The organism is Chryseobacterium limigenitum, from assembly GCF_900114875.1.
GTDB classification, from domain to species: domain Bacteria; phylum Bacteroidota; class Bacteroidia; order Flavobacteriales; family Weeksellaceae; genus Chryseobacterium; species Chryseobacterium limigenitum.
In genome coordinates, this window is the sequence record NZ_FPKW01000023.1 from 1 (window position 1) to 57671 (window position 57671).

At 34.0% G+C, this 57671-nt stretch carries 56 protein-coding genes and 1 tRNA gene (1 of these 57 running past the window's edge); 32 read left to right on the forward strand and 25 right to left on the reverse strand.

Annotated elements, in window-relative coordinates; genetic code table 11:
- Positions 1–298, forward strand: a 298-nt coding sequence (locus BT156_RS19005) for an integrase core domain-containing protein (RefSeq protein ID WP_228430192.1), incomplete at its 5' end; no start/stop codon positions are given.
- Here BT156_RS19005 and BT156_RS19010 read toward each other — a convergent pair.
- Positions 266–574, reverse strand: a complete 309-nt coding sequence (locus tag BT156_RS19010; RefSeq protein WP_072412517.1) for a hypothetical protein — start codon at positions 572–574, stop codon at positions 266–268. The genes BT156_RS19005 and BT156_RS19010 overlap by 33 nt on opposite strands.
- Positions 575–944: 370 nt before the next feature.
- Positions 945–2057: a LytTR family transcriptional regulator DNA-binding domain-containing protein gene (locus BT156_RS19015; protein ID WP_072412518.1), complete on the reverse strand. Its 1113-nt coding sequence runs from the start codon at positions 2055–2057 to the stop codon at positions 945–947.
- Between the two features lie 169 nt (positions 2058–2226).
- Here BT156_RS19015 and BT156_RS19020 point away from each other — a divergent pair, with 169 nt between their 5' ends.
- From BT156_RS19020 to BT156_RS19030, 3 genes are all read left to right on the forward strand, one after another.
- The gene (locus BT156_RS19020; RefSeq protein WP_072412519.1) at positions 2227–3198 is read left to right on the forward strand and encodes a heme-binding domain-containing protein; all 972 of its coding nucleotides are present in this window, start codon (positions 2227–2229) and stop codon (positions 3196–3198) included.
- Positions 3195–3671: a hypothetical protein gene (locus BT156_RS19025; RefSeq protein WP_072412520.1), complete on the forward strand. Its 477-nt coding sequence runs from the start codon at positions 3195–3197 to the stop codon at positions 3669–3671. The genes BT156_RS19020 and BT156_RS19025 overlap by 4 nt, the downstream gene beginning before the upstream one ends.
- A 110-nt stretch (positions 3672–3781) precedes the next feature.
- Positions 3782–4813 (forward strand): L,D-transpeptidase, encoded by a 1032-nt coding sequence (locus BT156_RS19030; RefSeq protein ID WP_170857343.1) that lies wholly within the window; start codon positions 3782–3784, stop codon positions 4811–4813.
- Here the strand turns inward: BT156_RS19030 and BT156_RS19035 are convergent.
- The 3 genes from BT156_RS19035 to BT156_RS19045 all read right to left on the reverse strand — a co-directional run bounded on the left by BT156_RS19035 (position 4810) and on the right by BT156_RS19045 (position 7425).
- On the reverse strand, positions 4810–5340 hold the full coding sequence (locus BT156_RS19035) for a hypothetical protein (protein ID WP_072412521.1): 531 nt from the start codon (positions 5338–5340) through the stop codon (positions 4810–4812). The genes BT156_RS19030 and BT156_RS19035 overlap by 4 nt on opposite strands.
- 5 nt (positions 5341–5345) lie before the next feature.
- Positions 5346–6671 (reverse strand): PDZ domain-containing protein, encoded by a 1326-nt coding sequence (locus BT156_RS19040; protein WP_072412522.1) that lies wholly within the window; start codon positions 6669–6671, stop codon positions 5346–5348.
- Between the two features lie 115 nt (positions 6672–6786).
- Positions 6787–7425, reverse strand: a complete 639-nt coding sequence (locus BT156_RS19045) for an alpha/beta hydrolase (RefSeq protein WP_072412523.1) — start codon at positions 7423–7425, stop codon at positions 6787–6789.
- 269 nt (positions 7426–7694) lie between these two features.
- On the opposite strand from BT156_RS19045, the gene BT156_RS19050 reads away from it, so the two are divergent.
- Together BT156_RS19050 and BT156_RS19055 are read left to right on the forward strand one after the other, a co-directional pair.
- On the forward strand, positions 7695–8141 hold the full coding sequence (locus tag BT156_RS19050; RefSeq protein ID WP_072412568.1) for a hypothetical protein: 447 nt from the start codon (positions 7695–7697) through the stop codon (positions 8139–8141).
- 376 nt (positions 8142–8517) lie between these two features.
- Positions 8518–8946 (forward strand): hypothetical protein, encoded by a 429-nt coding sequence (locus BT156_RS19055; protein WP_072412569.1) that lies wholly within the window; start codon positions 8518–8520, stop codon positions 8944–8946.
- 91 nt (positions 8947–9037) lie between these two features.
- On the opposite strand, the gene tyrS is transcribed toward BT156_RS19055, so the two are convergent.
- Positions 9038–10333: a tyrosine--tRNA ligase gene (gene tyrS, locus BT156_RS19060; RefSeq protein WP_072412524.1), complete on the reverse strand. Its 1296-nt coding sequence runs from the start codon at positions 10331–10333 to the stop codon at positions 9038–9040.
- A 295-nt stretch (positions 10334–10628) separates the two neighbouring features.
- Here tyrS and BT156_RS19065 point away from each other — a divergent pair, with 295 nt between their 5' ends.
- A complete protein-coding gene (locus BT156_RS19065) occupies positions 10629–11189 on the forward strand; it encodes an RNA polymerase sigma factor (protein ID WP_072412525.1) in 561 nt (186 codons plus the stop codon).
- A gap of 123 nt (positions 11190–11312) precedes the next feature.
- On the opposite strand, the gene BT156_RS19070 is transcribed toward BT156_RS19065, so the two are convergent.
- Positions 11313–11945, reverse strand: coding sequence for a hypothetical protein (locus BT156_RS19070; protein WP_072412526.1), 633 nt, complete (start codon positions 11943–11945; stop codon positions 11313–11315).
- A gap of 108 nt (positions 11946–12053) precedes the next feature.
- Here BT156_RS19070 and lipA point away from each other — a divergent pair, with 108 nt between their 5' ends.
- A complete protein-coding gene (lipA, locus tag BT156_RS19075) occupies positions 12054–12920 on the forward strand; it encodes a lipoyl synthase (protein WP_072412527.1) in 867 nt (288 codons plus the stop codon).
- A gap of 103 nt (positions 12921–13023) precedes the next feature.
- Here the strand turns inward: lipA and BT156_RS19080 are convergent, their stop codons facing one another.
- Positions 13024–13884, reverse strand: coding sequence for an AraC family transcriptional regulator (locus tag BT156_RS19080; RefSeq protein WP_072412528.1), 861 nt, complete (start codon positions 13882–13884; stop codon positions 13024–13026).
- Between the two features lie 139 nt (positions 13885–14023).
- Here BT156_RS19080 and BT156_RS19085 point away from each other — a divergent pair, with 139 nt between their 5' ends.
- Positions 14024–15217 (forward strand): MFS transporter, encoded by a 1194-nt coding sequence (locus tag BT156_RS19085; protein ID WP_228430194.1) that lies wholly within the window; start codon positions 14024–14026, stop codon positions 15215–15217.
- Between the two features lie 40 nt (positions 15218–15257).
- On the opposite strand, the gene BT156_RS19090 is transcribed toward BT156_RS19085, so the two are convergent.
- Both BT156_RS19090 and BT156_RS19095 read right to left on the reverse strand, forming a co-directional pair.
- Positions 15258–15734, reverse strand: a complete 477-nt coding sequence (locus tag BT156_RS19090) for a Dps family protein (protein ID WP_072412529.1) — start codon at positions 15732–15734, stop codon at positions 15258–15260.
- 49 nt (positions 15735–15783) lie between these two features.
- Positions 15784–16164, reverse strand: coding sequence for a SpoIIAA family protein (locus BT156_RS19095; protein ID WP_072412530.1), 381 nt, complete (start codon positions 16162–16164; stop codon positions 15784–15786).
- A 115-nt stretch (positions 16165–16279) separates the two neighbouring features.
- Here BT156_RS19095 and BT156_RS19100 point away from each other — a divergent pair, with 115 nt between their 5' ends.
- Positions 16280–17485: an NAD(P)/FAD-dependent oxidoreductase gene (locus BT156_RS19100; RefSeq protein ID WP_072412531.1), complete on the forward strand. Its 1206-nt coding sequence runs from the start codon at positions 16280–16282 to the stop codon at positions 17483–17485.
- Positions 17486–17563: 78 nt separating this feature from the next.
- On the opposite strand, the gene BT156_RS19105 is transcribed toward BT156_RS19100, so the two are convergent.
- From BT156_RS19105 to BT156_RS19120, 4 genes are all read right to left on the reverse strand, one after another.
- Entirely contained in the window at positions 17564–18760 is a 1197-nt protein-coding gene (locus BT156_RS19105) for a VWA domain-containing protein (protein ID WP_072412532.1), read from the reverse strand.
- 255 nt (positions 18761–19015) lie between these two features.
- Positions 19016–19690 carry an SIMPL domain-containing protein gene (locus BT156_RS19110; protein WP_072412533.1) on the reverse strand — a complete coding sequence of 225 codons (675 nt, stop codon included), beginning with the start codon at positions 19688–19690 and terminating at the stop codon, positions 19016–19018.
- A 111-nt stretch (positions 19691–19801) separates the two neighbouring features.
- Entirely contained in the window at positions 19802–20734 is a 933-nt protein-coding gene (locus BT156_RS19115; RefSeq protein WP_072412534.1) for an SIMPL domain-containing protein, read from the reverse strand.
- A 117-nt stretch (positions 20735–20851) separates the two neighbouring features.
- Positions 20852–21205, reverse strand: coding sequence for a hypothetical protein (locus BT156_RS19120; protein ID WP_072412535.1), 354 nt, complete (start codon positions 21203–21205; stop codon positions 20852–20854).
- 199 nt (positions 21206–21404) lie between these two features.
- Between BT156_RS19120 and BT156_RS19125 the strand changes: the two genes are divergently transcribed.
- The 3 genes from BT156_RS19125 to BT156_RS19135 all read left to right on the forward strand — a co-directional run bounded on the left by BT156_RS19125 (position 21405) and on the right by BT156_RS19135 (position 24676).
- Positions 21405–23162, forward strand: coding sequence for a tetratricopeptide repeat-containing sensor histidine kinase (locus BT156_RS19125; protein ID WP_228430196.1), 1758 nt, complete (start codon positions 21405–21407; stop codon positions 23160–23162).
- A gap of 53 nt (positions 23163–23215) precedes the next feature.
- A complete protein-coding gene (locus BT156_RS19130) occupies positions 23216–23950 on the forward strand; it encodes a LytR/AlgR family response regulator transcription factor (protein ID WP_072412537.1) in 735 nt (244 codons plus the stop codon).
- A 186-nt stretch (positions 23951–24136) separates the two neighbouring features.
- Positions 24137–24676: a lipocalin family protein gene (locus BT156_RS19135; RefSeq protein WP_072412538.1), complete on the forward strand. Its 540-nt coding sequence runs from the start codon at positions 24137–24139 to the stop codon at positions 24674–24676.
- A 179-nt stretch (positions 24677–24855) separates the two neighbouring features.
- Here BT156_RS19135 and BT156_RS19140 read toward each other — a convergent pair whose 3' ends face one another.
- Entirely contained in the window at positions 24856–25332 is a 477-nt protein-coding gene (locus BT156_RS19140; protein WP_072412539.1) for a DUF7832 domain-containing protein, read from the reverse strand.
- Positions 25333–25448: 116 nt separating this feature from the next.
- On the opposite strand from BT156_RS19140, the gene BT156_RS19145 reads away from it, so the two are divergent.
- The 14 genes from BT156_RS19145 (at position 25449) to BT156_RS19210 (ending at position 44317) form a co-directional block, all read left to right on the forward strand.
- Positions 25449–26699 (forward strand): CinA family nicotinamide mononucleotide deamidase-related protein, encoded by a 1251-nt coding sequence (locus BT156_RS19145; RefSeq protein ID WP_072412540.1) that lies wholly within the window; start codon positions 25449–25451, stop codon positions 26697–26699.
- 86 nt (positions 26700–26785) lie between these two features.
- Entirely contained in the window at positions 26786–30184 is a 3399-nt protein-coding gene (locus tag BT156_RS19150; protein ID WP_072412541.1) for a polysaccharide deacetylase family protein, read from the forward strand.
- A 75-nt stretch (positions 30185–30259) separates the two neighbouring features.
- Positions 30260–32317, forward strand: coding sequence for a M13 family metallopeptidase (locus tag BT156_RS19155; protein ID WP_072412542.1), 2058 nt, complete (start codon positions 30260–30262; stop codon positions 32315–32317).
- Positions 32318–32740: 423 nt separating this feature from the next.
- The gene (locus BT156_RS19160; protein WP_072412543.1) at positions 32741–34837 is read left to right on the forward strand and encodes a M13 family metallopeptidase; all 2097 of its coding nucleotides are present in this window, start codon (positions 32741–32743) and stop codon (positions 34835–34837) included.
- A gap of 156 nt (positions 34838–34993) precedes the next feature.
- Complete coding sequence (locus BT156_RS19165; RefSeq protein WP_083582408.1) at positions 34994–35542, forward strand: type VI secretion system contractile sheath small subunit; 549 nt, start codon at positions 34994–34996, stop codon at positions 35540–35542.
- A 21-nt stretch (positions 35543–35563) separates the two neighbouring features.
- A complete protein-coding gene (locus BT156_RS19170; protein ID WP_072412544.1) occupies positions 35564–36928 on the forward strand; it encodes a DUF5458 family protein in 1365 nt (454 codons plus the stop codon).
- Positions 36929–37008: 80 nt separating this feature from the next.
- Positions 37009–37467 carry a hypothetical protein gene (locus BT156_RS19175; protein ID WP_072412545.1) on the forward strand — a complete coding sequence of 153 codons (459 nt, stop codon included), beginning with the start codon at positions 37009–37011 and terminating at the stop codon, positions 37465–37467.
- A 184-nt stretch (positions 37468–37651) separates the two neighbouring features.
- On the forward strand, positions 37652–38695 hold the full coding sequence (gene mutY, locus BT156_RS19180) for an A/G-specific adenine glycosylase (RefSeq protein ID WP_072412546.1): 1044 nt from the start codon (positions 37652–37654) through the stop codon (positions 38693–38695).
- A 219-nt stretch (positions 38696–38914) separates the two neighbouring features.
- Positions 38915–39472, forward strand: coding sequence for a gliding motility lipoprotein GldD (gene gldD, locus BT156_RS19185; protein ID WP_072412547.1), 558 nt, complete (start codon positions 38915–38917; stop codon positions 39470–39472).
- A 28-nt stretch (positions 39473–39500) separates the two neighbouring features.
- Entirely contained in the window at positions 39501–40424 is a 924-nt protein-coding gene (locus BT156_RS19190) for a PfkB family carbohydrate kinase (protein WP_072412548.1), read from the forward strand.
- Between the two features lie 87 nt (positions 40425–40511).
- The gene (locus tag BT156_RS19195; RefSeq protein WP_072412549.1) at positions 40512–41882 is read left to right on the forward strand and encodes a peptidylprolyl isomerase; all 1371 of its coding nucleotides are present in this window, start codon (positions 40512–40514) and stop codon (positions 41880–41882) included.
- 83 nt (positions 41883–41965) lie between these two features.
- Positions 41966–42466, forward strand: coding sequence for a hypothetical protein (locus BT156_RS19200; RefSeq protein WP_139255524.1), 501 nt, complete (start codon positions 41966–41968; stop codon positions 42464–42466).
- A 69-nt stretch (positions 42467–42535) separates the two neighbouring features.
- Positions 42536–43525, forward strand: coding sequence for an NAD(P)H-dependent flavin oxidoreductase (locus tag BT156_RS19205; protein ID WP_228430198.1), 990 nt, complete (start codon positions 42536–42538; stop codon positions 43523–43525).
- Positions 43526–43540: 15 nt separating this feature from the next.
- Positions 43541–44317, forward strand: coding sequence for an alpha/beta fold hydrolase (locus BT156_RS19210; RefSeq protein ID WP_072412573.1), 777 nt, complete (start codon positions 43541–43543; stop codon positions 44315–44317).
- An 85-nt stretch (positions 44318–44402) separates the two neighbouring features.
- Here BT156_RS19210 and BT156_RS19215 read toward each other — a convergent pair whose 3' ends face one another.
- Complete coding sequence (locus BT156_RS19215) at positions 44403–45020, reverse strand: HD domain-containing protein (RefSeq protein WP_072412551.1); 618 nt, start codon at positions 45018–45020, stop codon at positions 44403–44405.
- Positions 45021–45049: 29 nt separating this feature from the next.
- Complete coding sequence (locus BT156_RS19220) at positions 45050–45349, reverse strand: rhodanese-like domain-containing protein (RefSeq protein WP_066750942.1); 300 nt, start codon at positions 45347–45349, stop codon at positions 45050–45052.
- 127 nt (positions 45350–45476) lie between these two features.
- Here BT156_RS19220 and queG point away from each other — a divergent pair, with 127 nt between their 5' ends.
- Together queG and BT156_RS19230 are read left to right on the forward strand one after the other, a co-directional pair.
- Positions 45477–46421, forward strand: coding sequence for a tRNA epoxyqueuosine(34) reductase QueG (gene queG / locus BT156_RS19225; protein WP_072412552.1), 945 nt, complete (start codon positions 45477–45479; stop codon positions 46419–46421).
- Positions 46422–46782: 361 nt separating this feature from the next.
- Positions 46783–47460, forward strand: coding sequence for a TIGR02117 family protein (locus BT156_RS19230; protein WP_072412574.1), 678 nt, complete (start codon positions 46783–46785; stop codon positions 47458–47460).
- A 147-nt stretch (positions 47461–47607) separates the two neighbouring features.
- Here BT156_RS19230 and BT156_RS19235 read toward each other — a convergent pair whose 3' ends face one another.
- The 3 genes from BT156_RS19235 to BT156_RS19245 are packed head-to-tail and all read right to left on the reverse strand — an operon-like array spanning position 47608 to position 49991.
- Positions 47608–48405, reverse strand: coding sequence for a hypothetical protein (locus BT156_RS19235; RefSeq protein ID WP_072412553.1), 798 nt, complete (start codon positions 48403–48405; stop codon positions 47608–47610).
- Between the two features lie 2 nt (positions 48406–48407).
- Positions 48408–49199 (reverse strand): hypothetical protein, encoded by a 792-nt coding sequence (locus tag BT156_RS19240; RefSeq protein ID WP_072412554.1) that lies wholly within the window; start codon positions 49197–49199, stop codon positions 48408–48410.
- A gap of 15 nt (positions 49200–49214) precedes the next feature.
- A complete protein-coding gene (locus BT156_RS19245) occupies positions 49215–49991 on the reverse strand; it encodes a hypothetical protein (protein WP_139255525.1) in 777 nt (258 codons plus the stop codon).
- Positions 49992–50751: 760 nt separating this feature from the next.
- Here BT156_RS19245 and BT156_RS19255 point away from each other — a divergent pair.
- Entirely contained in the window at positions 50752–52449 is a 1698-nt protein-coding gene (locus BT156_RS19255; RefSeq protein ID WP_072412557.1) for a glycosyl hydrolase family 28-related protein, read from the forward strand.
- A 73-nt stretch (positions 52450–52522) separates the two neighbouring features.
- On the opposite strand, the gene BT156_RS19260 is transcribed toward BT156_RS19255, so the two are convergent.
- Positions 52523–52604 (reverse strand) — tRNA-Leu (locus BT156_RS19260).
- 74 nt (positions 52605–52678) lie between these two features.
- Positions 52679–53446 (reverse strand): MBL fold metallo-hydrolase, encoded by a 768-nt coding sequence (locus BT156_RS19265; RefSeq protein ID WP_072412558.1) that lies wholly within the window; start codon positions 53444–53446, stop codon positions 52679–52681.
- A 54-nt stretch (positions 53447–53500) separates the two neighbouring features.
- Between BT156_RS19265 and BT156_RS19270 the strand changes: the two genes are divergently transcribed.
- On the forward strand, positions 53501–54928 hold the full coding sequence (locus BT156_RS19270) for a nicotinate-nucleotide adenylyltransferase (protein ID WP_072412559.1): 1428 nt from the start codon (positions 53501–53503) through the stop codon (positions 54926–54928).
- A 13-nt stretch (positions 54929–54941) separates the two neighbouring features.
- On the forward strand, positions 54942–55391 hold the full coding sequence (locus tag BT156_RS19275; RefSeq protein WP_072412560.1) for a GAF domain-containing protein: 450 nt from the start codon (positions 54942–54944) through the stop codon (positions 55389–55391).
- A 111-nt stretch (positions 55392–55502) separates the two neighbouring features.
- On the opposite strand, the gene BT156_RS19280 is transcribed toward BT156_RS19275, so the two are convergent.
- The 3 genes from BT156_RS19280 to mgtE form a co-directional block, all read right to left on the reverse strand.
- A complete protein-coding gene (locus BT156_RS19280) occupies positions 55503–56234 on the reverse strand; it encodes an ABC transporter substrate-binding protein (RefSeq protein ID WP_072412561.1) in 732 nt (243 codons plus the stop codon).
- 32 nt (positions 56235–56266) lie between these two features.
- Entirely contained in the window at positions 56267–57439 is a 1173-nt protein-coding gene (locus tag BT156_RS19285) for an acyltransferase family protein (protein WP_170857344.1), read from the reverse strand.
- A 210-nt stretch (positions 57440–57649) separates the two neighbouring features.
- Positions 57650–57671, reverse strand: the 3' end of a protein-coding gene (gene mgtE, locus BT156_RS19290) for a magnesium transporter (protein ID WP_072412563.1). The gene runs 1301 nt beyond the window's last position; the window shows 22 of its 1323 coding nt (coding positions 1302–1323); its start codon lies off the right edge, out of view; it ends in the stop codon at positions 57650–57652.

Below are 57671 nucleotides of genomic sequence, written 5' to 3' on the forward strand. Positions count from 1 at the left end.
TAGAGGGATACAATATGCGTGTACAGAATTTACATCAATAGTCGGAAAAAACATTACTCGAAGCATGAGCGGAAAAGGAAATTGTTATGACAATGCTGTAGCTGAGAGCTTTTTCAAAACTCTGAAAACCGAACTTGTCTATCAAAATAAATATGAAACTAGAGATCATGCTAAAAACTCTGTGTTTGAATATATAGAAACATTTTACAACACTCACAGAAGGCATTCGGCTTTAGGAAATTTAACCATAAAAGAGTATCAAAATTTAATGTCTAATCAATCTAAAAATGTAGCATAAAGAGTATATAAATTTTGTCTCAAAAATAGTTGCAAGTTCACTATAGACAGGATACCCATTATACGTTTGCTGAAATTTTACAACATTTCCATTTAATGATTTTGAATCATCAACATTTTCAATTATAAAATTAGCGAGATCAGATTTTTGATATTCTCTGATTTTATTTTGAGAAATGTAATCTTTTATCAATTTCTCATTATCCTGTGAGAATAAATGGACAGACGGAAGAACTGCAAATGCAGTAATCATAATAGATAGTTTTGTATTTTTCATATTTGATTGATATGAATGCTAATTTACAAGTATTTACTATTGAAAATGCATTTATATTAAATATTCAATAAAATAACAGAGTGGTTTTAAATTATTCTTTAATTATTATGTAATAAATTATTTATTCCCTAATATTTTAAATTTTAGTTATTGTTTTTTAATACAGATTTGAAGATTAAGGACTCAATCTAAGACTTTTAACTCTTACAATATGTGATATATCGTTTGGAATTACTTTTTTTTAATTTAGTAATAACTTGCGGAGTTGCTACCTTTGTTCTGAAACTATTCTTATAATCTTAAACTCTTCAATGTATTTTGAAGAGTTTTTTGTTTTATATAGCTTGATGTTTTTAAACAGAAAAAATGTTTACTGTTCCAGCCATTTTTTGAATTCTGCGACTCTGTTTTTACTAATAAGTATTACTTCATCACTTTCAGGTTTTACCACAAGTTTTAACTGGTTTTTGCCATACACAAGAATATTATTAATCGCTTTTACATTAATAATAAACTGACGATTGGCTCTGTAAAATATTTGTTGATCCAAAGTTTTAATTAATTCATCAAGACTCGAGTTGATTGAATATTGATTTCCTGAGCATGTTTTAATGTAAACAATATTGTTCTCAAGAAAGAAGTAAGCAATATCTGAGGTTTCTAAAGAGATTAATTCATCTTTATAATAAGTAATAATTCTTTTCTTTGAATTTTCAGAAGATTCTTCACTTGTGAAATTGTTACTATCTTTTCTATGTTTTTCATGAATTAAATGAAGCTGTGTATTGATTGCTGTTAAAGAATTGACTTCATCATTAAGGTTTTTAATTTCATCATTTTTCTGATTTTCATATTTTTTATAAATCATTCGGATCAGAAAAAAACTTATTCCGAGAATTAATAAACTGGTTATTAGGAATACAACTGAAAAAGTTAAATATAAATCAGAAATCTGCTTTTCGATTACATCAATATTGGCATGTGAAGCTACCATCCAGTTGCTGCCTTCTACCGGATAAAAACTTGCAATTTCAGAGGTGCGGTTTGAGTTTCTATTAAAATTGTGTATTCCTGTACTAGCTTTCCCGGAATTTAGAATTTCAAGAAAATCAAACTGTTTGTCATTATTTAAAATAAATTCTGAGCTGTTTTTCTCAACCTTGCGACCGATTAAAGCGGGGTTGGGATGACAAAGTTCAATTCCATTTTGATTGTACATACAAATAAATCCGCTTTGAGTATCTGTATTGACAATACTGCTTTGAAGATTCTGAATAACGGTTTCTTTTGAAAGACCTTGCTTAAGCTGTAGCTCCAGCAATTTACCAATTTCACGTGCTTCTCTTTTTCCTGCCTCAAATGTACTGTCGAAAACATCTTTTTTAGAAGATGAATATAAATATCGGAAAGAAAAAAAGCTGATAAGTAAAATCACAATACTTATTGCGAGAAAAGTAAGGGTATAAAGATTGATCTTTTTCATTGATGATGGCAGAATTTCTAATTCGCTCCAAAATTACTCATTTATTCATAAGGAAATATTCGCTTTTAAGGTCTTGTTTTTCCCTTTTATTAATAATTTAATAAGGTAAGGTGTTGATTTTGTATAGCTTTGATTTCAGAATTTAAATAAACTATAAAATGATTATCTCATGAAAAATAGAAATAAACTGATCTTGTTTTTGCTTGTCGGATTTGCCGGCCTACAGTTTTTTCGACCTGAAAAAATTGATCACGGAACAAAAATGCAAAACCTTACCAACGTTCCAAAGGAAGTTAATGCGATTTTGAGAAGCTCGTGTTTTGACTGTCATTCCTCAGAAACGAATTTAAGATGGTATGATAAAATTACTCCTGCCAATTTTCTGGTTACGTCTCATATTAAAGAAGCTCGTGAGGTTTTAAATTTTTCAAAATGGGATTCCTTGCCAAAAGCGCAACAGAATTCAACGATTTATTATGCGATCAACAAAGTGTTGTCTGGTGAAATGCCTCTTCCGAGTTATGCCGCTGTTCATTCATCTGCAAAATTAAGTCAGGAGCAGGTTCAAACGTTGAAAAATTATGCTTTATCACTTGCATCGCGTAAAGTTTCTGATGATTCTCAAATAAAAGAGGCGGAAAAGCAATACAATTCTTGGGTTAATGGTGAGTTGAAAAAACCTCATATAAAAGATGCACCGAATGGGATACACTATTTCCCGGATTATCGAAACTGGAAAGCCATCAGTACAACAGACCGTTTTGATAACGGAACGATGCGAATTATTTTTGGAAATGAGATTGCGGTGAAAGCAATTCGGGAGCATAAAGTAAATCCGTGGCCGGATGGAGCAGTCTTTGCAAAAACGGTTTGGAAACAGCAGGCGCAAAAAGATGGAAATATTTCTTCAGGTGAATTTTTAGCAGTAGAATTTATGATTAAAAATACCGAAAAGTATTCTAAAACAAAAGGCTGGGGCTGGGCGAGATGGAAAGGAAGTGATTTGAAACCTTATGGAGGAGATATTCCAAATTTTGAGCAGGAATGCATCGAATGTCATAAGCCTGTTGCAGATCGGGATTATGTTTTTACTCCACCGTTATATTTAATTTCTCAACTTAAAAAAATTAATACTAAATGAAAAATTGTAGTTTTTATTTAATTTTCGGATTTATATTATTGGTTTCTTGTCAACAGAATTCTAAAAATGTTCTTAACGAAGAAGCGTCCATTCAGCGAAGTGATGAGCTTAAAGAAAATCCGCTTTTAATGCATCCTATCACATCTACTATTCAGCCGAAAGAAAAAACGATGTCGACTTTATATGGAAATGATATTGCTTTTAATTATGCTAAAACCAGTTTTAATTCCAATTATCCCCAAAATGCAGTTCTTTACGAAGTAACCTGGAAACAAAAACCCGATGAGTTGTGGTTTGGTGCCAATATCCCCAAAGAGGTTGTTTCTGTTGAAAAAATTACTTTTCTTGATAAAGGAATTAATGTATACGAAATATTCCAAGGAAAGGCTTTAAAAAAGGCAAAAATGAATGATAAAACTGATGATCAAAGGAAAAATTTAATCCTTTCTCAAAAAATGGCAGTCTCACCGTAGCGCTTACCACCGTATTTTTACGGTATTTTCATTAAGGATAATTATTATTCCATTTTTAGGTCTGATATTTGTATTGAGTAGAAAAACTAAAAAAGACCAATCTTATTATAATGAACATATTTGTGAAAAGATCATTCCTATACAGCTGTATAATCGCGTTATTCTTAATTTCATGTAAGAAAGAAATTGAAAAAATTAATGACAATTTAAAAGATACTTCAAGTTCTACATCAGAAACTCCTGCGGTAAAAACAGATTCTTTAAAGAAAGATTCTGTGGTAATGAAAGAATCTGTACCTCCAACCATGCAGGAAACAGGCTTTTATAATGCTTTTATTCTTCCAAAGGATAAAAAAATGAGAGATTCTATATACTCTGAATTCAGCAAGAAGTATAGTGAGAGAGAGCGTTATGCAATTTTAGCTTTAAACAGATTAGATTCAAAAAATAAATGGAATGCCGATACCTTGGTTGTTCCTGCAAAAATAGATACGACGTTGATGTCTTATTCGCCTTTCCCAATGCAGATGGATGTACTGAGTGGTGTGAAAAAGTTTGTTATTTTTTCTTACCCGATTCAGGCATATGGTGTTTATTCAAATGGAACTTTAGTGAAATGGGGACCGACGAGTATGGGAAAAAAAGCAGCACAGACAACAAGAGGACTTACGTTTGCCAACTGGAAAAAGAAATTATCTACTTCTACGGTAAGCAGCGAATGGAAATTACCTTATAATTTCAATATTTTCAATACCGGCGGAATTGGATGGCATCAATATGACCTTCCCGGTTATCCTGCATCGCATTCATGCTTAAGATTGTTAATGAAAGATGCACAATGGTTGTATTCTTACGCTGATACTTGGGTTCTTAATCCCGGAGGCGCCACTACAAAAGCAAAAGGAACTGCCGTAATGGTTTTCGGAGATTACAAGTGGGGTGCAAGAAAACCATGGAGAAAATTACTGGATGATCCTAATTCCAATAATATTTCTGTAGAAGAAATGAGCAAACTTATTGAACCGAATATTGAAAAGATCTTAAAAGAACAAGCCAACAGAGAAAAGGTAGTGGATTCTATGAAAATGGCAAAAGCTCAAATTGAGCAAATGCCGGAGAATCCTAAGACTCTTGCTCCTTAATTATCCTGAATTTTTTCAAACTGCAATGTAGATTCTTCGGCAAATCGTCTGAGTTTCTGCATTTCGTCTTTGCCCTTGCTTTGTCCGAATCTTGCTGCTGCATACGTTAAAAGTATCAAGAAAATCATCACAAATGAAGCGGGTAGTGCCCACGGGTATTCAAAGGTTTTGATTTGTTTTTCTACATAATACATTGTGAAGAAAACCATCCAAAAGATCGAAAAAGAGAAATATAAGAACATGAAAAATGTCCAGACTGCTGAACTGGGGCCAAAAACCCCTCGGATGGCAGTCTGTTCGTCTTCTATCTCTATTCTTAATGATAATCGGGGTTTCCAGTAATTATCGTATTCGGTTTCAACGCATATGGTTGCAACTTCTTTGTTGATGTTTCCGGAAAATTCATCTTTGTGTTCTGCAAGATATTTTTTTAGATTTTCGGCATATTCTTCCTTGGTCAAATGGGTAAACATTTTGAATCTCGGCCGGGTTCTTATTTTATCTAATGTTGTTTCTTCGGTTTGCATATTTTTTATTCTTGATAGGGGATAGGGTCTTCCAGCTCAAAGCTCAACGTTAACTTCTCCGTTTTTCTCTGTATAACAATGTTGATGGTTCTGCCTTCGTAAGATTTCATTAGCTCCATCATGCTTTCTAAGGTCATTTCTGATGTTTTATTTCCATTGATGGTCAATACCTGATCGTCTTTTCTAAAGCCTGCTTTATCGCCGGGAGAATCTTTTCTCACTCCGGAAATTGAAAATATAGGTTTTAAAGCAAACTTATATTGAAATTTATCGCCTCCCGGGTTAAATTCACTTACCGAGTTTGTCGTTTTAGTCGTTTCAATTTTTACAAGATCTTGCTGCCATTGAAGCCCGTCCTGTTTGAAATCGAGTCCGCTCATATTAAAATGGAAAGGGTCGTCAAAACTCTTGTTTTTTCTTAAATATAATTTCTGATTAGGATAATCAAAAGCAACCGTAAAACGACGCATGATCTCACCTCCGACAGAACCTTTTCTATCCGCAACCAAATGAACATGCTGGATAGAATACTCATCAGGCATTGCGGTAAGCGGTTTTTCAAACTTAAAATCTCCAAGATAAAAGTTGTGAATTCTACTTCTTTTCCCAAAAATGTCTCCGTTAAATCCTCTGCCCAAAAAATCCTCAATATTAGGTCTGTTATACACAAAATCTTTAATTAGTGCCGGAAAAAGCCAGATAGGATCACTGTTTCCCAGATCGATTAATAATTTTGAACTTTTCTTTTCGTTGGTCATTTCTATATCTGCGTAAACATAAGGCTTGCTTTTTTCAATGGTTATGGGAAGTTCTTCTGATTTTCTAACCTTTTTTTGAAACAGATTTCGATCACCGTAAATCGTTATTTTCTTTGAAGCATAATCTATTGAAATAGGATTGTCCTTAAATAAATGATAGCCAATAACTCCATTTACAGGAATTCCTACATGAGAAGAAATATTGAACTCTTCATTCACGATAATATAAATGGTCATCGATTTATTAATGCAGTTTTTCCCGATTACACCAATATTATTGTCAGATTTTAAGCCGTCAATACTGAGATCCCCGCCCAATCCTGAAAATTTTATTTTCTCGATATTGGTGAGTTTCATTTCCTTGTTTTCTAAACTGAAAAGTAAGGTCTCAGCCACACCTGTATCGAGTAAAAAAGTAAGTTCAACACCATTTATCGTAACCGGAATAAAGATCAGGTTATTAATAAATTTAAAAGGGATGACGGTTTTTTTTGCATCTTTTATTTCAAAACTATTCTGGGCATTTACAAAAATGCTTAAGAATAAAATCATAATAAAATGCAGTGTTTTCATTTACTGAATTTAGTAAAATTATCCGTACGGGAAATAAAAAACATTCCCAATTTTGAGAATGTTTGAATATTTTATAATGAATGTTTGTAAACGGTTTGTTTTTTGTAAAAATGATTTACTTTGAGAAAAACTCCATCAGATCCATATAATTTTTCTGATTCACGCCATGTCCGCTCATATATTCTCTGAAAGTAAAGTAACAACTCAGATCATACAACAGATCGGCAGCTTTTCTTCCCCATTCTAAAGGAATGACAGCGTCATCACTTCCATGCGAAATAAAAAATCTAAGGTGTTCCAGCTTTTTTTTGTCTTTTACAATGTTGTCCAGAAGTTTTTCCTCGGGAAAACTGCTTAAACATGCTACATAATTGAACATTTCAGGATATTTTAAGGCTAAAGAATAACAAAGAATACCACCCTGACTGAAACCGCAAAGATGAGTTTTGCTTTCCGTTAATCCGTAATGGTTAACGATTTTCAGAATATTTTCCAATACATTGTTTAATGATTCTTTAGCTTGGTCTGTATCGATGAAATTTTCAGGATTATTAAAATCTATATCAAACCAAGAATATCCTTCAAACTGAGTGTCTCTCGGCGCTCTGAAACTTACGATGATCCAGTCTGCGGGAAGCGTTTCTCTGAAACTGAAAAGGTCTTGTTCGTTGCTTCCATAACCGTGAAGCATAAAAAGAATAGGAGTATTTGATGAAATGTTCTCAGGTTCTCTTACGATGTAATCTAAATTCATATAACAAAGATAAATAATAAATTATATTATGAAATCCTATATTTTCATTATTTTGTTTAAAAATTAAGTGTTAGAATAGATGTTTTATTATTTGATAATGAGCATTTTGAGCAATATTTGAATAGTAATGAATATAATAAAAAGGTTGTAAGTTGTCTTTTTATTGATTTGATATTATTTAGAAATCTTTGTTAGAAATTTTTCATAAAAGTTATTTTTATATTGATAAAAAACCTATATTTGAAACATTAAAAAATCTATTTGGAGAAATGAAGCAATTTTACAACCTTAAAAGTTTACTTAGACTTTCTTTTTTATTCATCGTATTATTTTCCACAATTTCTGTAGTTAATTCATGTAAAAAAGATGACGATGGCGAAGAGTTTACTGATCACATTGTTCAGTTTGAAGCAAAAATAGTTCATGGTGGTACAACTGCACCTCCGCCTATCAGTTATTTCAAGACTGTAGTTACTCAGGTAGGAACAAATCAGCAAAATACTTTTAATCCTACAGGTCTGGTGTGGTCTAGCGGAGAGTTTTTCGTAAACTCAAGCCAGTCACAATTAAACTTAGGAGCTAATGCAGAACTTTTAAACACTGATTCTAAGCTTATCATAAGTATTTGGATTGACGGAGCAGTTGCAAAAACTGATACTGTGGTAGGACAGGGAACAAAAAGTGCTACTATTGCACACAGTTTCTTAGAACTTTAGAAAAAAAAGTAATTAAATTATATTAAAACCACCCTTTTTGGGGTGGTTTTTTTATTTTCCGATTATATCATCGTTTTTCCGAGATAAATACCCGTGATTGTTATAAATATTATCTGGCTTTAAGTTTATGAAAAAATTAACATTAAAATTAAAATAAATGCAAATTGAAATTGTAGTGTGTTATTTTTTAATAATATGGAAATAATTATAATTTAATTAATTAATAAGTATACCAAGATTGAATTTTATTTTTTTATGATAGATCTAAATGGCTGAAAAATAAATAGGTAGATGTAATAAAATAATTATTTAGTCCGTTACTTGGATGTTATTAATCAAAAATGAAACAAACACAATGACAAAACAAACAAACACAATGACAAAACAAAAAAAATTAGTAAGAAATGCTATTAAAGGATTTTTATCTTTAGTTGTATTGAGCCTATTTACCACATTTATTTCATGTGATCACGATCGTGATGATGAATCTCCAAAAAAATCAACACCTACTACAGCACACAATGTAGTTTTTAAAGCGGAGGTATCTGCTGGTTCTACTATCAACAGTGCTATGTACGGTTTTAATGGCGAAGCAAACGTACAAGCTACAGGAGTAAGTGGTACTGTGTGGACAAGCCCGGAAACCAAGATAGATGGAGGAGGTATTTTGGTGGTTAAAGTAAATGCAACGGGAGCCAATGCTTCTTCTAACCTAAAAGTACAGATATTGGTGGACGGAGTCGTGAAAAAGGAGGTAACATCTACCGGACAAGCTCTTACTGCTCAATCTGCTGTTCAGCTGTAGATGAGCGTATAAAATATAGAATCATTATTCTTATATCATAAAAAGGAATCCTGATTTCAGGATTCCTTTTTATATTTTTTAATTAATAAAACTAACTTACTTTTACAATAAAATAGCTTTTCTTTCCTTTTTGAAGTAATAAAAATTTACCATCAATTAAGTCAGTTTCATTAGCGGTGTAAACCTCGTTTACTTTTTCTTTATTGACAGAGATCGAATTTCCTTTCAATTCCCTTGTAGCCTCGCTTTTAGACTTCAAAAAACCTGATTTTTCAGAAAGTAAATCAACGATATTGATTCCCAAAACATCAGCCTTTGCTACTTCTTTTTTGGGAACTCCTTCAAAAACTTCCAAAAAAGTTTCCTCATCAAGACTTACCAGATCTTCAGCGGTAGAACGTCCGAAAAGTATTTCAGAAGCTTTCAATGCTTTTTCGAATTCTTCTCTTCCATGAACCCAAACCGTTACTTCTTCTGCCAATCTCTTTTGAAGTTTTCTTTCGTGTGGGGCTGTTTTGTGATCTTCAATTAAAGCATCAATTTCTTCTTTGCTTAAGAAAGTATAGAATTTAATGAATCTTTCAGCATCACTATCTGTAGCATTCAACCAGAATTGGTAGAATTTATAAGGAGAAGTTTTCTTCTTGTCTAGCCAGTAATTTTCACCGCTTTCAGACTTTCCGAATTTAGAACCGTCAGCTTTAGTGATCAATGGAACTGTTAATGCAAACGCTTCACCCTGAGCTTTTCTACGAATCAATTCTGTTCCTGTCGTGATATTTCCCCACTGATCTGAACCTCCCATTTGAAGCTTCACATTATTATTTTGGTATAAATGAAGAAAATCATATCCCTGAATCAATTGGTAAGTAAATTCCGTAAAACTCATTCCGTCAACACCTGCGTCTCCGGAAAGTCTTTTCTTCACAGAATCTTTTGCCATCATGTAATTTACTGTAATGTTTTTCCCAACATTTTTAGCGAAATCAAGGAATGAGATATTCTTCATCCAATCATAGTTATTCACCAATTCAGCTTGGTTAGGCTCGTTTCCTTCAAAATTCAAAAATCTCGAAAGTTGGTTTTTCAGACAGTCAACATAATGCAAAAGAGTTTCTTCGTCCAAAAGATTTCTCTCAGCAGATTTTCCTGAAGGATCTCCAATCATACCTGTAGCACCGCCCACCAAAGCAATCGGCTTATGACCATGCTGTTGAAAGTGTGCTAAAATTTTTATCTGAATAAGACTTCCGATATGCAAAGAATCAGCAGTTGGATCAAAACCAATATATGCAGTAGTTACCTCTTTATTCAGCTGTTCATCGGTTCCGGGCATCATATCGGCAAAAAGACCACGCCATTTTAGTTCTTCTATAAAGGAATTCATTGATTTTTTTCTTTAAAATTTAATGTGCAAAGATAATAAATTCGATGGTAAGTAGATAATCATTCATCATTCATAACTTATCATTTATAATTATTAGGAGCAATTTCCAGCTTTCCGCTATATCTTTTGGGTTACGGGCTTCGCTTCGCTCCGCCCGCAACCCAAAAGGATGCCGCTGCAATCTGGGCTAGGGCTGCGGTTGCTCTTTTCAAATTATCATTTTTGCAACAAAATTTGTCATTCTGTACAAAATGAAATTTGCCTTTTTACTCAAAATAAATTATATTTGTTAGTAATGAACGACGAACAATTATTCCTTCTCATCAACAAAGCCAAGGAAAAAGATCAGAAAGCTCAAACCAAACTCATTAATGTTTTTTGGGTGGATGTTTTCTCTTTTGTGATGAAAAAAGTAGGGGATGAAAATGATGCAGACGAAATTACGGTAAATGTTTTCTCAAAAGTACTGTCAAAACTCGATATGTACGATCCGCATTTTCAGTTTAAAACCTGGATTTTAACGATTGCTCAAAATACAATCATCGATTTCTGGAGAAAGAAAAGCAGAGAAAACCAAGATCCAACCGAAAATCTGGATGAAGTAAAAAATCAATACGCAAAATCTCCCGAAGAGCTAATGATCTCTAATGAGGAGCAAAAAAAGATCATCAAAACCATAGAATCTTTAGATGCCAATTATCAGGATATTATCAAGCTAAGATTTTTCGAGGAAAAAAGTATCAAAGAAATCGCAGAAGAACTCGGAATTTCCGTTGCTAACACAAAAGTTCGAGTGATGCGCGCCAAAAAAGTCTTAGCAGAGCTATTGAAAAATAATGAGTTTGAGGATAATTAATTCTTTCTTTCTTTAAAAACAATCTAACGCTCTGTTTGTCATCCTGAAAAGATCTCAATCATGCTTCAACAGTTTAGATTCTTCCTTCGTCAGAATGACAATTTTTGCGGATAATTTTAATGATTAGAAATAAACATCCTCCTTCGTTTTAGGAAGTGTAATCTTTCTTTGCTCTTTCAGATTTCTATTTTGAAGATTAATTTTCACTCCTTTTTTAATAAAAGTTTCCTTTTTAGATTTTCCATACTCGGCAGTATTTTCAACCTCTTTTTCGAAATGAAGCTGTCCGGTTGAAAGGTTAAACTCTACACTTGAAAAATATTCTTCAGGTTTCCCGTAGGTAGAATCATATCCAATCAATTCAAACTGACCGTTCTGAAACCTGTATTTATCCGTATAGCCCCATTTCCAGCTGCTTCCTCCCGCCTGAGTGATCATCAAAATTCCCTTTTTTATTTCCATATCTTGGTAAGGATCTCCCATCATTCCGCCACCTCTGCTTTCAAGAATTGCGTTTCTTGATTTTTCCAGGATGTTCCATTTTCCATTAACTTTTTTCAGAATCTGAAGTTCACGGATATTTCCAAAATCGGTTGTATCTTTTGTGTTGTATACAATCACCTTTTCAGGGATTTTATCGCCATCCAGATCACCGTCAATAGCTTGAATGACTTCTGAACTTTTCGGCTGAAATTCTTTTTGAGCAAAACAAAATGTACTGAAAATAATGGATAGAAAGCAAAATGTTGTCTTCATAGGAAATAGTAAGGTTTAAATTTACGAAATTATCTGTTCTATCAATGCCGGTCTTTGATTGTTTCGATAAAAAAATCCTTAACTTTGAACCTTCAATTTGAGAAATAAATGGAAAATTTAGTTCAAGATACTACCGTTCAAAAACCAAAATGGATTCGTGTAAAACTTCCTACCGGAAAAAATTACAGAGAATTAAGAACTTTGGTTGATAAATATAAATTAAATACGATTTGCCAGAGTGGAAGCTGCCCAAATATGGGTGAATGTTGGGGAGAAGGAACAGCAACTTTCATGATCTTAGGAAACATCTGTACAAGAAGTTGTGGATTTTGCGGGGTAAAAACGGGAAAACCAATGGATGTAAACTGGGATGAACCTGAAAAAGTAGCCCGTTCCATCAAATTAATGAAGATTAAGCATGCCGTTTTAACTTCTGTAGACCGTGATGATTTGAAAGATATGGGTTCAATCCTTTGGGGTGAAACCGTAAATGCTGTAAGAAGAATTTCTCCCGGAACAACAATGGAAACTTTAATTCCTGATTTTCAGGGATTAACAAAACATATTGACAGATTAGTTGATGTAGCTCCCGAAGTGATCTCTCACAACATGGAAACCGTAAAACGTCTGACGAGAGAAGTAAGAATTCAGGCAAAATACGAAAGAAGCCTTGAAGTTTTAAGATACTTGAAAGAAGCCGGACAAAGAAGAACCAAAACAGGGATGATGCTTGGTTTAGGGGAAACAAAAGATGAGGTTTTCCAAACGATTGAAGACATCAGAAACGCAAATGTAGACGTAATTACTTTAGGTCAGTATTTACAGCCTACTAAGAAACATTTGCCTGTTAAACAATTCATTACACCGGAAGAGTTTGATGAATACGGGGATTTTGCAAGAAGTTTAGGTTTCAGACATGTTGAAAGTTCGCCTCTTGTAAGAAGTTCTTATCACGCAGAAAAACATATTCACTAAAAATATAAATCGCTTCGTTTTCGGAGCGATTTTCTTTTGTCATTGCGAGGAGCGAAGCGAGCCTGTACTGAGCCTGTCGAAGTAAAGCAATCTCATCAAAAAATTAAATCATCCCTTCAACCTTATTCAAATGCTTCTTTTTAAATTCCGAAGGCGTTTTTCCAACATGCTGTTTGAATAATTTATTAAAATAAGAAAGACTTTCAAAACCCACCTGAAAACAAATTTCCGTGATACAGGAATTTTGCAGCAATAATAATTTAGCCTGATTAATTCTGTAATTATTCACAAAATCGGTGAAAGTCATATTGGTTTGCTTTTTAAAATAGCGACAAAAAGCAGGAGTACTCAAGCTTACGATTTGTGCAATTTCATTGACGTTGGTTTTCTTATCATAATTTTCATTGATGTAGTCATAAATAGTTCCCATCCTGATTTTATCGTTTAAAAACCACTTTATTCGGGTATCTTCATTATTAAGTTCCTTTACTTCATCCGAATGAGCGAGAATATTTAAAATTTCAATTAAACCAATTAAAGATTCGAAAGAATTTTCATCTTTTATACGATGAAGTTTTTCGACAACAATTTTTTTTGTTTCCCCTGAAAAAGATAATCCAAGGTAAGAACGGTCTAAAAGATGTTTGATATTTTCAAATTCAGGAACGGGAAAAATAAGGTCTTGCAGGAAATTTTCGCGCATTTGCAGAACCAACTGTTTGCACTCCGTCTGTATTTTATAATCAAAATTAAGATGGGGGACATTGGAACCTATTAAAAGCAGTTCACTTTCCTTAAAATCAGAAATATTTTTCCCGACATGACGGATTCCGTTTGAAGCTTCTACATAAACAAGTTCTATTTCAGGGTGATAATGCCAGAAAAAACAGTTTTTCAGGGATGGTGAAAACAGCTTAAAAGATCTTCCGTCTTCAAATTCAATAATTTCTTTCTGGATTTTCATTAGGTTCTGTTTTGATTGATTATGATTTTTAAATTAACTAAAAAGGTTAATACAGAGCAAATTTATATCATTTCAGTTAAAGTATAAAAGATTATTTCTTGCGAATTTTGCATCTTTAAAATAGTAAAATAGTATCGGGATGATTGATAAAAGGATAATTCCACTGGCAATAGGTGGATTGGGAATCGGAACTACAGAGTTTACGGTGATGGGGTTGCTGCCTGATATTGCAAAGACGTTGCAGATTACAATTCCTGAAACAGGACATTTAATATCTGCTTATGCGTTGGGAGTGGTGATCGGAGCGCCAATATTAATTGGGTATTCCGTAAAATTTCCGCCTAAAAAAGTATTGATGACACTGATGATCATCTTTACCATATTCAATGCTTTATCGGCTATTGCGCCAAATTACACATCGATGTTGATCATCAGATTCTTGTCTGGTCTGCCACACGGGGCGTTTTTCGGAGTGGGAACTGTTGTAGCATCAAGGCTTGCCGGAAAAGGGAAGGAGGCATTTTATATATCATTAATGTTTACAGGACTTACGGTGGCCAATCTCGCGATGGTTCCGTTGGTGACTTATATTGGGCATACTTTTCACTGGAGATGGTACTTTGCGATTGTCGCTGTAATTGGTTTGATCGCTTTAGTTTCATTAAAACTATGGCTTCCTGCAATGGATAGAAATGAAGACACTCACTTCCTTGAAGAATTGAAATTCCTAAAAGGAAAACAGGCCTGGTTGGTATTAATGATCACTGCGATTGGTTTTGGAGGACTTTTCACATGGTTCAGTTACATTACTCCTTTAATGACCATTGTTGCAGGGATTAAAAGCAGTCAGATGGCTTATGTAATGATTCTTGCCGGAGCCGGAATGGTTGTCGGGAATCTAGCGGGCGGATTTTTATCGGATAAATTAGGTCATGAGAAAACCTGTTCGTTACTGCTTTTCTTAATGATGACTTCATTGGCAGGTGTATTTTTCCTTTCTGAATATCAAAGTCTGGCGTTGACTTTAACCTTTATCTGCGGAGCTTTATCAATGTCTGTCGCTGCACCAATTAACATTATGATGATGAAAGCAGCGCCTAAAAGTGAAATGATGGCGGCCGCTTTTATGCAGGCCGCTTTTAATATAGCGAATGCGATGGGCGCTTTCTTTGGCGGAATTCCTTTGGAGCATGGATTATCATTCAATTATCCTTCATTGGTCGGCGTTGGAATGACGTTGATCGGATTGATCATCAGCATACGTTACATGTATCTGTACCGATCATCAAAATCAGAAGAACTGAATGTGGAATGCGTTCCATGTGATAAATAACGAAAAAGAGAAGCAATTGCTTCTCTTCTTTATTTTGGATTTAATCTTTGAAATATTTTCTGAGCTTCCAAGCCATTTTTTCATGCTCTTGCATCAGTTCTGTTAAGAAATCAGAGGTTCCGGCATCTTTATATTTTTCGTCCGTGTCATCTACAAATTTTCTTAATGCTCTTACAATTGATTCGTGATCACTTACCAGTTCTTTCAGCATTTCCTGATTAGTAGGGACTTTCCCCGGAGTTTCCTTTAGTTGAGATTGGCTTGCAAATTCGGAAGTTGTCCCGATTGCAGTTCCTCCCAATGTACTGATTCTTTCAGCAACATCATCTATGCCCTGAGCAACCGCAGTATATTGTGATTCAAAAAGTAAATGAAGTTCCATGAAATTATCACCCGATAAATTCCAGTGGAATTTCCTCAATTTGATGTAAAGAATGTTCCCGTCCGCAAGAACGTTATTTAAAATACCATGAATAGCTTTCAGGTTTTTGTCTGTGATGCCTAAATTGGGTTTCATATTATTTATTTTTTATGAGTGTTGATGATTAAATGAAAGAAAATTGAAATTAAACCTCTACTTCATTACCGTTTTTACACCAGTATAAAGCATTATATAAATTTTCTTTCGGGAAAGATTTGAATTCGCCCGGCATCAGAACACTGAAAATATCAGTAAAATTCTGTACGCCTTCATTGTCGGTTACAATGGCAGCTCTGTTCCATTTTGTGAGATTTTTTAAACCTAACAACATATCCTGCAACCATGCTCCCGCCGTAAAATTACCAAGATCTGTGTCGAGATAGAGGAGATAATTAAGCTCGTCGAACTCTTCAACTTTCTTTTTTACGTGTGGAATTACAAGATTTTCAAAATTTTCTTTTGTCACTTCGCCGGTGGCACTAAAAGCCGCAACATTTTCCGGAGCTTCTGGAATAATCGTTATCATAGTATATATTTTAGTGTGGTTTTAGATTATGTTAAATAACAATAATTAAACCATAAATATTGATTTGGCGTTAAAAAAGTCATAATTATTGCTATAATTGATTTAAAATATTAATATGAATTTAAAATCTAATGAACCTTTTTGGCTTTTGAAAAACGGATTGATGACGTCATATCCATCCTTGAAATCCGAAGAAGAATGTGATGTTTTAATTATCGGAGGCGGAATTACAGGAAGTTTAATTGCCCATCAAATGATAGAAGACGGCTACAAAACAATACTTATTGATAAACGTGAAATTTGCAACGGAAGTACCTCAGCAACGACATCAATGCTACAATATGAAATAGATGTTCCTCTTTATGAATTGATCAAAAAAATAGGAGAGAAGGGGGCAGTTGCAAGTTATAAAGCCTGTTCAGATTCAATTGATATTATTGAAAAACTGACTAAAAAGATTAATTCCAAAGCAGGTTTTAAGCGAAAAAAATCTTTATACTTTGCATCAAAAAAGAAAGATATTTCTTGGTTAAAAAAGGAATTTGAAGCCCGAAAAGAAGCCGGATTTGATGTAAAATGGCTTGAAGCTAAAGAAATATTAGATAAATTCGGTTTTGAAAATACTTTCGGAGGTATTGTGTCAAAACAGGGAGCAAGTATCGATGCTTTTAAATTTGCCCATGAATTATTTGATTTAAATGTAAAAAAAGGGTTGAAAATTTTCGATAAAACGGAAATGAAATCAGTTAAATATTTGAAAGGATATAATTTGGTTTCCACAACAAACGGTCCTCAGATAAAAACGAAAAAAATTATTTATTGTATTGGTTACGAAAGTAAGGATTTAATTAAAGAAGACTTTGTTGATTTAAAAAGTACTTTCGCAGTCGTTTCTGAAATTGATCATGATAAGTTTAAAAATATAACAGACACATTGGTCTGGAATACCGATGAACCTTATATCTACATGCGTACAACCGATGATGGCAGAATGCTGATCGGTGGCGGAGATGAAGACTTCCAAGATCCAGAAAAACGTGATGCTTTACTCGACAAAAAGGAAAAGGAGATTTTAAAAGTTTTAAAGAAAATAAAGCCCGATTATCATTTTTATACCGATTTTGTATGGGCCGGAACTTTCGGAGAAACGAAAGACGGGCTTCCGTACATTGGTGAACATCCAAAATTTAAAAATTCTTATTTTGTTCTTGGTTTCGGAGGAAACGGAATCACTTTTTCAGTCACCGGAATGGAAATGGCTTCTCAGTTTATGAAAAGTAAGAAACATCTTTTGTCCAGATATTTTAAGTTTGGAAGGTAGAATTTTCGGGCTTCGGCGAAGCCGAAGCCCGAAAATTCTAATAGAAAAGCTGCCCAGTTCAGGCAGCTTTTCCAACAATTAATAACTATATCCATTTCTTTTAGCCAATTCAAGAATAGATTTCTCAATAGCTTTTCCAAGATCATCGGAATCTGTACTGCCTCGTTTTTTCATTTCGAGATCAATGAAATCCTGACGTTTTTTAGATAATTCTTCAATTTCCTTTTGAATTTTATCACGGGCAGCAGATTTTACGGCAACAGCTTTTTTCACTTCTTCCTTGCTTTTTCCTTTTAATTCGGCGGGAAGCTCATCTTCTTTTACGGTCGTGATAAAATTAACGTCTTTTTCCGCGCGGTCTACCAAATCCCAATGTTCATTGTTGTAAGCATTCTTTTTAGATTTTGCTACCGTTCTTTCAACAGCATTGGAAGCGGACTGAACCTCAGCGTTTTTATCCTGAGTAATCTGTTTGGTCTTGTATTCCGAGCCTCTGCTTCCATAATAAATATAAGTGTCATTCAGTTTTGCGTTGCATTCTGAAATTCTAGCATCGTAAGGAGTTTCAATATAGATCACTTTTCTGTCGCTGTCGATATTGAAATATTTTCCGTCACCCAAAGAAGCTCCGTTTTGCCAGAATGATTGAATTCCTTCATCTCTGTTTCCACAGAAGATCGTGTTCGTATAGATTTTCTTTGTTTTTGCGGTAGAAATTACCTCTTTATAATTGATTTTTCCCTGATCAAATGGTTCATTTCCTGCAATATAGATCAACTTCATGCTTTTATCATTTTTGTCCCAATTCAGATTCATCGATGCATCACGAATAACGGCTCCACAGTATTCGCTTCCGCCGTTGGTTCTCAAAGCAAATAATTTTTCTGAAACTAAGTCAAGATCCTGTGTTAAAGGAGTGACTTGTCTGATATAATTTTCATCTTTCAATCCATCATTTCCGTATTCGTAAAGGGCAATTTCTATTTGTGGAGCCTGTCCGCTGTATTTTAAAGTCGTCAACGTATTCACGATATTCCAAAGTCTTGATTTTGCCTGATCGATCAATCCGTCCATACTGTTTGAAGTATCCAACAACAATGCAACCTGAATTTTATTGTCTTTACTAATAATTGAAGGTTTCGGATCTTCATTCTGAACGAAATTCCTTTGTGCTGTAGCTGCAGGATTTCTTTTGATGCAGCCAACTTGTGAAGGATTTTGAGCACTTAAAAATGCTGTTCCTATTGCTAATGTTAAAATTTTAAAAGTTGTCATAATGAATATTTTATGGGGTTATCTGCTGTAATATTGAACTTGCAGGTCTTTTGGATAATTCACTTCGTAGGATAAATTAATTTTATCTGACTTCAATGTTTCATAGTGTATTACCTTAAATTCCTACAGTAAAATTATCTGAAATAAAAGCTGAAAATCCGGAGACTTGGTGAAATGGCATTTTCGCTTGGTGAATTTTGGAATTGACTGAAAAAAGAAAGACAGCCCTTTCGAACTGTCTCTTAAATCTGTTAATTAAAGAATCTCATATCTGGTTTTGATGCTGTATTTCAGCTTGATATTTTCAATGTTGTCGAAAGAATAATCTACTCCGGCATCGGCAGCTTCCAACTGTACATTACTTCTCATGCTTTTGTACGCTACGGGAAGAACAGAATCGCTCATATAATCTTCAATTTCTACGATCTCTAGCGGAGTTCCGGTCTTTTTACCGATGCTTTCCAACAGATAATCTGCTTTTTCTCTGGCAGCTTTTAAAGCATTTATTTTAACCGTTTTTCTGAAATCTGCAATTTTTGTATTTTTGACTTCCGCGATATTCAAATTGCTTACCCATTTCTGGTTAAGGTCTTCAAAAAGCTTACTCACATTGGTTTTTGCATTTACTTTAAACTGAAAACTTTTCGTAAACTTGGTTGTTTTAGAATAAAGATTTTGATACATCGATTTGAATTTGATATCTTCATTCTTCACGCCGTCATTTTTCAGTGTTTCAAATAAAAGTTTTTCGTTATCTGCGAGCTGGTTTTTGTTATCAGCTTTGATGCCGATGTTAAAGATGATCTCATCAGGCTCTACTTCCATTTCAGCAACTCCTGTTACTTCGATTGCGTTTTTCTTGATTTCCTGTGCGTTGATCAGACTTCCAAATGTTAATAATCCGATCATTAAAAAATGTCCTAATTTCATAATTTCCTGTTTTAAATTTTAAACTTCTAGAGTAAAATTAGGCATATTTAAAGCGTGAAATCGGAAGACTTGGTGAAATTAGGCTTTCACTTGGTGAAGTATTTAGTAAGGCTATTTTTTATTGTTCTTCAGATCATATTTTACGGTAAGACTTAGGATATACTGAATTCCAATTTCAGGTTTGCTTTCATTGATCACCTTATCAAAACCGGAATAATCTGTTCCTTCATAATAGTAAGTTTTTGCTTTCCTTTCTTCTTTTCTAATGTATGAAACATCGTATCTGTTATTCATATAGCTTATATCCGAGCTTTCAAAAGCAGAATAATTCTGATATTGGCTTTTTGGAAATATGTAAGAGAATCCTGAATTTGCTGTCGGGCTTCCGATAATCTCTTTTTTAAATAAATTGAAATAATTGTCTTTCTTTTTATCTAAAACAGAGTAAGCTTCTTTTAAAAGATTTTCCTGAATCTTATCGATATCCGTATTCATATAATCTACTTTAATAACATCGTAGATCTTAAAGTCAGAAGCCTCATAAATGATTTTTTCGATCAATGCATATTTATCTACTGTAATAATGATGTTTTTCTTGGTTTCAAATCCTTTATTTTTTTGTGTCACCGTGTTTTGATTAGAGTTAACATCGTAATCGTAAATTTTAGTCTGTGAAATAAAATCAATAAAGACATTATTTTCTTTAATACCTAAAGATGATATTTTCTTTATAAAACCATTGATTCTTTGATTAATTCCTTCAATTGACTGTTTAGGTGTTAAAGCTTCCTCATTTACTCCAAGAATGATTTTGTATTTATCCGCAGTCTGATTCATCAATACTTTTACGCTGATCACCAAGGTGGAATCTGTAGTGTAATAGTTGTTGTTGGTTTCAGTAAAAACTTTTATAGGACGATCATATTGATTAGGGTTTCTGTAGATTTGATTTCCTCCGACCTGAGCTTTTGTATTCGGGAAAGTAAAAGCTGTCAGAATTACAATAAATAGTAGGTTTTTGTTTACAATAAAAATGTTTTTCATAATGATTAAGTTTAAATTATGCCACAAACTTAATCACGTAATCATTTGTGAAAACTTGATAAACGGTGAACAGAGCGTCTCACTTGGTGAATATTCCTGTTCAATAGTAAACAGCTTTTACCTGTTGGTCAAGATAATAGATCTGCCATTTCGGGTAATGAGTTTCTTTTCTTCAGAAAACAATTGATTTCTTATAATAATCTCATGTCGATTCTGTGAAATCCTATAAGGATTCGAATTGAATAAAGCTTCACTAACGAAATGACCAAACAATTTTGTAGAATCTGATTTATTAACAGAATAAAAATCAACCTTGTAATTATTGATTCCGGTATGGTAAAATTTGTAGATAATTTGCTCATTGAGATCACTTGAAATCACTTTTGTTTCAATAAATTCATTTTGCTCAAGAAACGAACAGCTTTGAAGAAATAAAATTGATAACAAGCTGAAAATAAAGATATTTTTCATAATAATTGGGTGTATTACAAAGGTAATGAATGTGTTTTCTGTTAATGTTAACACAGTTTCAACTTTGTTTTACTAAATGACTTTATATCAGATTTTTAATGATCGAAACTTGGTGAGTGGCCAATTTCACTTGGTGAATAGTTTTTGAGCAAACTATATATATGTATATCTTTGTTTTATGAAAATGCTTCGACTTTTTGTGCTTCTTTTTTTTATCTGTTTTGGGAATGAAATCTATTCTCAAACCACAAATGTTGCACAGGAAGTTGTGACCGAAAGTAAAAAGCTAAAGAAAGCAGTTGATAATAAAGACATCTCTGCACAAGCGGATTCTTATTACAATATCGGGGAATCATTTTTCAATAATGGAAATTTTGCGAAAGGCGAAGAGTATTTTATTAAATCTAAAAACATCTACGAACAGCTCAACGATAAACCCAACATTGAAAAAGTAACCAGAAAACTGGCTCAGTCACAGGAAAAACAGAATAAAATTACTCCTGCAATCAGCAATTACAGCCGTGCTGCGGAAGTTAATTATTCATCAAAAAGCAAGGCGGTTAATTCTAATGATGCGGCAAGACTTTCTGCACCGTCGCAAGATATGAAAGCGGAAGCAATTCAGAATAATATTGATCTCAGCCAAAAGGAAAATGAAAAAGAAGATCTCGCGGCGAGTTACAGCCAAATGGCGGATGTAAATATTCAGCAGAAGGATATTCCGAGAGCTGAGGAAAACCTGAACAATGCCTATAAGGTTTCTAAAAAAGGCGCACCTCAGCAAGCGCTGGAAATCAATCAAAAATTAACGAATTTTTATGTTGAAAATAAAAACTTCGATAAAGCGATTGAAGCTAAAAAGAAAGTTCTGAAAGAAGATTTCGTTAAGGATAATTCTCAGGAGAAAGTCAATCAAATTCAGGAATTAGCAGATATTTATATCAAAAAAGATGATGCAGGAGAAGCTATAAAATTATTAAAGAACGCCTACGAAATTGCCTTGGAAAAAGGTCATACTTTGGAGGCACAGAAAAGCGTAAAAAGGTTAGACAGTCTTTATAATACTGCAAATAACACGGATGCTTCAGTTCAATTGTACAGAGATTTTCTTGGAAAATTGCCGGACTTGGTTTCTAAAGACCGAAGTCTGGTAGATAATAAAGTTTTGGAAGATACCGAACAGAGAATTTCTCAATTAGAAAAAGAACGAGAATTAAAAGACGAGTTAATTCGCAAGAAAAATGTCTTTAATTACAGCCTGATTGGAGTTTTGGTTTTGTTGACAATATTGATAATTTTTATTTTCAGAACATTGAAAAAAGTTCAGATAAAGAATAAAAAAATTGCGTTACAATCGCTTCGTAGAGAAATGAATCCGCATTTTATTTTTAATAGTTTAAACAGTGTAAATCATTTCATTGCTACAAATAATGAATTGGAAGCCAACCAATATTTAACCAAATTTTCAAAACTGATGCGTGGCGTGATGGAAAATTCCACTGAAGATTTTATTCCGTTTCAGCAGGAATTGGATCTCCTTCAAAATTATCTCGCGTTGGAAAAAACCCGTTTTTCAGACAAATTTGATTATGAAATTGAGGTTGATGACAACTTAAATATGCAAAGCCTAAAAATCCCCGGAATGTTGGTTCAACCATTTTTAGAGAATGCAATCTGGCACGGATTACGCTACAGAACAGAAAAAGGATTTTTAAAATTAAGTTTTGAAAAGAACAATCAACATCTAAAAATTACTATCGAAGATAATGGAATCGGAATTGAAGAAAGTAAAAAGCAAAAAACAGAACACCAGAAAAATAGAGAAGGCCGCGGGATGAAAAATACACTGGAAAGAATCACTTTGTTGAATGATTTGTACAATCAGGATATTCAGTGTAAAATCACAGATAAAAAAACTGAGCACGGAGTTTTGGTAGAAGTGAGCTATAAATTGTGAAAAAGTGAGTAGCCAATTGTGAATTTTAATACCTGAGACCTAACCCTAAAAACATGAAAATAAAAGCCATAATCGTAGACGACGAGCTTATCGCAAGAGAAGTTTTGAGGAACTACATCACTAAATACTGTCCACAAGTTGAAATTTTAGGTGAAGCCGAAAATATAAAACAAGCAGTTCCTTTGATCGCTGAAAAGCAACCTCAGCTGGTTTTCCTTGATGTGGAAATGCCTTTCGGAAATGCTTTTGATGTGTTGGAAGCAACAAAAGAATTTTCCTATGAAACGATTTTTATTACCGCATTTTCTCAATATTCTTTACAGGCTTTGAATAAATCGGCGAGTTATTACATTCTTAAACCGATTGATATTCAAGAGCTTATTGTGGCGGTGAATAAAGTTGCCGAAAATATCGAAAATAAAGATGAACTTAACCGTAATAAAATTCTTCTTGAAAATTTAAAATTAAAACCTGAAAAGCAACAATTGATTCTTCCGACATTACAAGGCTTTGATGTCGTAAAAACGGAAGATATTGTAAGACTTCAGGCGGATGGGAATTTCACACAGGTTTATCTTACGGATGGTTCTAAAAAGATGGTGTGCAGATTTCTAAAGCATTTTGACGATTTGCTGGAAAATCCTTTTGTAAGAGTTCACCGTTCCCATATTATCAACACCAATTTTGTAAAATCTTACCATAAAAGCGGAACGGCAACGCTTTCAGACACTACGGAAATTGAGGTTTCCGGAAGTTTTAAAGATAACTTTTTGAAGGTTTTTTCTTAACTAATAATTATTTAAATTTTGTGATCTTCGCTGAGTGAGACGCCTTTGCGATCTTAAAAGTATTTAGTAGTTAAAAAAAACTTTGCGAACTTTGCGTTAAAATTAATAGCATTTCACAAATTAGCAATAAAATTTTTCAGGCATTATTTTTGAAGCTTCCATAGTAACCACGAAATTTATATTATTATGAAAAATATTCAGAAAATTGCCATTCCCGTCTCGTTGGGGATTTTGGGTTTCATTATTCTTAATTCATGTTCAACAGGAATTCCTAAAGGCGCAACAGCAGTTACCCATTTTAATGCAGAAAAATATTTAGGAAAGTGGTACGAGATTGCCCGTTTCGATTATAGATTCGAGAAAAATATGGATAACGTGACAGCGACTTATTCTCAAAATCCGAACGGAACAATTAGGGTAGATAATAAAGGCTACGATTACATCAAAAAAGAATGGAAAGAGTCAATTGGGGAAGCAAAATTTGTAAAAGACAAAACCGAAGCCAGATTAAAAGTTTCATTTTTTAAACCAATCTGGGCTGGATATAACGTCATTGATATTGACGAAAATTATCAATATGCATTGGTTGCCGGAAGCAGTTTAAAATATATCTGGATTCTATCCCGAACTAAAGAAATTCCTGAAAGTATAAAGCAACGTTTTCTAGAAAAAGCTAAGAAAATTGGGTACAATACAGATGAATTAATCTGGGTAAAACATGATTAATCGTTATTGCGAGGAGCGAAGCGACGAAGCAATCTCTTAATAATTTTAACAACTTAAATACAACTTAATGTTTCAGATTTTTAACCATTAAGTTGTATTTAGAGTTTAAGAAAAATTAAGTTTAACTCTATTTTAGGGAGATTGCTTCGTCGCTTCGCTCCTCGCAATGACAAAAAAAATTAATTCAAACTTTTATACTCCTTCCATTCCTCAAAACGATGATCAATGGCAAGTTTCATTAAGTCATAATTTTCATACGTATCTTCAATGTGATAGAAAGTTTCATATTCATAATCGCTTTCTTCTGCTTTACTGTCGAAAATATTGATATAATCTGTGGCAAAAGAACTGAATTTATCGGCAAAATCTGTTTCATCCACATAATAATCTTTTGCGAAGCTGTTTCCGAGATCATTAAGCTCATGTTCGGTGAATTTTCCATCGCATACTTCAAGGAGAAACTCTGCTCCGGTAATCTCTCTTCTTTTTAAACTTTCAATTTCATCTTTGAAATCTTCTTTCATTTCCTCGGAATGCAAGTTGTTGTGAATGCACCAGTTCAGAAACATTCCTGTATGAGTTGCACTGTTTTTCGAAGGAAGCCCTTCTGGAAAATCTCCTCCATAATGCCATGAAGCATCATCATATTTAGACATAATTTTTAATTATAGTTTTAAACAGTTCAAACCAAAGATATAAAAAATCGTTTTCTTTTGTTCACTACACAGAATTTTCCGTCATTTGCAGCAGAATTTTTTTCAAGAATTAAAATATGGAAAAAGCTGTTCTTATTACTATTGGAGACGAGATCCTTTCGGGAAATACCGTTGATACCAATTCTAATTTTATTGCTACTGAACTTAAAAATATAGGAGTACAAGTCTCACAAATTTTCACTATTTCAGATGAAATTGAAACCATTAAAAATACCTTGAATGAGGCGTTTAAGATTGGAGATTTGATTATTACAACCGGTGGTCTGGGCCCAACCAGAGATGATAAAACCAAAAAAGCACTTGCCGAATTTTTTAATGATGAAATTGCGCTGGATGAGGTTACTTTTGAGCATTTGAGAGCATATATGGAAAAACGTGGCCGACTGGAAATTCTGGAAAGAAACCGCGAACAAGCCTTTGTTCCTACAAAATCTACGGTTTTTCAAAATAATTTCGGAACGGCACCTTGTATGATGATGGAGCAGGACGGGAAATTGTGTTTCAGTCTTCCGGGCGTTCCTTATGAAGTAAAACCTTTGATTAAAGATCAGATTGTTCCTTATTTAAAAGAAAAATATAGCCTTAATTATATCACCACAAGAATTATTTCCGTAGTTGGAATTCCTGAAAGTATTTTGGCAGATACCATTGAAGATTGGGAACTGGCTCTTCCCGAAAACTTAGCTTTATCTTATCTTCCGATTGGAACCAGAGTGAAGTTAAGACTGACTGCAACAGGGGAAAATGAAGCTCATTTAAAGCAACAATTAGAAGAAGAAATTCAGAAATTACTTCCTTTAATTAAGGATAATGTGATTGCAACGACTGAGGATAAAATTGAAAAAATTCTTGGCGAACTTTTAATTGAAAGGAAATTAACGATTTCAACGGCTGAAAGCTGTACCGGAGGAGAATTGGCAAAAATGATCACTTCAAATTCCGGAAGTTCAAAATATTTCTTAGGCGGAATTATTCCTTATGCCACTGAAAAGAAAATTGAGATTTTAAAGGTTAAAAAAGAAACCGTTGACGAATTCACTGTTGTAAGCGAGCAGGTTGCTCAGGAAATGGCAAAAGGCTGTCAGAAATTATTTGACACCAATATTTCACTTTCTACAACAGGAGTTGCAGGCCCGGGAAAAGGTGAGGATGGTAAAGATATTGGGACGGTTTTCTATTCAATCAGGGTGAATGATAAAGAGCATAGTTCAAAATTATACATGCCACATCTGGAAAGGCTGGATTTTATGAATTTTGTATCACAGAAAATTCTGCAGGATTTGGTAGGAATACTTATAAATGAGTAAGAACTCGTTAATTTTTAATTTTATTTTAATTAAATTTTATATACTTTTTCACGCTTTTTGACATTGAATCAAAAAAATGTAAAAACGTGGAAAAATCAAACCAAATTTTTCAAACCAATAACAAGAAGCGCTGGAGAAATGTGCAGTGGGGAACTCGTATTTTTATCTTCATTGCCATACTGCTTTTTTTGGCGTTAGGGGTGATGATGAAATTGGATAAAAGTCCGAAAATTCCTTTCAAAGAAGATTATAAATCTATTATTACAGCGGCTAAACCGTATCTTCAGGAAAATAAAATATCGAAAGAATATAAAGGATTCAGAAGTTTTATTTCAGAAAAAACAATTCATACCAATCTTTCTAAAATTGAAAAAGCAAGAGCGGAGAGACTTAAAAATCAAAACAGAAGCTGGTCACAATTTCCGGGAGGGATTCGTTCTGCGTTTTATGTAGCGTGGGATCCGCAGTCTTTGATGTCTTTAAAGAGAAATATTAAACATATCAATTTAGTTTTTCCGGAATGGTTTTTCTTAGATCCTAAAACAGGAGATCTGAAAACAAATGTTGATACTGAAGGCTATAAGATTATTAAAAGAACAGGCGTTGCAGCGATGCCGATTCTAAGTAATAACTCTGATCGTGAATTCCGCTCTGAAGGATTGGGAAAAGTTCTGAAAAGTCCGCAACTCAGAACAAAGCTTATTCAAAAATTAGCGCAAGAGTGCGTTAAGCTTCATTTCAAGGGAATCAACATTGACTTTGAAGACATGAATCTGGATTCTGACGAATTTCTTATTGATTTTATGCAGGAACTTTCATTGACGTTCAAACAGAACAATCTTTTGGTAGCAATGGATGTAATGACGGATAATGATGATTATAATATCGAAAAGCTAAATCCTTACGTAGATTATTTTGTATTGATGGCTTATGATGAATACTCTTCTGACAGCGATGCCGGACCTATATCTTCTCAAAAATGGATCGAAGCACAAACCGGAAAAATTTTAAAGAAAACAACACCTAATAAAGTTATTTTAGGGTTGGGAGCCTATGGATATGACTGGAGTACCAACAAGGATGACAATACTTCCGTTACTTACATGCAGGCAATCACAAAGGCACACGCCAGTAAGTCTTACATCAATTTTAATGATGATACTTTTAACTTAAATTATTCTTATACCGACTCTAATAAAAACGTACATACCGTATTTTTTAACGATGCCACTTCTATTTTTAATACGATGCGTTTTTCTTCTGAATATCCATTGGCAGGAACCGCGATTTGGAGACTGGGAAGTGAAGACAGCAGAGTTTGGAGTTTCTATGATAAAGACCTTTCTTCAGCAGGAATGCAGAAATTTAGTTTTAAAACATTGGAAAATGTGAAAGGACAAACCATGGTTGATTATATCGGGGACGGTGAGGTTCTGGATGTTTTAAATACACCGCATGACGGAAAAATTTCCCTGGAAGTAGATCCCAAAGAAAAGATCATTACTGATGAAAATTATGTGACCTATCCAAGTTCTTATGAGGTTAAAAAATATGGAAGCGCTCCGCAGAAAGAGCTTGTTCTGACATTTGATGACGGGCCCGATGAGACTTACACACCTCAGGTTTTAGATGTTTTATCAAAATACCACGTACCCGCAGCCTTTTTTTTAATAGGCTTAAATGCTGAAAAAAACCTTCCGCTTGTAAAAAGAATTTACAGAGAAGGGCACGAGATCGGAAACCATACATTTACGCACGAAAACGTTGCAAAAGTAAGTCCTCAGAGAGCATTATTGGAGCTAAAACTCACAAGACTATTGATAGAATGTATCACGGGACACAGTACGATTTTATTCAGAGCGCCTTATAATGCAGATTCAGAGCCTACAACTTCCGAGGAGATCATTCCTGTGGCATTGGCAAGACAGCAAAATTATTTGGATATCGGGGAAAGTATAGATCCCGAAGACTGGCAACCCGGAATAAAAGCCGATCAGATCGTACAGCGCGTTTTGGCAGGAATCAAACAGGAAAGAGGAAATATCATTTTGCTTCATGATGCGGGCGGAGATACGAGAGAAGAAACGATCAAAGCGCTTAAAATTTTGATTCCGATGCTTCAGAAACAGGGATATCATTTCACCAACCTTGCAAGCATTTTACATAAAAGTAAAAACGAATTAATGCCTGAAATTCCCAAAACGAGATCATATTACGTAATGCAGCTTAATTTGGTGTTGGCAACGGTGATTTATGGAATCAGTCATTTTCTGGTAGCACTTTTCACTATTTTCATCGGATTGGGACTGATCAGATTATTGTTGATGGCTTATTGGGCGATTAAAGAAAGGAAAAAAGAAAAAAAATTAGGCAATTTCCCTGTGTTGGAATCTTATCCAAAAGTTTCAATTATCGTTCCTGCTTACAATGAAGAGGTGAATATTGTTTCTTCATTAAAAAATTTATTAAAACAAACTTATCCCAATTTTGATATCATCATGGTGGATGATGGGAGTAAAGATTTGACGTATGAAAAAGCAAATACAGAGTTTTCTGATCATCCGAAACTGAAAATTTTCAGTAAGACTAATGGCGGAAAAGCAACTGCTTTAAATTTCGGGATCTCTCAAACTGATGCCGAGTATGTTGTCTGCATCGATGCGGATACAAAATTAGAGCAAGACGCTGTAAAACATCTTATCGGAAGATTTTTAAATGCAGATCCAGAAGAGAAAATTGCTGCTGTAGCCGGAAACGTAAAAGTAGGAAATCAGGTAAATTGGTTAACAAAATGGCAGGCTATAGAATACACGACCAGTCAGAATTTTGATAGATTGGCCTATGCCAATATTAATGCAATTACCGTAATTCCGGGAGCGATCGGAGCGTTTAAAAAAGCGGTGATTCATGAAGTTGGAGGATATTCATCAGATACTTTGGCGGAAGACTGCGACATAACAGTGAAAATTTTAAGAGAAGGCTACACTGTTGCGAATGAAAACAGAGCAGTTGCCGTAACGGAAGCTCCGGAAACCGTGAAACAGTTTCTAAAACAGCGTTTTCGCTGGACATACGGAATTATGCAGATGTTCTGGAAACAGAGACAGACATTTTTTAATCCGAAATATAAAGGCTTAGGACTTTGGGCAATGCCGAATATTTTATTGTTTCAGTATATTATTCCGTTTTTCTCACCGCTTGCCGATGTCATTATGTTTTTTGGAATTTTATCAGGAAACGGAGAAAAAATATTCAGTTATTATTTACTGTTTCTTTTGGTGGACGCATCATTGGCGATCGTTGCTTTTATGATGCAGAGAGAGAAATTAGTGAATTTACTGTATGTCATTCCGCAAAGATTTGGGTACAGATGGCTGATGTATATTGTGTTATTCAGAAGCTTAAGAAAGGCTTTGAAGGGAGAAATGCAGTCTTGGGGATTCCTGAAAAGAACCGGCAACGTTAAAGAAATTACAACTTCATGATATTTGTTTAAATTTGTTCAAATAAAAGTAACAAATAATTAAAAGAACATACATATTGTATAAATTGTTATCATAATGAAAAAATTAACGCTTTCTTTGTTTTTACTGGCAGGAGTTTGCTCACTAAATACAGTGAGTGCCCAGACTAAGGCTACTAAAACAGCAGTAAATACAACAGATAAAGGTTTAGACCTTAGTTTGATGGATACATCTGTACGTCCACAAGACGACTTCTATAACTACGTAAGCGGAACTTGGATGAAAACTGCCAAGATCCCTTCTGACAAACCGACATGGGGTAGTTTCAACAAATTGGCTGATGATACTGATAATCACTCAATGACGATCCTGAACTCTCTTTTGAAAGACAAATTTGCTGACGGAAGCGAAGGTAAAAAAATCCAGGACTTGTACGCAACGTACATGAACATGGATAAGAGAAATGCAGACGGAATCAAGCCTATTCAGGAAAACATCAACAAAATTGATGCAATTAAAAATCTTGCAGACCTTCAAAACTACTTTATTTCTGTAACGAAAGACGGAGAAAATACGTTGTACGGATGGGGAGTTGATGCAGATTTGAAAGATTCTAAAATGAACGCTGTTTACTTAGGTAACGCTTCTTTAGGATTAGGAAGAGATTATTACCAGAAAGTAAACGAAAAAAACACAGAAGCTATTGCTGAATATCAGAAATATGTAGCTTCTATGTTGAAAGAATTAGGATATAAAAATGCTGATGCTGCCGCAAAAGGAATCGTTGATTACGAAAAAAGCATTGCAAAAACATATTTAACGAACGAGCAGAGCCGTGATAACACGCTGCAGTATAACCCAAGAACAATGGCTGAACTTTCAACATTGGTAAAAGGTGTTGATATTCCTGCTTACCTTAAAAAAGTTGGTGTAAATACTGATAAAGTAATCATCGGAGAAATCGGGTATTACAAAAACTTCGATCAGTTGGTGAATGCTAAAAATCTTCCTGTAATTAAGGATTATTTGAAGTTCCACATGATTCACGGAAGTGCTTCTTACCTTAGCGAAAACCTTGGAAATATGAAATTTGCTTTCTATGGTAAATATTTAAGAGGTCAGCAAGAACAAAGAGCGCTTAACAAAAGAGGATATGAGTTGATCAATGGTTCTCTTGGGGAAGCTTTCGGTAAATTATATGTTGAGAAATATTTCCCGGCTGAAGCAAAAGCTCAGATGGTTGAGTTGATCGATTATTTAAAGAAAAGTTTTGCAGTTCACATCAATGGTTTAACTTGGATGTCTGCTACAACGAAGGTTAAAGCAATGGAGAAACTTAATAAATTCACTGTGAAAGTTGCTTACCCTGACAAATGGAAAGATTACTCTAAATTAGAGATCGTTCCTGAATCTAAAGGTGGAAATTTATATTCAAACCTTCAGAACCTTTCAGAATGGCAGTACAACAAAGATTTAGCTAAAATCGGAAAACCGGTAGACAAATCAGAATGGGGAATGACTCCACAAACTGTAAATGCTTACTACAACCCGGTAAACAACGAAATCGTGTTCCCTGCAGCTATTCTTCAACCTCCATTCTTCAACCCACAAGCTGATGCTGCCGTAAACTTCGGTGGAATTGGTGCGGTTATCGGTCACGAAATGAGCCACGGATTTGATGATTCAGGAGCGCAATTCGATGCAGATGGTAACTTGGTGGACTGGTGGACTCCGGCAGACAAAGCTAACTTCGAAAAAGCGACTAAAGCTCTTGCTTCTCAATATGACAAGTATGAGCCTGTAAAAGGAACTTTCGTTAACGGTACTTTCACAAACGGTGAAAATATCGCTGACTTAGGTGGAGTAAACATCGCTTACGATGCATTACAAATGTATTTGAAAGATAAAGGGAACCCTGGATCAATCAGCGGATTTACACAAGATCAGAGATTCTTCCTAAGCTGGGCAACAGTTTGGAGAACGTTATCAAGTGAGAAATACATGGTTAACCAAGTGAAAACAGACCCACACTCTCCTGGATATTTCAGAAGTTTCGGTCCGCTTATCAACGTGGATGCCTTCTACAAAGCATTTGACGTAAAAGCTGGAGATAAATTATACAAAGCTCCTGCAGACAGAATCAAAATCTGGTAATAATCAGATCATAATATTACAAGCCGTTCAGAAATGAGCGGTTTTTTTATTGGTGGCTGAGGTTCTCGAAGCCACTATTATTAATCAAGAGTCCTTCGACTCCGCTCAGGATGACATCTCTAAAAAAAGTACTTTACAATAAGAACGGATAGTATTAGGAATGTCATCCTGAGCGGAGTCGAAGGATTTCCACATAATTAATAAACAGTTTTTTATCAATAGGAACGGGCTTTAGCCCGTTTTCAACTTCAAAAATTTCAAAAAAGGCTTTAGCCAAAACCTAAACTTGCCCACATACACACTTTTTTACTTATAATCACAACTTATGACTAATAACTCAAGATCATTTATCAATTATGATTAATCATTTATAACTTAATTCGTATATTTGGTAAGTTTGTGTAAAATCAAAAATTATCTTTAATGAAAAAGCTAAATATTGGGATACTTGCTCTTTCGGGTATCGTATTTTTAAATTCGTGTGGTACAGCAAAAACTGCCGAAACAAGTACAAAAACAGAGCCTAAAGTGGTTGCTGTAGAACCGGTGAAGAAAGAAGCAAAAGAAGAGGGGATCAACTTATCTTATATGGATAAAAGTGTGCGTCCACAGGATGACTTTTTTAGCTATGTTAACGGAAATTGGGTGAAAACCACTCAGATTCCTTCTGATAAAGCGAGCTGGGGATCTTTCAATGCATTAAGAGAAAATGTAGATGATGCTTCTTTGGATATTTTAAACAAAATTTTATCTGAGAAATATGAAGCGGGTTCAGAGGGTCAAAAGATTCAGAATTTGTATGCATCTTTCATGGATACGGCGAAAAGAAATGCAGAGGGTCTGGCTCCGATCAAAGGAGACTTAGCAAAGATCGATGCTATCAAAAATATTAATGATCTTCAGAAATATTTGTTGGATGCTACAAAATTAGGCGACAATTCTTTCTACGGATGGAGAGTAGGCGCGGATATGAAGAATTCTGTCATGAATGCAGTATATCTTGGCGGTCCGGATCTTGGTTTAGGAAGAGATTACTATCAAAAAGTAAATGAAGCTAATACGAAAACGTTAGCTGAATATCAAGTGTATGTTGGAAAATTATTCGGAGTTTTAGGATATAAAAATTCTGATGCTGCGGCAAAAAATGTAGTTGATTTTGAAAAACAACTGGCCAATTATTTATTGACTCTTGAGCAAAACAGAGATGCCAATTTAAGATACAACCCTAAAAATGTATCTGAATTATCTGGTTTGGTTAAAAATGTTAACCTTGCCAAATATTTAACCGATGCAGGAGTAAAAACCGACAAGGTGATTGTTGGTGAATTGAAATATTACCAAAATATGGATCAGTTCATCACGCAGAAAAACCTTCCGTTACTGAAAGATTATCTGAAATATCATTTAGTGAATGGAAATGCTTCTAATTTAGATGAAAACTTAGAGCAGATAAGATTTGATTTCTATTCAAAATATCTTCAAGGCCAAAAAGAGCAGCGTCCGATGAATAAAAGAGGACTGACTCTTGTAAACGGAGTTCTTGGTGAAGCTTTCGGTAAATTATATGTTGAAAAATATTTCACGCCTGAAGCAAAAGCTCAGATGGAGACATATATTCAGTATATATTAAGATCATTTAAGACTCACATCAATGATATGGATTGGATGTCTCCTGAAACTAAAGTAAAAGCTCAGGAAAAATTATCCAAATTCACTGTAAAAATTGCATATCCGGACAAATGGAAAGATTATTCATTATTAAAAGTAGAATCTCCAAAAGCGGGCGGGACTTTATATTCTAATCTTCAAAATGTTGCTGAATGGCAATATCAGAAAAGTTTAGACAAAGTAGGAAAGCCTGTTGACAAAACAGAATGGGGAATGACTCCGCAGACTGTAAATGCTTACTACAGCGGTTCAAACAACGAGATCGTATTCCCTGCAGCGATCCTTCAGTCACCTTTCTACAATCCAAAAGCTGACGCAGCAGTAAACTTCGGTGGAATTGGAGCAGTAATCGGTCACGAAATCTCCCACGGATTCGATGACAGTGGTTCTCGTTTTGACGGTGATGGAAACCTTAATAATTGGTGGACAGATACCGACCGTAAAAACTTTGACGCTAAAGTGGGTCAGTTGGCAGCACAATACAGCGCTTACGAACCCGTAAAAGGAAGTTTTGTGAACGGAAAATTCACAAGCGGTGAAAATATCGGTGATTTGGGTGGAGTAGCAGTGGCTTACGATGCGCTTCAAATGTACCTTAAAGACAAAGGAAATCCGGGATTGATCAGCGGATTTACGCAGGATCAGAGATTCTTCATGAGCTGGGCAACAGTATGGAGAACCAAATCTACAGATCAGTATATGACGAATCAGGTTAAAACAGATCCGCACTCGCCTGGAGTTTTCAGAGCATTCGGACCTTTGGTTAATCAGGATTCTTTCATCAAAGCTTTCGATATTAAGCCTGGAGACAAAATGTATAAAGCTCCTCAGGACAGAATAAAAATTTGGTAACATAGCCAAAAATTGTTAGAAAAGAAAAACGCGTCAGAAATGATGCGTTTTTTTTATTTATTTTTCATAGTTTAGTGACATCGTAAAATCGTAACTTTAGGTTATTAATGATACGTATAATTAAATATTTCAAGAAAAATCTTAACAAAATTTTGTATGTTACAGTTTTTTTTTAAATTTAAACATTGGATTGGTCAGCTATTTGATGCAGATAAAACCAATTCACACCAAAATCTAAAATCTCAAAATAATAATAATATGGCAATGTTTAATTATGGTGTTGGCGGCAACGAGGTAAAAGTAGACGCTAATGAAGCTATTCAGGAAATACAGGAGAATAAGTCGCTGATTGTGAGTCAGCTTACGACCGACGAATCTTACGTACCTGAAATTGTAACAGGATTAAAGACTGTGGATGACGTCTTCAAACATTTCCAACCTTCTGTTTCTGTACAGCACGAAACACAGGACGGCAGTGTGGTAGAAGAAGAATTCCGTTTTCAAAATCTTGCGGACTTCACTCCCAAAAATCTTACTCAGAAATCAAATTACTTACAAGAACTTAGCATGGAACAGGAGCAATACAATAAAATTGTCCGTCAGCTGAAAACAAATAAGATTCTGCGTAATATGCTGGAAAACGATCAGACAAGAGCTGCGTTTGTGGAAGTATTGAAAGAAGTGGCACAAGAACTTGAAAAATAATCTAAAGACTTTACATTAATCATGGATAGTAAATTACAAGCGGCAGAAAACCAGCAACAAGGTCAACAGCAACAACAGGGAGGTCAGCCGAAAGGTAACCCAATCGCCGAACTCAATAAAATTGGAGGTTTCGGATTTGTTGAATCAGTTGTGGATGGCATCGCCAACATGAACCCTACAAGAAAAGCCAGGAAAGAAATTTTCCTTACCGATAATAATAAGACAGATGAAAGAAAAGAGTTGCTTCAAAAAATTAATCTTTGGGTTAATCTTTTAGAAGGAAACGAATCTGCTGATAAAATGGCTGACACCTGCAAAACAAAAGCACTGCAGGCAGACCAGAGTTTAAAAACAAACTTAAAAAATACGCTGGACGCAGTTCGTCAGCTGGAAGTAAACTACAGAACAGTCGCTCAGTTTTACAAAAATACAGAACTTGATAAAGTTGACAACGTAAGCATCGTTAATGCAACTTTAGAGCAGGTTTCAGATCTTGATAATCCGCTTTTCATTGATGCGGTTTCAGAAGAGTTTAAGAATTACTACGATCGTTTGGATCTTAGAGATAACTATTCTATTTTGGCGATCCCGGGATATTTAGGATCAAATAAAGTGATAGAAAAATGGGCTAAAATCTGTAATGAAAACAAAGTAATGTTGGTTACGGATTTTGCTAACCTTGATAAGCCGGATGATGTGGTGGATTTATTCCATTCTGCGAATCTTACAGGTGGCGAATTACACAGAAGTAATGTAATTATGACGTGTAACTGGCTTGTTGGCCGTGGAAGAGCTGAAGAAGTAGGTGAAGAGGAAAACGTAGAGCTTCCGCCTTCAACTTCATTAGCAGGGAAAATTCATAAAACATTGATGTCTCAGGTTGCTGCCGGTAAAAAACACGGTAACATTAACGAGGTGGATGCCGTAAAATTCGAATTGAAGAAAAGCGAAATTTCTCAATTGGAAAAAATGGGATTGGTTCCTATGGTTAACGAATATGGTAAGATAATGGCTTTCTCCGCAAAAACATTGTTTACAGGAGATAACATCGGACTTCAAACATATTCTGTTGTTCGTGTATTCGATTATGTAACTAAAGTTTTATTGGATTTCTTAAACAGAAGAGCCTTCGAAAACTGGAATTCTAAAAATGAAGATGATCTTAGAAGACAGATCGTTACGTTCTTAGACGGTATCAAAGGTGCTGATAAATTGATCGAGAAGTTCAAGATTGTGCGTTTTGAGCAGGATAAAGTAAACAAAGACAGAGTATGGCTTGATATTCGTTTAACACCTTATTTTCCTACAAAAAGTTTTGTTATTAAATTAGACGGACACAAAGGAGATGACGGTAACGAATGGGAGTCTCAATACACTCAGGATTAGACTCAATCAAATTTTTATACTAAAAAACCGATGCATTTTTTTACATCGGTTTTTTTCTACCAAATCTCAAAATTAGTAATATGAAAGGCAGGTCAATATATCTTTTGCCGATTTTTCTTATGGTTTTTGCAGTAAGCTGTGAAGACAAAAAACTTCAGGGTCCGGAGCATACAATAGATCTTTTTAAAGACCAGCGCCAGGAAGGCAAGGCATATGTAATGAGCGCGGAAGAATCTAGCGCAGCAAGTGCAATGGTGATTGCAAGTTCAAATGTGAAGCTTGTGGACAGCTATTCGGGACGTGGAAGACCTATTTTTATTTATAAAGTTAATTCCGGAGAAGTCATAAAAACAACAAGAGATTCCATAGTGAGTTTTCCTTTTCAGTTTCTTTCCAATCAAAAACTGGATTTGAAAAAAGATGCGATGTATGTTTATCTTCAAAAGCTTGAAGGCTACCGTTTTATCGCAAAAGATAAAAATCTTAGATATCAATGGTTAAAAGATGCTCCGGTTTATTCCGTGAAAGCTGATCAATAAAATTTTATCTTTGCAAATATTAAAAGATGCTTATAAGCTCTGTGTGAAGAAAAGTAGATTTTGAATTATAGATTTTAAATTTTGAATGTTTAATATTCATCATTTATCAATTATCATTTATCAATTATTTTTTGTGTCATGCTGAGCGGAGTCGAAGCATCTAAAATAATGAAGAAGAAAACCTTTGGAAAAAATAGAAAACTCAGACTTCAAACACATCGGAACCAAGCTCCTGAACTGGTACAAACAAAACGCTAGGGATTTACCTTTCAGACAGACAAAAGATCCTTATAAAATCTGGATCTGCGAGATCGTTTTTCAGCAGACGAGGATCAATCAGGGACTTAATCATTACAACAATTTTATCAAACGATTTCCGGATGTAAAAACTTTGGCCAATGCTGAAGAAGATGAGGTTTTGCTCTATTGGAAGGGGTTGGGTTATTATTCCAGAGCGATAAATATCCATAAAGCAGCCCAGCAGATCATGAATGATTATCAGGGAACTTTTCCTTCCGATTATGATGAGATCTTAAAACTGAAAGGTGTCGGAAAATATACTGCTGCTGCGGTTTCAAGCATCTGTTTTAATGGGAAAATGCCGGCAGTTGATGGGAATTTTTATCGTGTTTTAAGCCGAATCTTTGCGGATGATTTTGATAGCTCTAATTCCAGAGCTTTTAATTATTTTTCCGAATTGGCGACTTTAGTTTTGCCCGAAAATGTAGGCGATTTCAATCAAGCGATGATGGATTTAGGTTCAGAAATCTGCAAACCTAGAAACCCATTTTGTGGAGAATGTCCTTTAAATGAAGACTGTTTAGCTTTTTCATTAAATAAAATCTCTGAATTTCCTGTTAAGACGAAAACAGTTAAAGCAGAACATTTAGGTTTGAAATATTATTTCGTTCACAGAAACGGACAGTTTTTAATTCAACAAAGAAAAGATGATTTTATCTGGAAAAAATTATTTGAATTTCCACATGAGATTTCTGAAGAATTAATGCCTTTTATTAAAAGTGCGAAAACGGTTAATCACAAACTGACACACAAGAATTTAAGCATAGAAATTTTTAATGTAGAAGTTGATTCTGAAATTGTCTGGACAGATTTTATTGCTGAAAATCAATATCTCATCACAGATTTTGAAGGTTCTCATGAAAAATCATTCCCGAAACCTTTGGAAACTTATATTCAAAATTACCATACAGCCTATAAAATTCTGTGATGTCATTGCGAGGAGCGAAGCGACGAAGCAATCTTTAAAAAGTAACTTGAGATTCTTTCACTACACTTCGTTCCGTTCAGAATGACAGCAGCGTGATTAAAGCGTATTTTGCGTTTAAAACAAATAAAAATAATATTCAAATAAAATTCAATTTCAAAACTCATTGAAATCCTGAAATTTGTCTTCCTATATCTGAAATCTAATTTGTACTTTTGCAAAATGATTAAAAAGGTCATTTTTATATTTGCTTCATTGCTTTTAATATCATGTGGAAAAGATCCCGTTCTCAAACCTTATGGAGAACTGAGATTAGAGTACCCCACACCAACATATCAGAAATTTGAAAACAACTGTGCTTACACATTTGAATACTCGGATTTTGCTACAATTACGAATGCCAAAAAGCCATGTTGGTATTATCTGAATTATCCGAAAATGAAGGCAAAACTGTTCGTAACCTATTATCCAATTAATAATGACTTTGCTGAACACATCAAAGAAGCTGAAAAAATGGTGTACGAGCATACCATTAAAGCGAGTTCAATAGATACAAAATCTTTCGAATATCCTGAAAAAAAGGTATACGGGAATTTTTATGAGCTGAAAGGGCAGAGTGCTTCGAATCTTCAATTTTACATTACAGACAGTACAAAACACTTTGTGACTGCTTATTTATACTTTAATACAAGACCGAAACCGGATTCATTGGCTCCCGCTGTGGATTATATCAAAAAAGATATGAAACATCTGCTGGATACTTTCGAATGGAAAAAATAATTACTTTAAAAAATACATTGAAAAATATATGAAACTTTTAGTTGTTGGAAGCGTTGCGTTTGATGCAATCGAAACACCATTTGGTAAAACAGATAAAATTTTAGGAGGTGCTGCCACTTATATCGGGATCACTTCATCTATTTTGGGCGTAAAATCCGGAATTGTTTCTGTAGTAGGAGGAGATTTCCCGCAAGAACACCTTGACATGTTTACAAAAAGAGACATCAATATCGAGGGACTTGAGATCGTAAAAGAAGGAAAAACTTTCTTCTGGTCAGGAAAATACCACAACGATTTAAATACAAGAGATACTTTAGCGACTGAAGTGAACGTTTTGGAAAATTTCGATCCAAAAATTCCTGCTTCTATGCAGGATTCTGAGATCTTATTATTAGGAAACCTACACCCGGGCGTTCAGCTGTCTGTTCTTGAAAAAATGAACCAGCGTCCGAAACTGGTTATTTTAGATACAATGAATTTCTGGATGGATTCTGCTTTGGATATCTTAATGGAAATGATTGCTAAAACTGATGTAATCACCATTAATGATGAAGAAGCAAGACAGCTTTCAGGAGAATATTCTCTTGTAAAAGCAGCTAAAAAGATCCACACAATGGGTCCTAAATATGTTATCATTAAAAAAGGGGAACACGGAGCGTTACTTTTCCACGAGGGTAAAGTGTTTGCGATCCCGGCTCTTCCGTTAGAAGATGTGTTCGATCCTACCGGAGCAGGAGACACTTTCGCGGGAGGTTTTGCAGCATATTTGGCTAAAAAAGGGAAGATAGATTTCGAAACAATGAAGTCTGCTTTAATCGTTGGTTCTGCAATGGCATCGTTCACGGTTGAAAAATTCGGAACGGAGAGAATCGAGGAAGTAACCGAAGCTGATATGTTCAGTAGATTAAGACAATTCAAGGAATTGACGACATTTGATGTAGAACTACAATAAATACGTCTTTTTAAGAAATATTTATAATAAAAAATTTAGCATAATTCATTAAGAATTCTAAATTTGCAACTTGTTTAAAATAGTAAAATGACAAATAAACTAAAGATCACTTTTCTTTTTGGAATTTTCATGATTTTGTTCTCAGCAAATATGATGAAAGCTCAACTAAAACCTGGAGAACTAGTGGATGGTATTGCTGCGGTAATTGGAGATGAAATTGTTCTCGAGTCTGATGTGAACGAACAAATGAATTATGCCAAACAGCAGGGAGCTTCTAATACAGATAAATGTGAGTTTTTGGAAAACTTGATCAACAACAAACTTCTTGTTTACGAAGCAAAAAAAGATACTTTAATTGAAAACCGCTCTGCTGCGATCAAAGAACAGGCAAATGGGAAATATGCTCAGCTACTTTCTCAGTTTCCTGACGAAAAGACGATGCTGGCAGCTTATAAATTCAGAACGGGATACGAAATGAAGAATGCTATCGAAAAGATCGATACGGATACTTATTACGGTCAGGCAAAATACCAGAGAATTACAGAGAAAGCAGATGTTACTCCTAACGAGGTTACGGATTTCTTTAACCTGTATAAAATGCAGTTGCCGGAGATCAAAGACGAAGTTTCTTTGGCTCAGATTGTTATGAATCCTAAATTGACAGAAGCTCACAAGCAGGAAATTATCAACAGGCTTAATAAAATCAAAAAGGATATTTTAGGAGGAGAAAGTTTTGAAAGTCAGGCAAGAATTTATTCTGAAGACCCAGGTTCTGCGCCTAATGGTGGTTTAATGAAGAATATTACTAAAGGACAGATGGTAAAACCATTTGAAGCTGCAGCTTTGAATCTTCAGGAAGGAGATATCTCAGATCCTATTGAATCTGAATTCGGATATCACATCATTCAGTTAGTAAGAAAAGCCGGAAAGGTTTACGATGCAAGACACATTCTTTTGATGGCAACGCCTACTGAAGCTGAAATTAAAACGGCTAAAGTAAAATTAGACAGTATCAGAACGCTGATCATTGATGGAAAAACTACATTTAAAGATGCTTCTTTCAGATTTTCAGATGACAAAAGAACTAAATTTAATGCAGGGATCATTCCTGGAGCAGATGGTTCAAACAAAATTGAAAGAGAAAGTATTCCGGGATCAATAAGCTACGAATTGGCAGGTTTAAATAAAGGAGATATTACTACTGCTTTTGAAGATGAAGACGAGAGAAAGAGAAAGGTTGTAAAGATCGTGAAAATGGAAGATGTAATTCCTGCTCACAAAATTACAATGGAGACGGATTACGACAGAATAAAGCAGATGGCGCTTAATAAAAAGAAGAATGAACTGATTGAGAAGTTTGTAAGTTCAAAATTACCAACGACATTCATATCAATAAATGGCCGTTATGATTCTTGTAACTTCAAAGGAGCTTGGAAGAAACAGACAACCAAAAAATAAAATCAAAACCTTCAGAATTTCTGGAGGTTTTTTTTTGCCTTAATTCCCGAAATGTTTTTAATTTTAATTCAGAAACAATACAGATGGATTATCATTTTTATCAAAAAAAATTTCAGGAAGCACTTGATCAGATTTCTCAAAAAGAATTTAATGATTTAGGTTTAAAATTTTCAGTTGAGACAATTCTGGAATCTGTTGTATTAAAAATATACAAACCCGAATGGTCAAGCGATCCTCAATCTTCATTAGATGCTTCAAGCAGAATATTTTTTTCAATCTGGATCAGCGATAAAACAATTAAAGAGGGTAGATTATACTATAATATTCATGCTTTGAAATTAAGGGAATTAAAAGGCTATAAAATACAAAGTAGAAATTTTGCAGAGAATTTTAGAAATAGATTTACAAAATATCAAAAAGACTGGGATAATGTAAGTGTAAAATTTGGTCCGCTGACATTAATGGAAGGATGGATTGAACTTAAAACAGACAATCTTCAAAAAGATATTATTAAACTAAGCAACAGCTTTTTAAAAATAAGTTCTCTCATTGATGAAACTTTACATCTTTTTAAATCTAAATAATTACTGTATTTAAGCTAATTTTTAAAGTTTTTTATTCACTGAAAACCTTTGTTTTTATTATTTTTACACATGAGCAATTTTATAGATTTTAATTCAGCTAAAAAACTTCATGAGATGCAGCAAAGTCAGAATAGAATTTCAGAACTTTTTAATATACAATATCCGATTATTCAGGCGGGAATGATCTGGCATTCGGGTTGGAAATTGGCTTCTGCTGTTTCTAATTGTGGCGGATTAGGTTTAATCGGTGCAGGAAGCATGTATCCTGACGTTTTAAGAGAGAATATTCAAAAATGCAAGCTAGCTACCAATAAACCTTTTGGTGTGAATGTACCTATGCTATATCCGAATTTGGATGAAGTGATCCAGATTATCTTGGAAGAAGGCGTAAAAATCGTTTTTACCTCTGCCGGAAATCCTAAAACTTATACTGAAACTCTTCAAAAAGAAGGGTTGAAAGTGGCTCACGTAGTTTCCTCCACAAAATTTGCAGTGAAATGTGAAGATGCCGGAGTTGACGCGATAGTAGCAGAGGGTTTTGAAGCAGGCGGACATAACGGAAGAGATGAAACTACAACCTTTTGTTTAATTCCAAATGTTAAGCAACATATTTCTAAACCCTTGATTGCAGCTGGTGGAATTGCGTTAGGCTCACAAATGAAAGCAGCCATGATTCTTGGCGCAGACGGAGTTCAGATTGGATCTCGTTTTGCCGCAACCGTTGAAGCAAGCGCGCACGAAAACTGGAAAAAGAAAATCACAGAACTTAATGAAGGCGACACTCATCTTACGTTAAAGGAATTAGCACCTGTAAGAATGGTCAAAAACAAGTTCTTTAACGAATTGGAGGGGATTTATCAAACCGGAAGAAATACAGAGGCTTTGGTCGCTTCATTAGGCCGTGCAAGAGCCAAACGCGGAATGTTTGAAGGCGATATGGAAGATGGCGAATTGGAAATCGGTCAGGTTTCAGCGTTGATTCATGATATTTTACCGGTAGAAACAGTTTTCAATAATTTGTTGAGAGAATTTGAAGAAGCAAAAACTCCGGGCTTTTAATTAAAGTTGATCGGAATGGAAGGAAAGATAATAGACGTACAGGGTAAAAAACTTTATATAGAGTACAATAATTCGTTTGAAAATAAGCCTACAATCGTCTTTTTACACGATTCTTTAGGCTGTACAAAACTTTGGAGGAATTTTCCAACTCAACTTTCGGAAGCAACTCAATGTAATGTTTTAGTGTATGATCGTTTGGGTTATGGTAAATCTTTTCCTATGTTTTCTCATGAAAGGGAAAATAACTATATGGAATTGGAAGCCGACCTGTTGAATGAATTATTAGAAGAATTAAACATCAATAGCGCAATTCTTTTTGGTCATAGCGATGGCGGAACCATTGTGTTGATCGCCGCGTCAAAATATCCTGAAAAAGTAAAAGCTGTAATCTGTGAAGCAGGACATATTTTCGTTGAAGATATTACGATTAAAGGTGTTTCTGATGCTTTTGAAGTATATAAAACAACCGATTTACCGGAACGTTTAGCAAAATATCACGGTGATAAAGTTCCGATGATGGTTAAAGCGTGGACGGAAATTTGGTTAAGTGGCAGGTTCAAAAGCTGGAATATCGAATATCTTTTAAAAAATATTACAAGTCCATTGCTTTTTATTCAGGGAGAAACCGATGAGTATGGAACGTTGGAGCAGGTTGAAAAAACAATTAATCAGGTGAGTGGAAGTTCAGAGAAGTATATTATTCCTGATGTTGGACATACACCGCATAAGGAAGTTCCTAAATTAGTATTGAATAAATCGGTTGAGTTTATCAATAAAATAGTGGAAAATTAAGATTACTAAATATCAGTTTTATCAATAGGAGCGGACTTTAGTCCGCTTTTCAATTTTAATCTGTCCAATTGGCTTTAGCCAAAACTTATAAAAGATTAATTTCAAACTCAATATTTTCTTTCGCCTGAACTTCATATTTTTCTCGGAAATAATCAGTTTTAAAAATATTTTCCAATGCTGAAAAATGTTGTAAAACCTTTTTTCTTCCCGGTTTGTAAAGAAAATCGGGATAAATAGAATATTCTTTTCTGATTTTTTTGGTATACTCAAGATAGGTTTCAACATCTTTTCCAAGGATTGAAAGATCTGCATCCAAAAGATAATTGATGTCTTGATCATCAGATTTTTGATGCGATTTTGTGGCAATAATTTGGTTGAAAATTGTCTCAATTGATTGTTTGTCAATATTTAAGTTTTCAAGCTTTGTTTTAGCGAACTCTGCACTTTTTTCTTCATTGGATTTTGAAGAAGCGTCATAAATTACGTCATGATAAAAAACCGAAAAAGAAATAATATTAAAGTCTGCAATCTTATCTTTCACAGATTCAAGTTCAGAAAACATATTTTGAAGATGCTCCAGATTATGATAATGTCTGCTTTTTTCGGAATATTTTTTTTCAATTTCTTTCCACAAATTTTCAATTAGGTTTTGATCTTGAGTGAATTGTAAAAAAAGCTGATTGAATACGTCTTTAAGTTCCATTACAAAATATTTTAAATAAAAAAAGGAACTTAAAAAGTTCCTTGATTTGCTTCAATAGTTGCTTTTAGGTCTGCCCAGCCACCGCCATTGTAACCGTCTTTCAAGCCTTGAGAATTTAGATATTCCAGTGCTTTTCCGCTTCTGTTTCCACTTCTGCAGAAGATGATTACGGGCTTTTCAATAGATAAAAATTCTTCTTTTCTATCTTCTACTTCACCTAACGGGATATTTTTTGCCCCTTCTATATTTCCGTCCATTTCCAATTCCATTGGCTCACGAACGTCGATTAATTCATAGTTTCCTGATTTTAATACTTCTGTTAAAGACATAATTGTATTTGTATTTAAAGTTAAAATATAGACTGTGGATTTTTGAAAAAAAAAATACTGTTTTAATTCATTGATCCAAAGCCTAAACAAATTTATAAAATAATCTTAGTTTTGCAATGTAAAAATCATGAATTCGAATGCCGAAAAATATTCGCAATTAATTAAATCCAAAGCCGAGCGTTTTGGGTTTCAAAGCTGTGGTATTTCGAAGGCTGATTTTTTAGAAGAAGATGCCAGAAATCTGGAAAAATGGCTCAAAAATAATTTTCATGGCGAAATGAAATATATGGAAAATTATTTTGATAAAAGACTAGATCCAAGATTGTTGGTTGAAGGCTCAAAATCAGTGATTTCGCTTTCCTATAATTACTTTCCCAAAGAAAAAATTTCAACATTAGAAAACTATAAAATCTCAAAATATGCCTATGCAGAAGATTATCATGAAGTTGTAAAAGAAATTCTTCGTGAAATGGTTGATGAATTAAGAGAAGAGATCGGAGATTTTGACTGTAGAGTTTTTGTAGATTCTGCGCCGGTTTTAGAAAGAAGCTGGGCCAGAAAATCAGGAATTGGCTGGGTTGGGAAGAATGCAAACCTGATCACGAAACAAAATGGTTCCTTTTATTTTTTGGCAGAAATCATTTGTGATCTAGAATTAATTCCGGATCATGAAACGACGGATCACTGCGGAACGTGCAGAAAATGTATTGATGCCTGTCCTACAGAAGCTATTGTTTCTGAGAAACTTATCGACGGAAGCAAATGCATTTCTTACGCGACAATAGAATTGAAAAACGAAATTCCCGATTCTTTTAAAGATAAAATGGAAGACTGGATGTTTGGCTGCGATATCTGTCAGGATGTTTGTCCGTGGAATCGATTTTCAGTACCTAATCTTCAATCCAGATTTGCACCGAATGAAGCGCTCAAAAATTTTAAAAAAGGAGATTGGAAAGAACTTACCCAGGAATTATTTTCAGAAATTTTCAGAAAATCTCCTGTAAAGAGAACAAAATTTGCAGGTTTGAAAAGAAATATTGAATTTCTGGAAAAGACTTCAGATAAAAAATAGTTCAAATTTTTGGTGATAAATCCTCGTCTGGAATTTTTCGGTTCCAAAACAAAAGTGGTTAATCAGCCATTCCTTATACTTTTTGTGGTAAAGGAGGGTAAGATATAAGTAAGTAAAAACTCAATAAAAGGCTTTCCTAAAAAGAAAAAATGACTTTCAAAAAGATAAAATCTCTTAGAAAATCAACGTTTTTTTTGTACTCTTTTTGGAGCAGTTTTTACTCTTACTTTAAATCTTTTCTGAGATTTGATGTTTTTACGCATATTTGTGTATATTTCGTAACTAAATTTAATCATTTTTCCGATTAAAACAAATACTTTTACGAAAAATTATTAATTAAATTTTATTCAAATACATGAGTGTGAAGATGGTATTATTGTCTGTCCTTAAAATTTTAGGTGTTATTGTAGGGATTATTGTTCTGTATATTTTAATGGCTTATTTACTGCCGTTTATTGAGATCTCAGCAAAAGATGACGGAGAGAAAAAAGAAATTCCTATTTATATTTATACAAACGGAGTACATACCGATATTGTAATGCCTGTGAAAAACGATATGCAGGATTGGAGCACGAAAATCCCTTTTGCCAATACGAAATCAAAGAAAACAGATTACAATTACGTTGGAGTCGGGTGGGGCGATAAAGGTTTCTATCTGGATACTCCGACTTGGGCTGATCTGAAATTTTCAACAGCTTTCAAAGCTGCATTTTGGTTGGGAGAATCTGCCATGCACTGTACGTATTACAAAAAAATGAAAGAGGGAGGCGATTGTAAAATAATTATGATCAGCAGATCTCAATATAAGGATCTCACAAAGTTTGTTGAAGATAAATTCGACAAAGATCAAAACGGAAATTTTATTTTGATTCCTACCAATGCGGTTTACAGTGATAATGATGCATTTTATGATGCTCAGGGAAAATATAGTTTTCTGTATACCTGCAACACTTGGTCTAATGATGCTTTAAAAGCAGCCGGACAAAAAGCAGCATTCTGGACGCCTACAGATTCCGGAATTTTTCAGCATTATAAATAACTTTAAAATAAAAAAAATTATATAGAATTAATAATCTATAATTAAAAGAAGGAGCTGTGAGGGATACAGCTCCTTTTTGTGTTTTTAGAATCGTATATTATTTAAATGATATTCAAATAAAATCATTGATTGTGGGATATTAAATTGTTATTGTCCTAGATATATAAAAATATTTAAAGCAATATTTTTGGGGTCTATTGATACGGGCGTACTTGATCCTCCTGTAGTTACACTGAAACTATGGCTATGGTCTCCTGCTGCACTTGTAGTGTATATTCCAGCGCTATCATCAGCCTGGTTATTTACAATAGCACCGATATTTCCTGCGTTAGCAATTATATTTCCTCTATCAGTATAAGTATGGGTATGACTCCCCGACGAAAGAGCAGTTCCATTAAAGGTTACTGATGGTAAATTTGCTTGTGCAACAATAAATGTAGTATTTCCTCCTAATGCGCCTAAAGCTTCGGCTCCTGTTTTTGCTTTTAAATATCTGCCGGTAGCATTTGGAATATTGGTCGTAAAGCCAATAGATGTAGCATTGGATTGTACAGAAGCGGGTAAAGATGAAACTGCTCTTCCGTCTAACAAATACCATCCGTTGTGATCGGTTGTCTGAACACCATATTTCACATTTCCTATAGGTGTATCTGAAGTCGATAACCGAAGCCATTCAGTACCATTATTCAGATAAAGTCCTTCTGATAGAGTTGCATTATTCGTTGTATTATAAACCATCATACCTTTAACATGTTGTGGGAGAGGAGCTGCATTGGTTCCGTTTACTAAAGATAATCTTACAGGTAAAAATCCTGTATTGGTAGAATATAGTTCTAATAGAGATTCCTGGTTAGGATCAGACGTATTGATTCCTGTTTGACCGTTTAGAATAATACAACTAAGTAGAGTAATAATTAATATAATTATATTGTTTAACTTTTTCATAATTAATTTCCTAGATAAATAAATACATTAGTTACCAAATAACTTGGAGTTACATTAATGGGCTGAGAACTTCCGCCCGAGGAAAATGAAACTGTATGGGTATGTGCACCACTAGCTTCGGTAGTATATGTTCCCGCAGTATCATCAGCTTCAGGATTTACATTTACAGCTCCATTTGAACTATTTGTAGTTGTGCCTGCGCCTCTGTCAGTGTAAGTATGTGAATGGTCTCCCGCAGAGTTAGTACTACCTGTAAAAACAACGCTTGGAAGATTGTTTTGTGCTAAAGCGATTGTAGAACTTCCCGATAATAAAGCTAAAGCTTCAGAAGTATCTTTAGTTTTAATAAATCGATCGTCTGTATTGGGTAAATTTGCTGTAAATCCCAAGCTTACTGCTCTTGCCTGAACATTTGCAGGAAGAGAAGAAACAGCTCTTCCGTTCAGTAAATACCATCCGTTATTATCTGCCGTTGCAAAACTGTTTGAGATTGTGCCGTAAGGATAATCGTAAGAAACTTTATCCCATCTGATTCCGTTGTTCTGATATAAACCTTCTGAAACATCGTTTGAGTTTGAAAGGTTATAAGTAATAATCCCTTTTACATGTGTAGATAATGGTGCAGGAGAGATAATATTAATAATATTATTTCTCATCAGTAATACACCCTTATTGGTTGAAGAAACTTCCAGAACAGAATTTGTACTCGGATTAGGTGTGCCTATTCCGACCTGTGCCTTAATCTTATTAGATATTCCTAAGATTAGTATGATATAAAGTAATAAATTTTTCATTGTACAATTTTAAAATTAGAACCCTAAATAAATAAATGCATTCGCAGCTAGATTTTTAGGTTCAATGGTTATTGGTGCGCTTGAACCTCCTGAAGATACCTGAACACTGTGAGTATGTGCCCCGGCTAGACTGGTGACTTGATTAGCCAAACTTGCCGTACTGGCAAACTGAGACGCTCCTATTTTATGATCCCATGGTATATGACCTCTATCTGTGTATTGGTGAGTATGACTACCGTTAGTACTTGTAGTTCCCGTATAAGTAATATTGGGTAGATTGTTTGGATAAAGGCTAACAGCTTGAAATCCGGTAGCAGATAACATTGCAGATGCTCCCTTTTGCTTCAGATATCTGTCTGTTGCATTGGGTAATGTTGAAATTATTGCAAGCTTGGCAGCATTTGCCTGTGCTCCTGTTGGTAAAGAGGTTAAAGCTCTGCCATCTAATTTGTACCATCCTTGAGAATCTGCTGTTGCAAAACTATAATTTACATCGCCAATATTTGGTTTTGATGTATAGAGTCTCTGCCATTTGGATCCATCATTAATGTATAATCCTTCTACAACATCGTTCATTACAGATATGTTATAGACAATCATCCCTTTTTCATGATTGGCAAGCGGAGTAGATAGAGCTGTACTCGAAAGTTGTATTCGAGGCAACAATAATCCTTTTGAAGCAGATGACAATTCTAAGGCAGAGTTAGGATTAGGACTTGCAGTTCCAAAGCCTATCTGTGATTTTAGAATACTCGAAAAACATATTGCAATTAATAATAAGTTATTTTTCATCCTTTTGATTTTTTTTCTTAATTAGGTTTTTTTTGATTTTACTGTAAAATATTTTATACGTACTGAAATTTCAGCTACAAATCTAATTACGCACCTATTTTAAAAAAAATAATCACATGTTACATAGATGTTACATGAGTTTAATTATTTGATTACCAATTAATTAAATTATTTGTATGTTTTGCTTTTATTTTTCATAAGAAGATAATCTATAAAATAATTTGTAACTAAATAGCTTCAATAGAAATTGACTTATTACTTTTTAAGGACAAATAATTGTGGAAATTTTGAAAATAATAGTGCGAATTTTTTATCAAAAAATAGAATTTCAATAAAAAATTACTGTTGAATATGAATTGATAATTTTGATGGAATAAGACTTTTTCGCATTAGAAATTTTGATTAGACAGGTTTGGCTATGACTTTTCCTCATTTTCCAAAAGGTGATACTTTTTTGTTTATAGATTAATATAACCATCACTTTCGAGTAGTGTTTGCAGATAAATTAATGCCTGAGAATGTTTTATCATTGAAGATGGTGGGTGAAAACATGAAAAAAAAATGAAATAATTATCAAAATTTTGATTTTTTTTAAAAGACAGTATCTGTGAAAATTAATTACAGAAATATTTTTATGTAATTGATTATTTATTAAAACACGTCAAGTTTTGGCGTTGGCGATGGTTAGATTTGTATTAGAATATTCAACGATTGATCAATCACAAAATTAAATTACTAAAACTTTAATACAAATTAAATTATGATTTACGCAGACGATTTTTTTAAACCGACAAATACTTTACCATTAGATCCTTTGGTACAGTTAATAGATAATGAAACTGGTGAAAATGCTTTCTATGTAAAGTGTGGTACATCAACAAACCTTGTTGACGATGGAGTTATCTATAGAAAAAGTGTCAATACATTTTATAAAAGACAAATTGATAATGGAGTTAACGTAAAATGGTTTGGTGCAAAAGGAGATGGGATTATTGATGATACTTATGCATTAAAGGAGGCCATGCAGAAAGTGTATAATTTATCAGTGCCAATTTCTCCTACTTTAGGATGGAGAAATCCCATGAAGTTAGTTATTCCCGCAGGGAAATATAAGATTACCGCAAATCTTCTCGATACTTCTATGGATTCTGCAAGATTTATTTTTGAAGGCGATGGATGGCAAAATACAGAGATTATTTATGAGCCGTTGAATAGTAACGAGTTTATGTTCAATAATGATAAGATAATTGGTTTTACAACATTTGAAGGCATTCAATTTACCTCTAAAAATAAAGGAAAATTTATGAATCTTGTTGGGGGTGCACCAGGAAATGCTCAGGCTATAATATTTGAAAAGTGTTTTTTTGAAGGCTTTAATCAAATTATCAGCTGTAATGGACTTGATATGACTTCTGAGGTTACTTTCACAGATTGTAAGATTAAAGGAGGAGATACTTCAGCTGTTTATTTTAATCTTGCTAATGACCAAGGAGTAAACTGGAGATTTTATGGTACAGATATAGAAGGTTTTACTGGCGTTTTATTTGATTTTATAGAAGGGCAAACTATCTATTATTATCAAGGTTCTATTATGCCTGGTGAAGGTGGTACGGTTATTAGAATTAATAGTGCTGCTAATCCGGATACTTTTGGAGGCGGAACTCAGCCACATATTTCATTTTGGGGTCCAAGGTTTGAATTACTGAATGGTGCAAAACTAATCCAAGTCTTTAACAAAAGCGTTAATTTTGTATTTAAATTTGATTCTTGTGGTATGGGGGGATCTACTATTAAGAATGGTTTGCCAGTGATCGAGACTAAAGGCAAAGGAACTATTATTTTTGATACCTGTTCGAATTGGTATAATTATAAAATCTCACATGATATTGATAACGGCGAAGATTATCTATCGCCATTGAGGATTATTTTCAGAAATATTGCACCTACACTTGATCAAATTAATCAGTCTGTTTGTAATGTAGTAGGAAATATTTCTTCTTATCCTATCTATATTTTCGAAAACTGTAATACAAATTCATGGTATAGACCTTGGAAAAAAGCAGCTCAGAATAGTCCTTATGGTTGGAATATTTCAAAACATATTTCAGGAGTAAATGCAAATTCTGATGGAGTTTATTTGCCATCAGTTTCATTACAGACTACAGTTAAAATTAACTTAAATATACCTGATCAATATATTACTGCGAAAAAAATTATTTTCAAAAAAGCTGCAGATATTGGGGAGTATTATGATCAAGTTCATCATATAAAGATTTATGATAAAACAGAAACAATACTTTTGGCTGAAGGTGATTTTGATACTAATAAAGGATTGATTCTAAACGACCCAAGGCCTCCAATGTTACATACTGCTGATAACTATGTAATTTACCTTACACCAACTATTTTTTATGGTGATACTTTATTAATTGGAATAAATCTTATTTCTGAATATTAAATTAGCGTAGCTATAAAAGTGACACGATAATAAAAATAAAAACCTCCGAAATCATTGATTTCGGAGGTTTTAGTACCCAGTACCAGAATCGAACTGGTACATCTTTCGATACTAGAGTTTGAGTCTAGCGCGTCTACCAATTCCGCCAACTGGGCTTGATGTTTGTTTTAAATTGGTGTGCAAATATAGAAACTTTTTTTTATGTTCAAAAGTTTTTACAGAAAAAATTTTAAAAATTTATCTCCAAACCATCGTAGGCAAGGTGCATTCCGGCCGGAAGTTGTTTATCTTCAACATTATGTAAACCTAAATGATGGCTGATATGAGTTAAAAATAATTTCTTAGGTTTTAGTTCTTCAAACAATTTAATAACGTCAGGAAGAATAAAATGTGCAGGATGCGGATCAAATTTCCGAATACAGTTCAATACTAAGACATCCAAATTCTTCAGTTTTTCCTTTTCTGTGTCTGAAATAAAGCCGGCATCTGTTATGTAAGCAAGATTTTTAAATTTATATCCAAAAACAGAAATTTTATAATGAATAACCTCGACCGGAGTAATTTCTGTGTCTAAAACAGTGAACGGTTCATTTTCAATTTCATGAAGATCAAAAGCGGGTGCGCCGGGATATCTTTCGTCCGCAAAAGCATAAGGAAAACGATTTTTTATCTCGTGCCCGACTCTTGGATAGCAATAAATAGGCATATTTTTTCCGCTTTTAAAAATAAGAGGTCGCATATCGTCAAGCCCGATCACATGATCATTGTGTTCGTGAGTGATAAGAGCAACATCAACTGTATTTTCATGATTTAGAAGCATTTGCTGTCTGAAATCCGGACCGCAATCGATCAGGATTTTTTTATTTTCTTCTGTAGAAATCATCACAGAAGATCGAAAACGATTGTCTTTGGGATTTTGTGATGTACACACCTCACAGGTGCAGCCAATAACGGGTACGCCTTGGGAAGTTCCCGTTCCTAAAAATTTCAACTTCATTTTCTTTTGAGGTTGGTTTAATTTTGGTAAATTTACGAAAAATTTAATGTCCTAATGTATCAGAAACTAACTCCTAAACAAAAAGCATTAACAATTAATCTAGATCCTACTATTTATGGTACTTTCGCAGAAATTGGAGCAGGGCAGGAGACTGTTCGACACTTTTTTAGAGCAGGAGGGGCTTCAGGTACAATTGCTAAGGCGATGTCTGCTTACGACAAAGATTTTAGTGATGCCATCTACGGAAAAGAGGTTAAAAACAGGTATGTTACTCAAAACAGACTTCGTAAAATGCTTCGTTATGAAGTAGCCTTGATCGAGGAAAGAATTTCCAGAGATAACAACCCGAACAGAAAGTTTTTTTCTTACGCCAATACCGTTACAACAATTAATTTTGATAAAACTGTCAGAGGTCACGGTTGGGTAGGAATCCGTTTTCAGGTGAAGGAAAATGAAGATTACAACGAGATCGTTATCCACGTAAAATTCAAAGAGAATGATGCTACTTTACAGCAGGAAACTCTTGGAAATTTGGGAGTAAATCTTATTTTCGGTGCATTCACATATTATGATAACCCGAGAAGATTAATTGAATCTCTTTTCGACGACGTTGCAACCGATAACCTGGAAATTGATATGATTGATTTCAGCGGTCCGGCTTTCGCTTATGTTGATAACAGACTAATGTCTTTACAGTTGGTTAAAAACAACATGACAGACGCGGTTATCTTCAATTCTCAAGGGAGCAATATGCTTCCGGCAGATAGCTTATATAAGAAAAATATTTTTGCGATAAGAGGAAGTTTCAGACCTGTAACCAAGGTAAATATTGATATGCTTCAAAACGGTATTGATATGTTTTTGAAGGATGCGGTCTGTACCCATGAAGAAACGGAAATTTTAATTGAAATTACCATTTCCAACCTTCGAGCAGACGGAGATATTGACGAAAGAGATTTCTTAGATAGAGTAGACGTTCTTGGGAAATTAGGTTACACTGTTATTATCTCAAACTTCTCAGAGTATTATCGATTGATTGATTATTTTGCATCTTACACCACTGGAAATATTGGAGTAGCAATGGGCGTAAATAACCTATTGATGGTATTTGACGAGAAATATTATAAAAATTTATCAGGTGGAATTTTGGAAGCTTTCGGTAAATTTTTCAGAAACGGAATGAGAGTGTATCTGTATCCTTACAAAGATCCTGAAACTCATGAGTTATTAGATTCTGAAAATCTTAAAGTAGAAGAAAATCTTAAAGAACTTTATAAATATTTTAAACTCAATAACCGTATTGTAGATATTAAAAACTATAATCCCGAGTTTTTGGAAATTTATTCCAGAGAAATATTACGAAAAATTGCCGGGAACATCAAAGGTTGGGAAACTCAACTTCCTGAAGGTGTTGCTGAAATGATAAAAGAGCGCGGAATGTTCGGTTATAAACAAGAACTTTCATTAAAACAATTCTCCTAAAAAACAAAATATAATGTCAGAACTAAAGAAAAGACTTTCTTCCATTCTTGAAAGTCCAAAACATAATACTGAAGAAAAGCTTCAGAAAGTTTGCCATCTTTTGGATCAGGAAATCTCTTATTTCAACTGGACTGGTTTCTATTTTAAAAATGGAGATAAGGATGAACTGAAATTAGGCCCTTATGTTGGAGCTCCTACAGATCACGAGATTATTCCTTATGGAAAAGGAATCTGTGGTCAGGTTGCGGTTTCTAATGAAACATTTGTTGTTCCGGATGTTCACCAACAGGATAATTATTTAAGCTGTTCAATTGATACGAAAGCTGAAATTGTAGTTCCTATCTTCAAAGACGGACAAAACATTGGTCAGATTGATATTGATTCTCATAAAATAGATCCTTTCACGGATGAAGACAGAGAATTATTAGAATGGCTTTGTAAAGAAGTTTCTAAGATTCTATAATTGAAAAAATACAAACTCCGATCTTCTGGTCGGAGTTTTTTATTATGCTATTATGATTTTTTCTAGTTTAAAAATTGTGTCATTTGTGAAAAGTATCCGTGAAATTTGTGTTTAAACAAAATTTACCTCAGAAATCAATTCCTTAAAATAATTCCCACTTTTCGCAATATGCGTTCCATACCAGGAAAAAGCTTCTCCATCAACGATTATAATTTTTTTATCTGGATAGAATTCCTTGAATTCCTCAATATGTTTCTCTTTAAATGGAAATGGTTCGGAAGAAAGCATGATAATATCAGCTTCCGCCAGATCTTTGGTTTCAATTACGGGATAGCGGGTTTTATTTTTAAATATATTTTCAAAACCAATTTCAGATAAGATACGATGAATAAAAGTATCAGAGCCGATTGTCATATAAGGATTTTTCCAGATCAGATAGGCAACTTTTATTGGAAATTCAATTTTAGCCTGGCTCAGAACCTCGTAGGTTTTAAGATTGAATTGCTGTGCTTTTTCTTCTTTATTAAAAAGCAATCCAAGGTTTTTTAAGAGATAATAATTGTCTTCGATGGTTTCGATGTTGGTCACCACGACTTTAAAATCTTCCATCAAAGCCTCAACCTGTTCTTTGATATTTTCTTCTTTATTTGCAAGGATTATATCGGGTTGTAAAGCTTTAATTTTTTCAATATTAATATTTTTTGTTCCGCCAATAACAGCTACATTTTTTACTTTTTCTTCGGGATGGATACAGAATTTGGTTCTTCCGATGACTTCATTTTCAGTTAAACCCAAATCAAATAAAGCCTCAGTAATTGAGGGAACTAGAGATATAACTTTCATTTTTAGACTTTCTTTAATAACGAATAAATATATCAATTTAAGTTAAAGTCTGTCTTATTATTTGGTATGTTTTTTTTATTGAAACTCAGCTTATCTCTCAAATTGGTTATTGGCAATTCGTAAAGCTTATAAATTGTAATTGAAAATATAAATGTAAGTGACCAATATAAAAAATAGAATGTAGGGATTATAATATGGTAATTGGTTGTGAAGTTCGTCCAAGGAATATTTTTTAAAATCATCCCTTTAATTAACGTCATGTGAGTGAGATACATGGAGTAGGAAATCAAGCTTATAATGGTGATTATGCTGCCGATTTTATATTTTGATTTTTTTACATTTGAAAGATAAGGAAGTAATAATAATGTTGCTAAAGATGTTAAGCTGTACTCTAAAACAATATTATAAAAATCTCCTACAGTCGCAAGAATATTAGTTATACTACATAACTTCTGGATAAGAAAAATTAATATTCCGGTTATAAATAAAGCGAGAGGAAATTTATTCCAATATTTTGAGTAATAATAATTAATGTAAGCACCCACAACACCATACATAATACTGTCTAATCTAAAAATTACCTGATGATGAAAGTCTATATCTTTCTTCTCAGAATACAGGTTATACCTCAAAAGAGTGACCGAAAATAAGACCATTAAAGCAATAAAAAGAATGGAATTTTTAGGTTTTAATTTAAAAAAAATAATGAGAATGAAAATTAGCAAAGGAACAGTTAAATAAAACCACTCTTCAACACTCAGGCTCCAGGATTCTCCAAAATATACGTCTGTAGGGTAAAATAAATTCTGACTAAAATAATAGTATTTGCTGATCTTTTCAAAACTAAATGAAGGATCTTGAATGCTGTAACAAATGGTAAGTATTGAAAGAATTAAAATATAGGTAGGAAGGGTTCTAAACCACCTTTTTATCCAGAAATCCAGCAGTAACCTGAAACTTGGAGTGTTTTTTTCCAGTTGTTTTATTAAAATACCCCCAATTAAAAAACCGCTTAATACAAAAAAAATCGTTACACCGTCAATCCTGATATAATTATGAAATTGTATTATTTTTTTAGGAAATATAAATTTACCATGATCTATAACTACAGTAATGATTGCAATAAATCTTAGTATATCTAATCCAAAAATTCTATTATTTTTTAACTCTGTAGAGAATAATGAATAAATATTAATTAAAGGCATGTTTTTTAAAAACTTATGCATCACTTGGGTCTTCTTGGTTAATAATGCAAAGGAAGTAAAAAAAATATAAATTACTCATTGTCACCGCTTGAGGATATATATGTAATCTAATAAAACATGCTTTTTTTTATTTATATATTGCTCTTTTTTCAGAATATTATCTTACATAAACATTTATGTTGATGTATTTATTTAATTTTTCAGAAATTTTTATAAAAGTTTTCCTGTTAAG

What these genes read in the sequence shown, in the direction of transcription:
- BT156_RS19055 (WP_072412569.1), top strand. Translation starts at nt 8,518, where the DNA reads ATGACAAAACAAAAAAAATTAGTAAGAAATGCTATTAAAGGATTTTTA.
- BT156_RS19070 (WP_072412526.1), bottom strand. Translation starts at nt 11,945, where the DNA reads ATGAAGACAACATTTTGCTTTCTATCCATTATTTTCAGTACATTTTGT.
- BT156_RS19195 (WP_072412549.1), top strand. Translation starts at nt 40,512, where the DNA reads ATGACAAATAAACTAAAGATCACTTTTCTTTTTGGAATTTTCATGATT.
- BT156_RS19050 (WP_072412568.1), top strand. Translation starts at nt 7,695, where the DNA reads ATGAAGCAATTTTACAACCTTAAAAGTTTACTTAGACTTTCTTTTTTA.
- BT156_RS19160 (WP_072412543.1), top strand. Translation starts at nt 32,741, where the DNA reads ATGAAAAAGCTAAATATTGGGATACTTGCTCTTTCGGGTATCGTATTT.
- BT156_RS19010 (WP_072412517.1), bottom strand. Translation starts at nt 574, where the DNA reads ATGAAAAATACAAAACTATCTATTATGATTACTGCATTTGCAGTTCTT.
- BT156_RS19265 (WP_072412558.1), bottom strand. Translation starts at nt 53,446, where the DNA reads ATGAAGTTGAAATTTTTAGGAACGGGAACTTCCCAAGGCGTACCCGTT.
- BT156_RS19020 (WP_072412519.1), top strand. Translation starts at nt 2,227, where the DNA reads ATGAAAAATAGAAATAAACTGATCTTGTTTTTGCTTGTCGGATTTGCC.
- BT156_RS19120 (WP_072412535.1), bottom strand. Translation starts at nt 21,205, where the DNA reads ATGAAAAATATCTTTATTTTCAGCTTGTTATCAATTTTATTTCTTCAA.
- BT156_RS19190 (WP_072412548.1), top strand. Translation starts at nt 39,501, where the DNA reads ATGAAACTTTTAGTTGTTGGAAGCGTTGCGTTTGATGCAATCGAAACA.
- BT156_RS19135 (WP_072412538.1), top strand. Translation starts at nt 24,137, where the DNA reads ATGAAAAATATTCAGAAAATTGCCATTCCCGTCTCGTTGGGGATTTTG.
- BT156_RS19065 (WP_072412525.1), top strand. Translation starts at nt 10,629, where the DNA reads ATGAACGACGAACAATTATTCCTTCTCATCAACAAAGCCAAGGAAAAA.
- BT156_RS19155 (WP_072412542.1), top strand. Translation starts at nt 30,260, where the DNA reads ATGAAAAAATTAACGCTTTCTTTGTTTTTACTGGCAGGAGTTTGCTCA.
- BT156_RS19025 (WP_072412520.1), top strand. Translation starts at nt 3,195, where the DNA reads ATGAAAAATTGTAGTTTTTATTTAATTTTCGGATTTATATTATTGGTT.
- BT156_RS19165 (WP_083582408.1), top strand. Translation starts at nt 34,994, where the DNA reads ATGTTACAGTTTTTTTTTAAATTTAAACATTGGATTGGTCAGCTATTT.
- BT156_RS19100 (WP_072412531.1), top strand. Translation starts at nt 16,280, where the DNA reads ATGAATTTAAAATCTAATGAACCTTTTTGGCTTTTGAAAAACGGATTG.
- BT156_RS19245 (WP_139255525.1), bottom strand. Translation starts at nt 49,991, where the DNA reads ATGAAAAATAACTTATTATTAATTGCAATATGTTTTTCGAGTATTCTA.
- BT156_RS19200 (WP_139255524.1), top strand. Translation starts at nt 41,966, where the DNA reads ATGGATTATCATTTTTATCAAAAAAAATTTCAGGAAGCACTTGATCAG.
- BT156_RS19110 (WP_072412533.1), bottom strand. Translation starts at nt 19,690, where the DNA reads ATGAAATTAGGACATTTTTTAATGATCGGATTATTAACATTTGGAAGT.
- BT156_RS19215 (WP_072412551.1), bottom strand. Translation starts at nt 45,020, where the DNA reads ATGGAACTTAAAGACGTATTCAATCAGCTTTTTTTACAATTCACTCAA.
- BT156_RS19045 (WP_072412523.1), bottom strand. Translation starts at nt 7,425, where the DNA reads ATGAATTTAGATTACATCGTAAGAGAACCTGAGAACATTTCATCAAAT.
- BT156_RS19175 (WP_072412545.1), top strand. Translation starts at nt 37,009, where the DNA reads ATGAAAGGCAGGTCAATATATCTTTTGCCGATTTTTCTTATGGTTTTT.
- BT156_RS19255 (WP_072412557.1), top strand. Translation starts at nt 50,752, where the DNA reads ATGATTTACGCAGACGATTTTTTTAAACCGACAAATACTTTACCATTA.
- BT156_RS19205 (WP_228430198.1), top strand. Translation starts at nt 42,536, where the DNA reads ATGAGCAATTTTATAGATTTTAATTCAGCTAAAAAACTTCATGAGATG.
- BT156_RS19085 (WP_228430194.1), top strand. Translation starts at nt 14,024, where the DNA reads ATGATTGATAAAAGGATAATTCCACTGGCAATAGGTGGATTGGGAATC.
- BT156_RS19280 (WP_072412561.1), bottom strand. Translation starts at nt 56,234, where the DNA reads ATGAAAGTTATATCTCTAGTTCCCTCAATTACTGAGGCTTTATTTGAT.
- BT156_RS19080 (WP_072412528.1), bottom strand. Translation starts at nt 13,884, where the DNA reads ATGAAAATCCAGAAAGAAATTATTGAATTTGAAGACGGAAGATCTTTT.
- BT156_RS19220 (WP_066750942.1), bottom strand. Translation starts at nt 45,349, where the DNA reads ATGTCTTTAACAGAAGTATTAAAATCAGGAAACTATGAATTAATCGAC.
- BT156_RS19210 (WP_072412573.1), top strand. Translation starts at nt 43,541, where the DNA reads ATGGAAGGAAAGATAATAGACGTACAGGGTAAAAAACTTTATATAGAG.
- BT156_RS19240 (WP_072412554.1), bottom strand. Translation starts at nt 49,199, where the DNA reads ATGAAAAATTTATTACTTTATATCATACTAATCTTAGGAATATCTAAT.
- BT156_RS19035 (WP_072412521.1), bottom strand. Translation starts at nt 5,340, where the DNA reads ATGCAAACCGAAGAAACAACATTAGATAAAATAAGAACCCGGCCGAGA.
- BT156_RS19040 (WP_072412522.1), bottom strand. Translation starts at nt 6,671, where the DNA reads ATGAAAACACTGCATTTTATTATGATTTTATTCTTAAGCATTTTTGTA.
- BT156_RS19270 (WP_072412559.1), top strand. Translation starts at nt 53,501, where the DNA reads ATGTATCAGAAACTAACTCCTAAACAAAAAGCATTAACAATTAATCTA.
- tyrS (WP_072412524.1), bottom strand. Translation starts at nt 10,333, where the DNA reads ATGAATTCCTTTATAGAAGAACTAAAATGGCGTGGTCTTTTTGCCGAT.
- lipA (WP_072412527.1), top strand. Translation starts at nt 12,054, where the DNA reads ATGGAAAATTTAGTTCAAGATACTACCGTTCAAAAACCAAAATGGATT.
- BT156_RS19105 (WP_072412532.1), bottom strand. Translation starts at nt 18,760, where the DNA reads ATGACAACTTTTAAAATTTTAACATTAGCAATAGGAACAGCATTTTTA.
- BT156_RS19015 (WP_072412518.1), bottom strand. Translation starts at nt 2,057, where the DNA reads ATGAAAAAGATCAATCTTTATACCCTTACTTTTCTCGCAATAAGTATT.
- BT156_RS19115 (WP_072412534.1), bottom strand. Translation starts at nt 20,734, where the DNA reads ATGAAAAACATTTTTATTGTAAACAAAAACCTACTATTTATTGTAATT.
- queG (WP_072412552.1), top strand. Translation starts at nt 45,477, where the DNA reads ATGAATTCGAATGCCGAAAAATATTCGCAATTAATTAAATCCAAAGCC.
- BT156_RS19145 (WP_072412540.1), top strand. Translation starts at nt 25,449, where the DNA reads ATGGAAAAAGCTGTTCTTATTACTATTGGAGACGAGATCCTTTCGGGA.
- BT156_RS19285 (WP_170857344.1), bottom strand. Translation starts at nt 57,439, where the DNA reads ATGCCTTTAATTAATATTTATTCATTATTCTCTACAGAGTTAAAAAAT.
- BT156_RS19130 (WP_072412537.1), top strand. Translation starts at nt 23,216, where the DNA reads ATGAAAATAAAAGCCATAATCGTAGACGACGAGCTTATCGCAAGAGAA.
- BT156_RS19275 (WP_072412560.1), top strand. Translation starts at nt 54,942, where the DNA reads ATGTCAGAACTAAAGAAAAGACTTTCTTCCATTCTTGAAAGTCCAAAA.
- BT156_RS19030 (WP_170857343.1), top strand. Translation starts at nt 3,782, where the DNA reads ATGAACATATTTGTGAAAAGATCATTCCTATACAGCTGTATAATCGCG.
- BT156_RS19095 (WP_072412530.1), bottom strand. Translation starts at nt 16,164, where the DNA reads ATGATAACGATTATTCCAGAAGCTCCGGAAAATGTTGCGGCTTTTAGT.
- BT156_RS19235 (WP_072412553.1), bottom strand. Translation starts at nt 48,405, where the DNA reads ATGAAAAAGTTAAACAATATAATTATATTAATTATTACTCTACTTAGT.
- BT156_RS19140 (WP_072412539.1), bottom strand. Translation starts at nt 25,332, where the DNA reads ATGTCTAAATATGATGATGCTTCATGGCATTATGGAGGAGATTTTCCA.
- gldD (WP_072412547.1), top strand. Translation starts at nt 38,915, where the DNA reads ATGATTAAAAAGGTCATTTTTATATTTGCTTCATTGCTTTTAATATCA.
- BT156_RS19170 (WP_072412544.1), top strand. Translation starts at nt 35,564, where the DNA reads ATGGATAGTAAATTACAAGCGGCAGAAAACCAGCAACAAGGTCAACAG.
- BT156_RS19090 (WP_072412529.1), bottom strand. Translation starts at nt 15,734, where the DNA reads ATGAAACCCAATTTAGGCATCACAGACAAAAACCTGAAAGCTATTCAT.